Below are 51,880 nucleotides of genomic sequence, written 5' to 3' on the forward strand. Positions count from 1 at the left end.
AGCGGTACGCCCGGATCGTACTCCGGCAATGTCCACTCTCGACCGGGGGTGGACCCACCGCCGCCAGGCAGGGGACCAGGGTCGCTGTCACCGGTGGACCACCCCGTTCTGGTACGCCCACACCACGGTCTGTAGTCGATCCCGTGCGCCGATCTTGGCCATGGCCCGCCCGAGGTGCGACTTGACAGTGCTGGTCTCGATGAAGAGCCGCTCGGCGATCTCGACGTTCGACAGGCCCTGTGCGAGCAGCTCCACGATCTCGGTCTCCCGCGCGGTCAGCTGGTGCGCCGCCGCCGCGTCCGAGCGGGGAGCGGGCGTACGCCTGGCGAACTCCGAGATCACCCGACGGGTGACGGCCTGGTCGACGAGGCCGTACCCGCTCGCCAGGCGACGGATCGCCTCGATCAGCTCCTCGGGCTCACAGTCCTTGAGGATGAAGCCGCTGGCGCCGGACTCCAACGCGCCGAAGACGTACTCGTCGAGGTCGAAGGTCGTCACGACCAGCACCGCCGGTGGCGTCCCGGTCGCCTCGGCGACGATCTGCCGGGTCGCGGTGAGCCCGTCGCCGTGCGGCATCCGGACGTCCATGCAGATGACGTCCGGTTGCAGCCGGCGGGCCAGCTCCACCGCGGCGGACCCGCTCGACGCCTCCGCCACGACCTCGATCTCGCCGGACTGCTCCAGGATGACGCGGAAGCCGGCCCGGACGACGGCCTGGTCGTCGACGAGCATCACTCTGATCATGCGGGGGCCTCTTCCTTCGGACGGAACGCGGCGGGGCCGCTCGTCGGGAGTGTCGCGGCGACCGACCAGCCGCCTGCCGCCGTCGGGCCGGCGGTGAACGTCGCCCCGATCAGCTGGGCGCGCTCACGCATGCCCACCAGGCCGACGCCACCGGTCCGTGCCGCCGGTACGCGTCGCGGCGTGGCGGGTTCGTTCACCACCTCCAGCGACACCGAGCGGGGCTCGAAGCGGAGCGTCACCCGCGCCGCAGCGCCGGGGGCGTGCTGGCGGGCGTTGCTGAGCGACTCCTGCGCGATCCGGTAGAGCGCGACGTCGGCGATCGGCGGCACCTCGCGTTGCTCGCCCTCCCGGACGAACTCCACAGGGCCGGCGAGGTTGCCCGCGGTGCGGACGAGGTCGTCGAGCATGCCCAGCCCCGGCACCGGGGCGGCACCGTCGCCGCCCTCGTGCCCGGGCCTGCCGCGCAGCACACCGACGACCAGGCGCAGGTTGTCCAGGGTCTCCTTGCCCTGACTGCGGATCCAGGCCACACCGGCCTTCGCTGCCGCCGGGTCCCGGTCGATCAGCCGCTCGACCGCCGCCGCCTGCACGACCATGCCGGAGAGGTGGTGCGCGGCGACGTCGTGCAACTCCCTGGCCATCCGGGAACGCTCGGCTCCGATCGCCGCCTGGACCTTCGTGCGTTGCTCCCGGATCGCCTCGTCCGCCCGCACCCGGACCAACTCGACGTAGCGCCGATAGGTGGCGACGTAGCCACCGACGAATGTCGCGCCGGCGTAGGTCAGGGCGCTCGCCGAGACGTACGCGACGGCCGTCAGCAGATCCGGTGTCACCACGACGGCCGCCCCGATCGACTCCGCGACCACTACCGCGCCGACGGCCAGCAGGGCACGGCGAACCGGCAGCAACGACCCGACGGTGTACGCCACGACGAACAGTGCGAGGCCCCGGATGGTCGCCTCGGGCAGGGAGAAGCCGATGATGGGCAGTTGGAGGCCGACGACGAGTGCGAGGCAGAGCAGTGGCCGGACCCGACGCAGGCACAGCAGCATCGCCTGCGCGCAGCAGATGGCGACGAGCAGCCAGGCCCGCGCCCTGTCGAACGACACCCCGTCCTCCGGTGCAACGAACCAGAACAGCGCGGTGAGCAGTACGAACGTCAGGACGGTCAGCGCCGCGGCCAGCAGGCAGTCCCGGTGGAACACTCCGGTGACCCCGAGCCGGGTGAGCCGGCCGTCGAGCCACTTCGTCAGTCGTCGTGTGCCGAAATCGGTGTCCGTGTGGTCCCTCATGCGGTGCGCATCCTTGCTCCGGATCGTCCCGGGTCGGGCGGGTCAGTAGGAGATGCTAGGCGCGAGCAGGTGGAACTCCACGGCGAACCAGCCCGTGCCCGCGAGAGCCAACAGGATCAGGCCGCTGCCGGCGATCCGCCGCCAGCCGACGTGGCGTCGCACGTCGTCGACGAGCCGGACCGCGGCGGGCAGCACTCCGAGCAGACCGACCAGTTGCAGCACCTGAATGGTGCGCAGGACAGGCCCGGGAACGTCCTGAAGGCTCATGATGCTGCCGATGCTCAGCACCCAGCCGGCGAACGCGAGCAGCGTGCCGGCGACGGCGAGGCGGCTCAGGATCCGCGCGGTACGCCCCGCCCGCTCCCAAGGAGCACTGCCCGACCGACGGCGGACGATCGCGCCGACAGGCCAGGACAGGACGGCGAGCAGCAGCACGACTGTCGACAGGGCCAGCACCGGAACGGCCACAGTGGAAGCGCGGGCCGACTCGACGGGTAGCAACGCGAACGCGGAGTCGAAACTGATCGCCTCGACCCGGTCGTCGGTGGCCCGCATGGCGATCGTGCGCTGCCCGCCGACCTCGCGCCAGACCCAGGGCGCCACCTCCTCGTAGATGGCGGGGGAGTCCGACAGCGGGCCCGGCTCCACCAGCAACCGGTCACCGTCGGCGACGCTGACGGTGGTTCGACCGACCAGGCCGATCGCCGTCAGGAAGTTGCTCTGAATCGCTCGCGAGGACTCGTACGTGCCGACGGCCAGCGCTGCGTGCTTGGCGGTGGTCGCCGGGTCCACGCCGACGGTCGGCTGGTCGTCGCGGGCAGGGAAGTAGCGGTCGGCGAAGCCGTTCACTATCGACTCGCGAAGCTCGTGGCTGTCGAGGGCGCCGGAGCCGTTGCTGTTGAGGGACAGGAAGATGCCGGCCCGGTCGTCGGGGTAGATCTGCAGGTGGGAGTGGAAGTACTTGGTGTCGCCGCCATGGCCGAGGATCCGGTGGCCGTTGCGGTCCTCGGCGAAGAATCCGAGGGTCATCCGGGGCCCGTCGGCCAGCGTGCCCAGCGACGTCGCGTCGAGTGCCGGCCGCTGCATCAGCTCACGGGTCGGTTGGTCCAGCAGGGGCGCGAAGCCCACCGGCTCGCCGAGCTGGGCGAGCATGAATCGCGCCATGTCCGTCGCGGGGGCGCTCAGCGCACCGGGCGGGGGCGTGCCGACGATCTCGAACGGCGCGGCAGGCCCGGCGGAGGTGTCGTACCCGTTGGACATCCGGTCGCCCAGCGCCGCCGGGAGGGGCTGCGCGAAGGTCGACGACGGCATGCCCGCGCGGTCCAGGACGTTGCGTTGGACGTACTCCTCGAAGCGCGTCCCGCTGACGCGTTCGACGATGTAGCCGGCGAGCGCGTTGCTGTAGTTGGAGTACGCGGGGACGGTGCCCGGCTGGTAGATCTGCTCCGGTGGGTCGGTCATCAGGGCCCTGCGGAGGTTCAGGTCGCCGCCGTCGGTGCCGATGAGGCCGGCGATCCGCTCCTCGAACCCGGCGGTGTGCGTCAGCAGGTGCCGCAGTGTGACGGCCCGCTCGTAGCGCAGCGGCAGTTCGAAGTCGAGGTACGTCGTGACGTCGGTGTCGAGGTCGAGCTTCCCGCTCTGCACGAGTTGCAGCACCGCGGTGGCGGTGACGAGCTTCGACACCGATCCCATCCGGAACAGGTGCCGGTCCGGGTCGACAGGTACGGCCGCGTTCCCGCCGGCGCCGGTGTCGGCGTACCCGTACCCCCGGGTTGTGAGGATCTTGCCGTTGTTCACGACGGCGACGGTGGCTCCCGCGATGCCGGTACGGTCGAGCGCGGCTGGCAGCAGGCCGTCGAGCCAGGCGTTGACGTCGGTGTCGGTCAGGGCGGAACCCGTCCCGCTCGCTGCGGCGGGTGCCGCCGGAGCGCCGATGTGCGGTGCGGGATTCTGCGGGGGCGCGCCGCAGCCGGCCGCCCCCACGGCGAGAACGACAGCGGTCGCCAGCACCGCGCCGAGTCGGACGACAGGCCGCGCGGGACGGGGTGGGAGAAGAGAGAGTGGGCGCATTGTCTGCCAGTGCCTTCCCAGGCGAACGGGTGTCCGGAACAGGTCCGTAAGGCGTCACCCGATGCCCTGGGACAAGCCTGTTCGAGTGATCGCCCCGAGCCATCCGGCGTGAGACGGCAATGCGCTTACGACTTGAGGAGGAGGGGCGGGTGCACCGATGGTGGGCGGAGGTGCCGCCCCGGTCGCGTGAACCATCGCCCGTACCGGTGCATCGAACTCTGTGACAGATCCCGCGGAGGAAGGACCACCCATGCGCGGCAACCTGCTCGTCGGTGCGATGCTCACCCTGACGTTCGTCGCCGGTTGCACGTCACCGGTGAAACGGGTCGGCGGCGACGCCGGACCCGCCGGCTCTCCGTCCACCAGCGCGAGCCCGCCGAGCCCGTCGGTGTCGAGCGCTCCGGCGACCGGCAGCGCCGGCCCGAGTGCTCCGGCCACCCGCAGCGCCACCCCGGGTGCTCCGGCCACCCGCACCTCCGGGCCGGCCGCGCCGGTGAGCGAGATCAGGCGAACCGACTGGCCCAACGCGGTGATCCGCGATCTCAGATTCTGCGGCGAGTCCGACGACTTCGTGGTGTTCCGGAACGGGTCGAACGGCTTCGACATCCCCTGCCGAATCCTGCCGAACGGGGCGCGGCCGGTGTATGCCGAGTTCGTCACCGAGGAGCCAGCGAACGCGCCGTCGACCGAGGACGCGCTCGTCCTCGTCGAACTGGGCAACCCCGACGCCGCACGGCGGCAGGCCCTCGTGCCGGTTCAGCTCTCGTACGACGGCCGAGAGCGGCAGGCACGGCCGATCATCCTGGGCGACAATTCCAGCCCGTCCGGCGACCGGGTCATGACGTTCGTCTCGTATCGGGTCGTGGGCGAGACTGTGCAGGCCACTGTCCGCAAGCTCGATGGAGGCACCGAGACGCGTCGGTGGCGCAAGGTCGACTTCCCGGGGAACTGGGAACGGTACTAGCGTTGAGTGACCCTCGACGTGTCCACCCGCAAGGTGCCGAGGATCTCGTCGGTGCGGTCGACGCCGTCGGTCTGCTTGACCTGGACGTACACGCCGAAGGTGCCGGTGGCCGCGACCAGTGTGACCTCGCTGAACGACGTCTGCGCGCCACCGCATCGCGCCCAGTGGCGGACGGTGCCACTGAACGCGGCGGCGGTGACCGCCCGGCCTGCGGCGGCCGTGCACCCGCTGTGATCGGGCAACGCCGGCTGCTCCGCTGCGCGCAGCCCGGGGCTCACTCCCACGAAGACCCCCGGCGTCGCGCTGTCGACATCGGACCAGACGCTGAGATCCGCCCCGACGAGCAGGCCGGGGCCGCGCCCGTCGGCGAGGCCGATCACCGCCGGGTCCCAGCCGCCGTCGCGCAGGTGCCGCGCCCAGCCGTTGGGAACGGCCACCGAGACAGCGCCGGTCGTGTCAGCCACCCGGGTCCAGCCGTGCGGCGCGGTGGCGGCGGTGGCGGATCCGGCCATGACCAACGTCGCGGTCACTGTGCCGACGGCGGCGAGGAACCGGCGGATGCGCCGCGGCGGCGGGCGGGCCGCCAACTGCCGGCTGGCGAGCAGACCCTCCAACGCGGCGGCGTACGCGGCCGCTGTGGGCCAGCGGCGGTCCGGATCGCGATGCAGGGCCCGGCGGACGGCGCGCTCGACGGCGGCGGGTGCGCGGGGTGCCGCCGTCACCGGCTGCCCGGGCGGCGAACCGGTCAACATGTGGTGCGTCAGCGCGCCGATCGCGTACACGTCGGCGCGCACGTCGATCCCTCCGCCGGGGACGAGCTGCTCGGGCGCCATGTAGGCGGGCGTGCCGGCGACCACTGTGAACCCGGACGCGTGCGCGAGCGTCTTGGCCAGCCCCAGGTCGGCGACCAACACCCGGTCACCGGCCGGGGTGGGGTCGAACAGCACGTTGGACGGTTTGAGGTCGCGGTGCAGCACGCCGCTGTCGTGCAGGACCGCCACCGCCCTGGCGATGTCGGCGGCGATCCGCAGCGCCGCGCGCACCGGCATCGGGCCGCTGCCCAACCGGTCGGCGAGCGTGCCGCCGGCGGCGTACGTCATCACCAGGTACGGCCGGCCGTCGGGCAGCTCGCCGATGTCCAACACCCGGACCAGGTGATCGGAGTCGACCTGCCGCATGAACCGGGCCTCCTGGCGGAAGCGCCCCCGGATGTCGGCCCGCTGCGACCAGTTGTCGGCGAGCACCTTCACCGCCACCGGCGAGTGCAGCTCGTCGTCGTACGCCAGCCACACGGTGGCGAACGCACCGGCGCCGACGGGGCGCGCGATGCGGTACCGGCCAACCTGCGGCGGGATGGACACGATCGTATTATCCGGGGACCGGGACTCCGGTGACGCCCACGAGCGGGGGAGCGCGGGTGGCGAAGGAATCTGACACCGAGGAACTGGCGAGGCGCGCGGCGGCCGGCGACAGCGCCGCACTTGACGCGTTGCTGGCCGCGATCGGTCCACGGGTGCTGGAGCAGTGCGGGCGGTTCCTGCCCTGTCGGCAGGACGCGGAGGAGGCGGCGCAGGACGCGTTGTTGCAGGTGGCCCGGCACATCCAACGGTTCGAGGGGCGGTCGCTCTTCTCCACCTGGTTGCACACGGTGGTCGCCAACTGCGCCCGCCAGACCTACCGGTCACTGCGGCGACGAGCGGCGGAGCGGTCCAGCGCGCTGCTGCCCGTCGAGGTGGCCGACCCCCGTACGACGAGCGTCATCGCCGGATCGCGCCTCGATCTGCTGGACGCGCTGGACCGGCTGGAGGCGCACCGGCCGGAGCTGGCGACGGCCCTCGTGCTCCGCGACCTGTGTCAGCTCGACTATCAGGAGATCGCCGGGCAGTTGGGTATTCCGATCGGCACGCTGAAGTCCAGGATCCATCACGCCCGTCGGTACGTCCGGGAGGCGTTGCGGGGTAGTTGAGCGATGCGTACGCCGATCCGTGGTTTTGCCCCCGATCGGCGGACATCGTTTGACATGTGCGGCGATCGCATCTTTGATGGTCGATGTGTCTGTTCGGCGTGGTCGGGCGCGTGGTCGTCTGGGTGGGCCGGTCGATGCCCTGAGCCTGGAGGACTGATGCGAGTCATCGCGCGGAGAAACCCACGACGCCCACGACGGCGGCTGTTGCCGGTGGCGATGGCGGCGGTGACGCTGCTGAGCCTGGCCGTCGGTGTGCCGGCGGCCGCCGCGGCGCCGTCGACAGTCGTTGGCGTGGCCAGCGGCCGTTGCCTGGACGTCGTCGGCAACGTCAGAACCGCAGGTGCCGGCATCAACATCTACGACTGCAACGGCCAGGCCAACCAGGCGTGGACCTTCACCTCAAGTGGTGAGCTGCGGATCTACGACGACACGATGTGCCTGGACGTGGTCGGCCAGGACACCACCGCCCCGGCCGCGGCGCAGATCAACGGCTGCACCGGCGGCGCCAACCAACGCTGGCGGATCACCACCTCCGGGACCATCGTCGGGGTCCAGTCCGGCCTGTGCCTGGACGTGTCCGGCGCGGGCACCGCCAACAGCACCACAGTCGGTCTCTGGACCTGCAACGGGCAGTCCAACCAGCGGTGGACGACATCTCTCGGCAGCACCGACAGTCAGCCGCCGACGGCGCCGGGTAGCCCACGGGTCAGCGGCCTGACCTGCAACTCGGTGACGTTCGCGTGGAACGCCTCGACGGACAACGTGGCGGTGGCCTTCTACGACATCTACCACGACGGCCAGCTGATGACGTCGGTGAGCGGCACGACGCTCTCCACCAACCTGACAGTGGTGGCCGGGGCTACCTGGGGCTTGTACGTCAACGCCCGCGACGCCGCCGGCAACGTGTCGCAGGCGAGCGCCACCGTCTCGATCACTCCGCCGCCCTGTCAGGCCGACAGCCAGCCACCGACGGCGCCGCAACAGCTCACCGGCACCGCGTCGGGCACCACTGTGACGCTGCGCTGGACCGCGTCGACAGACAACATCGGGGTACGGGCGTACGACATCTACCGGGCCGGCGCGAAGGTGGGAACGGTCACCGGCGCGCCGCCGGCGACCACGTTCACCGACAGCGGTCTGGCGGCGAACACCTCCTACCAGTACTACGTGGTGGCTCGTGACGCGCAGGACAACGCCTCGTCGCGCAGCGGCACCGCGACGGTGACCACCGGTGCGGCGTGCGCCAACCCGGTGTGCGGGGTGCGACAGGTCACCACCGACACCGACATTCCGTGGGGCCTGGTGACGTTGCCCGACGGCAGCGTCCTCTACAACCGCCGCGACGCGCACGACATCATCCAGCTCAACCCGACCACCGGGGCCAAGACCAACCTGGGCACGGTGCCGAACGTGCAGAGCACCGACGGTGAGGGTGGCCTGTTGGGGCTCGCCATCTCGGCCAGCTACTCCAGCGACCGCTGGCTGTACGTCATGCACACCTCGCCGAGCGACAACCGCATCGTCCGGATCAGGCTGGAGAACGGGCGACTCAACACCGCCAGCGAGCAGGTCCTGCTCAGCGGCATTCGGCGTAACAAGTACCACGACGGTGGTCGCCTGCGGTTCGGCCCGGACGGCAAGCTGTACGCCAGTACCGGCGACGCCCAGAACGGCAACTACGCCCAGGACCGGTCCAGCCTCGAAGGCAAGATCCTGCGACTCAACCCGGACGGCACCGTCCCCTCGGACAACCCGTTCGGCAACTACGTGTGGAGCTACGGCCACCGCAACCCGCAGGGGCTGGCGTTCGACTCGCAGGGCCGGCTGTGGGAGCAGGAGTTCGGCAACTCGGTAATGGACGAGACCAACCTGATCACCAAGGGTGGAAACTACGGCTGGCCGGCGTGCGAGGGCACCAGCGGCGCCTGCGGTACGGCCGGGTTCATCGCGCCGGCACGTACCTATCCGACTGCCGAAGGGTCCTGCTCCGGCATCACGATCGTGCGGGACGCGCTCTATGTGGCCTGCGCCCGAGGCGCTCGGATGTACCGCGCGGTGATCAGCGGCAGCAGCCTGACGAACGTGCAGACGTACTTCAGTGGCACCTACGGTCGGTTGCGGACGGTGGAGCCGGCTCCCGACGGAGGGCTGTGGCTGACCACCACCAACGTCGGTGACAAGGACAGCACCCCGAACAACAGCAACGAGAGGATCCTGCACGTCACGCTCGGCAACTAGACCCCGATCGATGTGCGGCAAGCCCCTCAGCCGCTGGTCAGGAGCACTAGTTGCTGGGTGGCCCGGGTCATCGCGACGTAGCGGTCGACCGCCCCCGAGATACCGGTGCCGAACGTTTCCGGGTCGACGAGGACGACCAGGTCGAACTCCAGCCCCTTGGCCTGCTCCGGGCTCAGTGACCGGACCCGGGCCGTGGGCGGGAAGGTCGGGTCGCCGATGACGCAGGCGATCCCGTCGGCGTGCGTGGCGAGCCAGGTGTCGAGGATCGTCAGCAGGTCGGCGACCGGTCCGTGGACGACGGGAAGCCCGTTGCCGCGGATGGAGGCCGGTACGTTGGCGTCGGGGAGCACGGCCCGGATGACCGGTTCGGCCTGCGCCATGACCTCCGCTGGCGTCCGGTAGTTGATGCCCAACGACGCCACTGTGACCTGGTCGAGCCCGATCCGCTTGAGGCGTTCCTGCCACGACTCGGTGAACCCGTGCCGGGCCTGGGCGCGGTCTCCCACGATGGTGAAGCTGCGCGACGGGCAACGCGTCAGCAGCATCTGCCACTGGGCGTCGGTCAGCTCCTGCGCCTCGTCCACGACGATGTGCGCGAACGGGCCGGCCAGCAGGTCCGGGTCGGCGTCCGGCAGCGCGGACTCGTCGACCAGGACCTCGCGCAGGTCGGGTTGGCGCAGCATCGCCAGCAGACCCTCGCCGTCGTCGTAGGTGTCGGCCGCGAGCAACTCGTCGACGACCCGGGCCATGTGCTCGCGTTCGACGGCGGCGGCCGGGTCACGTCGGCGGGTGCGCCCCGACCCCTCCGCGTCGCCGAGCCGCTGCCGCGCCGCGTCGAGCAGCGGCAGGTCGGACATGGTCCAGGCCCGGGGTTCGTCGCGTTGCAGCTTGCGGACCTCCTCGGGGCTGAGCCACGGCGCGCACCTGCGCAGGTACGCGGGCACCGACCACAGGTCACCCACCAGATCGGCCGCGTCGAGCAACGGCCAGGCTCTGTTGACAGTCGCCCGCAGCTCCCGGTTACGCAGCAGCGAGTCGCGGAGCACGTCGTCCGGCTCCTCGCCGTCGTACCTGTCGATGAGGATGGTCAGCAACTCCTCCCAGATCTCCTCGCGCGCCTCGTTGTGCGGGGTGCCCGGGCCTGGCGCCTGGAACGCGTCGGCCCAGTCGTCGGCACTCAGGCGGACGTCGGAGTCGCCGACCGGGACCGTCATCGGGGCGGTCGGTGGGTCCTGGTAGAACCGGACGGCGGCGTCGATCGCCTGGACCAGTTCGGCCGAGGACTTCAGCCGGGCCACGTCCGGGTCGGTGTCGGCGGTTGCGGTGGCCCCCTCGGCGACGAGGTCGCGCAGGGTGCAGGTCTGCACGTCCTCCTCTCCGAGGCTGGGCAGGACGTCGGCGACGTAGGCCAGGTAGGGCTGGTGCGGCCCCACGAAGAGCACCCCACCCCGGCGCTGACCGAGGCGCGGGTCGGAGTAGAGCAGGTACGCGGTGCGGTGCAGGGCGACGACGGTTTTGCCGGTGCCCGGACCGCCGTCGACCACGAGGGCGCCGGCCGACCCCGCCCGGATGATGGCGTCCTGGTCCGCCTGGATCGTGCTGAGCACGTCGCGCATCCGGGCCGACCGGGCGCTGCCCAGACTGGCGATGAATGCGGACTGGTCGTCGAGCGCGACGGCGTGCCCCACGAATCCGTCCGGGGTGAACACCTCGTCCCAGTAGTCGCTGATCCGGCCGCGGGTCCAGCGGTACCGGCGGCGGCTCACCAGGCCCATCGGGTTGGCATGGGTCGCGCCGAAGAACGGCTCGGCGGCGGGTGAGCGCCAGTCGAGCAACAGCCGCCGACCCGTGCTGTCGGTGAGACCGCGACGTCCGACGTACACGGGCTCGGGGTTGTCCGCCTCGACCACGTGGCCGAGACACAGGTCCAGTCCGTAGCGGCTCAGCGAGCGCAGGCGGGCGGTCAGCCGGCGGACCTCCTCGTCCCGATCGACGGCCTGTCGGCCCTTGCCGCCGGGCGCCCGACGCGCGGTGTCCAGACGGTCGGACAGCTCGGCGCTCAGCTGCGCGAGGCCCTGTGCCATGGCCGCGAAGTGCCGCTCGTCGTGGGCGATGAGCGCCGGGTCGGCCTTGGGGGCGCGGTGGTCGGGAAGTTCGAACACTGAGGTAGGCAAGGAATCCAATTCATGACTTCCATTTCGGCAGAATTTGGCCTCGGCCGACGATTCTGCGTCATAAACGGGGTCTTGCCGCAAGCCCCCCAGTGCGGTATAAGTTAGAAGTGGCGGGAGACCGGGTGTCTCCCGTTTTCCGTGTTCAGTGCACGTCGACGACGTCGCGGCCGAGGGGCCAGAACGCGGCCGGCACGAGCTTGAAGTTGGCGATGCCGAACGGGATCCCGATGATCGTGACGCAGAGGGCAATGCCCGCGACGATGTGGGAGAGCGCCAGCCACCATCCGGCCAGCACCACCCAGAGGATGTTCGCCAGGCCGGAGCCGACGCCCGCGCCCGGCTTGGGCACCACTGTGCGGCCGAAGGGCCACAGCGAGTAGACCGCGAGGCGCAGCGACGCGACGCCGAACGGGATGGTGATGACCAGGGCGAAGCAGATCAACGCGGCGATGCCGTAGCCGACCGCCAGCACGAGGCCACCGCCGAAGACGAGCCACAGCACATTCAGTACGAAACGAATCATTACTCCAGCATGAAACATGCTCGCCACCCGGTTGGCTCGCCCAGTGCCCTCAGCGGGGAACGGCCACCGCGTGGGCCTCGGGGAGGGTCCTCTCGCTACCGTCGGCGAGCTGGGCGAGGGCGTCGTCGCGGCTGTCGAAGATCGGGAAAGCCCCGTCCAGACGCATGGTGTGCAGGACGGTGCGGATGAATCGCGACGGCGCGGCGAGGCAGAGTGTGACACCGCGTTCGCGGGCATCACGGTGGGCGCGCACGAGCAGACCGAGGCCTGTCGAGTCGATGATGTGCACCCGGCTCAGGTCGACCACGACGTGCCCGCCCACCTCGGCCACGTGCCGCAGGGCCGTGCGCAGGTTCTCGCCGGTGTCGAGGTCGATGTCACCAGCGGCGGCGATGACTGTCGTGCCGTCGAGGTGGTCGATGCCGAGGATGCCGCCGGGACCGTGGTCGTCGCGTGACGCGTGGCCACCGGTCGAGGCGGGCAGGAGGCTGCAGTGCGGGCAGCGGTGCGGCCCGGTGGCGAAGGGGGAACCGCTCCAGCCGTGCTCGGCCACCAGGGTCCAGACGACCTCGGCGTCGGGGAGCACGCAGGCGGTGCCGCGGATGGTCTCGCCGCAGGTGTCGCAGATCAGGGTCATCAGATACTCGTCCGGGACGACGGTCATGCTGCTGGTCCTTCCTCGCTCACGATCGAGAGCACCTGATCCAGGCGGGTGATGTGCAGGATGCGCCGTACCCGGGGGTTCGGATCGCGGACGGTGAGGGCCGCGTCGGCGCGAGTCAGCCTCCGGTGCACGTCGAGCAGCAGGCCGATGGCGGCGGCGTCGAGGTGCCGGCAGTCGGACAGGTCGAGCACCACCTGTGCGGGGCGCAGTGCCAGCAGTCGGTCGAACACCGCGCTGACCTCCGGCAGGCAGGCCAGATCGAGTTCGGTGACGCGAACCTCGACCAGCGGCAGCGTGTACCGCGCGGGCAGCACCGGCGTCGCCATTGCCGTACCCCTCTCTCCTCGCCCCTTCGCTTCCTCTCCACCGTGCTTCGCGGGGTTGGCGGTCACTGCAAGGCTCTGTGACAGTTGTGTGACAAAACCGCCGGCTGGCGGGCACGGTTGGCCGCCCGGCGGTCCGCCGAGCATGATTCCGGCATGACCGCCGTACTGGTGATCGAGGACGACGACCGCATCCGGCTCGCGCTGCTGCTCGCACTCGAGGACGAGGGCTACGACGCCCTCGGCGCGGCCACTGCCGAGGAGGGCCTGCGCGCCCAACGTCACCACCCGGCCGACTACGTGCTCGTCGACCTGATGCTGCCCGGTCTCGACGGCTTCGAGTGCATCCGGCAGCTGCGCCGTGACGACGACGTCCCGATCGTGGTGGTCAGCGCCCGCGACGGCACCGACGACATCGTCGCCGCCCTCGAAGCCGGCGCCGACGACTACGTGGTCAAACCCGTGGCCATCAGGGAGCTGACGGCCCGCCTGCGGGCTCTGCGCCGCCGTGCCCGGCCGGTGGTCACGACCACGGCGCCGGAGCCCGTGCCGGCGGTCGCCTTTGGGGAGTTGGAGATCAGTCCGGAGGCGGGGGAGGTGCGCCGCGCCGGCCAACAGGTCACTGTCACCCGCACCGAGTTCCGGCTGCTCTGTGAGCTGGCCGAGCACGCCGGTCGGGTGCTGTCCCGTCAGCAGTTGCTGCAACGGGTCTGGGGCTACGACAGCGGCGACGAACGGCTCGTCGACGTGCACGTCGGCCGCCTGCGGCAGAAGATCGAGCCGGACCCGGCGAATCCCCGGCACCTGGTCACCCTGCGGGGCCTGGGCTACAAGCTGCAACGATGAGACGCCTCGGACTGCGCACCCGGGTGACCGCCGCGTTCGCCGTCGGCGCGCTTCTGCTCTCGGCGTCGATGGCCCTGATCTCCTACGAGTTGACCCGCCGGTCCCTGCTCGACGACCGCGAACGCATCGCCCTGCGGGCCGCCTACTTCGACGCCGCCGTGGTGCACGCCGGCCTCGACACCGACACCCCGGACGTGGTGGAGGTGCTCCGGTCGTTGGACACCGGCGGAAGCCGTCGACCGGTGCTGCACCTCAACGGCGAGTGGTACGCCCGCGCCGCCGATCCCGGCACCACGGCCGCCATCCCCGACGAACTGCTCCGGGTCGTCTCCGCCGGGGAGCCGGCCGTGCAGCGTGTCCGTGTCGACGGGCAACCGGCTCTGGTGGTCGGTGTGCCGCTGTCCGCGTCCGCGACGTACTTCGAGGTCAACTCGCTGCGCGAGCTGGAGCAGACGTTCCGGGTGCTGGCCCTCGCGCTGACCAGCGTCGCGGTGCTGGTCGCCGGAGCCGGCGCCACCCTCGCCTGGTACGCCACCCGGCACGGGTTACGGCCGCTGACAGCGGTCGCCGACGCGGCCGAGAAGATCGCCGCCGGTGACTTCACCGCCCGGCTCGACCCGGCCACCGACAGTGACCTCACCCGCCTCTCCTCGTCGTTCAACCAGATGGTCGACCGTCTCGCCCTGCGCATCGAACGGGACCGCCGGTTCGCCGCCGACGTCAGCCACGAACTGCGCTCCCCGTTGCAGACCCTCGCCGCGGCGGCCAGCGTCCTGGCCCGCCGTCGGGAACACCAGGACGAACGGACGGCCACCGCTGCCGGGCTCGTCGCCGACGAGATCGACCGTTTCCAACGGCTCGTCAACGACCTGATCGACCTGGCCCGCAGTGACCAGCCGGCTCATCGTGCCCCGGTGGACGTGGTGGAGCTTGCCCGGGAGACCTGCGACGCGTACGACCTGCCGGGCGCCCTCGTCCGCCTGGCACCGGACGTGCCCCCGACGTGGCAGGTCGAGCGGCGGCGGATCGCCCAGATCCTGGCGAACCTGCTCGACAACGCCGTCACCTACGGTGGTGGCCCGGTTGCTGTTCACCTGGGCCGGGACGGGGGCAGCGGCGTCATCGAGGTCGACGACGACGGTCCGGGCGTTCCCGTCGAGGACCGCGAGGCGATCTTCGACCGGTTCGTCCGCGGGCGAGCCGCCCACACCCGTGGCGCCGGCGACGGCACCGGCCTGGGGCTGGCGTTGGTAGCCCAGCACGCCGCCGCGCACGCGGGGCAGGTGACCGTCGCCGACCGTCCGGGCGGGGGCGCCTGTTTCCGGGTCACCCTGCCGGAGAGCCTGTCGTGAGGCGCCGCCGTCTCGCCCCGTTGGCCCTCGCCGTGTTGCTGGCCGGATGCGGCATCCCCACCGACGACACCCCGCGCACGGTGCCGCCCCCACGAGGGCCGCTGAGCAGCGCCGCTCCCGCCGACACCACAGCACCAGCCGGCAGCGCCGCCGAGACGCTCTGCCTGGTCCGGGACAACCGGATCGTCCCCGTGGTCCGGCGGGTCGACAGTGCACCCAGCCTTGCGGACCAGTTGCGGCACCTGCTCGCCGGGCCCAGCGGGGCCGAACGGGACGGCGATCTGACCAGCGCGTTGCCGGGGGCGGTCAACGCCGCCCGCGCGACGGTGACAGGGACGCAGGCCCTCGTCGCGGTGGACGAACCCGCAGAGGTGGGCGGTCGCAGCGACGAGGTCCTCGCCTTCGGGCAGATCGTCTGCACTCTCACCAGCCGCGAGGACATCTCCACAGTGGCCTTCCTGCGCGACGGCAGGGCTCTCGGCGTGCCCCGGGCCGACGGTTCCCTGTCCAGCAGACCGCTCACCCGCGACGACTACGCCCCCCTCATCAGCGAAAGCTGAGCGCGCGCCACCGCGAGCACGGGCCACCCCGATGTCGACTGTGGGGGTCTCGGGGTTGCTCGGTGGAAGACCTGAGACGGAAGCCAGGGCGACCCGAGGGAACCTCCCGGAGGTTTGCTGGCGTCGGCAGCCACATGCTGGCTGGCATGAAACGCGCTGCGCTCTACGTGATCGCCGGCCCGGTCGGCCTCGGCGCCTACGGCCTGGTCCGGCTGTGGGCACGATCCGACGGGGTGTACGGCCCCGGGCTCGACTGGCAGGCCGCCCACCTGGTCGCCCTCGCCGGCTTGGTGTGCTTCGTCCCGGGTGTGCTCGCGCTGTCCCGCCTGCTGCCCCACAGTCCGGGGCGCACCGGGGTGGTGGCCTTCACGTTGGTCGGGCTCGCCGCGACGATGGTGCAGTTCGGCGCGGACATCGTCGAGGGGCTGCTGGCCGAGGACCGGGCGGAGATGTCGAGGCTCGGCGCGGAATTCAAGGACATCCCCGGCGTGGAGGTGGCCTTCTACGACGTCGTACCCCAGTTCTTCTTCGTCGGCCTGCTCGTGCTCACGGGCATGCTCGCCGCCCGACGGCGGCTGGCGTGGTGGAGTGTGCCGCTGCTCCTCGCCGGCATCGTCCTGCCGGTGGTCACCCTCGATCTGCTTCCGATCGGTGGCCTGTGCATGGCGCTGGCGTTGGCCCCGGCGCTGCCGCTGGTGCGACAGCACTGTGAGCGTGCCGAGTCGCCCGTCGCCGTTCACTGAGGACGAAGGGTGGCGCTGGCCCTCATCGGACCAGCGCCACCCTTCGAGCCGCTACTTCAGGGCGAGGGTGCGCGCGTCAGCGGCGATGATGCTGGCGATCTCCGCCGGCACCAGCTTGCCGGCCTGCCGGTCGGCGTAGGTGGCCAGTTCGGCGTACTGGGCGTGGGCCAGCTTGGTGGTCATCGCCGTGACGGCGGCCGGGTCCGCGCCCGAGGTGAGGATCAGGTAGCCGAGGCCGGCCTGGCTCACCGTCACTGTGAAGGTGCTGGTCGCGGTGGCGGTGCCCTCGGGCCCGGTGGCCTCGGTGGTGATGGTGTGCCGGCCGGCGGTCAGCTTGGCCAGGTCGAGCTTGCGCCCGGCGGCCGACTTCTTACCGTCCAGCGTCACGGTGACGGTGTCCGCGTTGGTCGCGGCGACCGCGATCACCGGGGACTGCGCCCGGTCCAGCCGCGCCCCGTTGGTCGGCGAGGTGATCTGCACGGTCGGGTCGGCGGAGGCCCGCTGGACGAACCCCGAGTTCCAGCCGACCAGCTCCGCCGCGCGGTTGGTGATGATCGCGTCGGTGCCGATCCGCTCCAACCGCTGCCACAGGCCGGCGGAGTCCATCGTCCAGGCCATCACGGCGACCCCGGCGGCGTGCAGTGGGGCGAGCACCTCCGGCTTGGCCAACAGCGCGTTGCCGTCCGGGTTGTACGCGGTCAGGTGCAGCTCCTTCGCGATCGCCACCGGGTCGGCGTCCAGTGTGCTGCGGAGCAGGCCGAGCGGCAGCTCGGGGGCGATCTCGTAGGTGTACTTCAGGGCGTCGACCTCGAAGCTCTGGATGAAGACCCGGCCCATCATCTGCTCGTCCCGGATCACCTGGATGATCGTGGCGACCTCGTCGCGGGTGTGCTTACCCTTGATCTCCACGAGCAGGTTGCCACCGCGCGTCCGCAGGTCGGCGAGCTGCTCCGCGAGGGTGGGCACCCGCTCGCCGACGTACTGCGGGCCGAACCAGGAGCCGGCGTCGAGGGCCTTGATCTGCGCGGCGGTCAGGTCCCGGATGTTGCCGGTGCCGTCGGTGGTCCGGTCGACGGTGCCGTCGTGCAGGATGAACGGGACGCCGTCCTTGCTCGGCTGGACGTCGTTCTCGATCCAGTCGGCGCCGCCCTTGCGGGCGATCTCCTGGGCGACGAGGGTGTTCTCCGGTGCGGCGGCGGACGCGCCCCGGTGGGCGATCACTGTGAACGGGCTGCCCTCGGGGCGGAGGTAGCCGTTCGGTGCCAGCTCGGTGACTGTGACGTCGTCGTACGACACTGTCGCGCCGTTGACGAAGAGCCCCTGGACGCCGTCGGCGGAACGCTGGAGGCTGCTGGTCCGCATCGCCTCCCGCCCGTCGAAGATCCAGCGGGCCTGGTTGCCGTGCACCTCGACGGCGACGCGCACGTCCCGCCCGGTGCCGGCGGCGGACGGGGCGGAGGCGGTGTTCGTCACGACCCACGCGTTGGCAGGGGTCCGCTGGGCGAATTCGAGCCCGTTGGCGGCGGTGGTGCCGCTGCGCATGGTGGCGATCCACCAGGGGGTCGCGCCACTGGCGGGAACGTCGATGCCGAGCGAGGCCCAGCGGGTGGCGGCCGAGACCGACTCGAAGCGCATTGTCGCCTCGAGGCGGAAGTCGTTCAGGTGCCGACCAAAGGTGATCTTGTTGTTCTCGCTGGAGCTGACGGAGGTTCCGTACAGTCGGCCGTTCTCGACCTTCCAGGTGCCGTCGACAGCGTGCCAACCGGCGGGCAGTGACCCGGCCGAGAAGTTCTCCGAGACGACGACGCTGCCCGGCTCGGCGGTGGCGGGCGACGAGGTCGCGACGGCGACCGCGACGGCAGCGCCGGTGAGGGCGAGAGCGGCGACGGAGGCGGCGGCCCGGGTTCGCAGGGCGCCGAGGCGCGACCCGGCGCGGCGAGGCGACGGTGATGTCTGTAGGACAGTCATGGCCGGAACGGTACGAAGCGCGCCCGAACTGATGATCAATCAGGCATGGCGGCCTCCGGAACGCCTGGTGTACCGCGCCCGATCGGGGCGTCCCGGACTGGTCAGTCCGACAGGCCGGAGCAGGCGACCCCGTCGATCGTGCACGCCTTGGGGGCGGAACCGGTCAACGATCCATTGACCCGGAACGTCACACGGACCGAGGCGTTGCCGGGCACCTGGCCGGTGTTCGGGTCCGGCACGAATGTCCACACCGCACCGTCCCGGCTGGCCTGCGCCCCCTCGACCCCGCTGACCCCCAGCGACTCCCGGGGCAGGGTGACGACAAGCGTCCACCCGGGTGCCGGGACCGAGCCGGGATTGCTGATCGTCACTGTCGCGCCGTAGCTGAGCAGGGCGTTGTCAGTGATGGCGAAGTCCGCGCCCAGGGCCGCCGGGGTGGGTTCGGCTGTCGCACCGGTCGGCGTAGATCGGGTCGACGACGCGACGGCCGGTGGCACCGAGGAGGCCGAGGCGGACGGTGAAGCGGTCACCGCCGGGCTGGTGAGCGCCGGTCGCGCCTGTGCTCGGGGAGTGGCGGACGGTGACGCGCCCACCTGCTCGACCGACGGCGGCGGGTCGAGGGTCACCGGCGTCAACTTCTCCGGCGTACGCAGCACCCCGACGATTGACACGACTGTCGCGATCAGCACCCCGAGCGCCGCGACGACGGCCACCCAGGTGGCCCGCGAGACGTCCTCCCGACCGGTGAGCACCCGCCGCGCGGCCGTGACGAGGGCCACGACCCGATCCAGCAGGATGATCGCCACGGTACGGCGTGGCTGGGGTGGTGTTGCCGGCACTGCCAGTTTCTCCTTCAGTTCGTCGCCGGGTGCGTGCCCACGATCCGTCCGGGTCGCGGGTGGCACCTGCCCGGTCACAGCCCGCGAAGCCCGACGAGTATCGCCTCGAGCAGATCCTCGGTCGGCAGCTCCGACAGCATCGGCGGTTCGTGCGTCTCGATCAGCCCGGCCGCGAGCAGGTCACCGAGCAGCACCCGGACCGTCCCCAGCGGAAGATCCAACTCGGCCCCCACCTCGGCCACCGACACTGGATGGTGACACAGCTCGACGATCCGCGCCTGTTCGGGGAAGAGCGGTGTGGGAGGCGTGACTCCCCTCCGGGCGACGACCAGGGAGATCAGGTCGAACTGGCCGCGTGCGGGCGCGGTGCGCCCCCCGGTCATCGTGTAGGGCCGGGCGACCGGGCCCGCGTCATCGTCGTACCATGCCTCGTCAGTGGTGCCGCTGGTGTGCACCAGTGTCCCCGATCGTCACCGAGGAGGCCGGGCCCAGCGTGATCGGCAGGTGCTGCTCGGCCTGCCCCACGAAGAGCGCCACCTCGTACGCCATGTCACCGACCTCGACGTCGTCACCGGCGATCCGCACGGTGAGGATGGTCCCGTTCGGGATGGTGGCGATGAACAGGAACGCTCGCGACATCTGCACCACTACCTGGCGCAGCCGACCCGCGTCACAGGTCCGGGTGGCGGCCAGCCCCAGCGCGATCAGTCCGGCGACCACGCCGGAGATCTGCTCGGCCAGCTTTGCCCCCACCCGCCGCGAGCCACCGAGCGGCAACCCGTCCGGTGAGAGCACCACGGCGAACTCCGCGCCGTGCACCCGGTCGACAAGGTCGTTCAGGGCGTCGGTCAGGCCGTCCTCGGTGACCACTGCAGACGTCATTGTTGTCTCCTTGCTGTTCTGGCAACTGGCAACTCAACAGTGTCGAGGCTGGTCCTGCCGTTTTCCGGGCCGGTCGGCCCGGGGTGGCGGACCCGCGTCGGCAGCGCGCCGTTGCCGCTGGGGTCGGTGCCGGTCTGGGCCGGTGGGTACGGGGTGTCGGGTGGTGCGTCTGCCGGTGTGCGGCCGGTGTCGGTGACCGTGATCAGCCGGGAGGGTAGGAGCACGACGGCGGCGGTCCCACCGCGCCGGCTGGGGCGCAGCGAGACGTGGGCGCCGCAGCGCTCGGCCAGAACGGCGGCGGCGTACCAGCCGGCGAGGCCCACCGGTGGGCCGTCCGGTGGCGGGTTGCCGAGCAGGTGGTTCGCCTCGACCAGCGCGGCGGCGTCCAGCCCCGGCCCGTCGTCGACGACGAGGACGGCACACCCCTGCGATCGCTGTTCGCCGCTGACCCGGACGGTGGTCTCCGCCCCGGAGAAGGCCAGAGCGTTCTCGATCAGCTCCGCCAACAGGTGGATGACGTCCGTGACGGCCGGCCCCGCGAGCGACCACGGCCAGTGCGGCGCGATCAGGACCCGGTGGTAGTCCGGCACCTCGGCGACAGCGCCGCGCGCCACGTCGAGCAGTGGCACCGGGCGTCGCCAGCGGCGGGCGGGTGTCGCGCCGGCCAGGGTGATCAGTTTCTCCACGTTGCGTCGGACCCGGGTGGTGAGGTGGTCGAGTTGGAACAGCTCGCCGGTCTCCTCGGTGGACCGTTCCCGACGTTGCATCCCGTCCAGCAGGCTGAGCTGGTCGCGCAGCAGGACCTGGTTGCGTCGGGTCAGCCCCAGGAACAGCTCCCGCTCGGCGTCACCCCCCGGCGTCGCCGGATCCTGGGCCGGGGCCGGCGTGTCCGGCACCGGAGCCTGAGCCGGAGGGTCGGCATCGATCCTGGTCAGCTCGTCGGTCAGGCGTCGGACGGTGCCCGCCCAACTCAGCAGGAGCACCAGCACGACGATGAGGCCGAGCCCCACGACGGCCCCGGTACGCGCGATGAGCACTGCGGCACCGGGGGTGGCCCGCTCGACGCTGCTGCGGGCGGTGTTCGTCACCAGTGCCTGCAGCCCGCCGAGGGCGGCATCCGCCGCGCCCCGCCAGTCCTGGACGGTGAGACCGGCCAGGGTGTTGGCGGTGCCGACCTGGAGCAGCAGCCGGTCCTCCAGGGCGAGCAGAGCCGCGAACTCGGGGCGGGCCGCGAGGCGCTGATGCTCGGCCTGGCCGTCGGGCGGAAGCCCGGCCGCGGCCTCGGTGCGCGCGTACCGCTGGATGCTGACCAGTGCGGTCAGCCGGCGCCTTTCGTCGGCGCCGAGTCGTGCGGCGGTCAGGGCCGCGCTGACGACTGTGTCCTCCCGGGCGAGCAACTCCCGGGCGCGGGCCAGCGCGATCACCGCGCGGGTGTCGGCGGCCAACCCGCTCTCGTACGCGCCCCACTCCGGGCCGTACACCCGGAAGGCGACGTCGATGACCTCGTCGTACCCGTCGACTGCCGTGCCCTGGTCGAGCCGGCCGGTGTCCACCTGGGATCGGGTCGTGCCCAGGCCGTCGAGCCGTCGGACCAGCTCGTCGGCCCGGTCGCGGACGGTGCCGGCGCTGAGCAACCGGAGGTCGCGGCCCTCTGTGAACTCGCGGATCTCGGCGGCGGCCCGGTCGGTGCCTTCGCGGGCCCCGACCAGCGCGGGCGTCGTCTGCCCCGCCCCGGCGATCGTCTCGGCGGTGATCCGGCGTTCCGTCTGCAGGCTCAGAATCAGGCGGTCGATGGGCTGGCCCAGCGTGTCCGCCAGCGCCCGGACGCGCAGCAGGTCGACGGCGTCCTGGCTGGACACGTAGGCCGCGTACGACCAGAGCGTGACCAGCACGGCGGCCAGTACGGCCAGCCTGGTCCGGATCAGCCGAACGTCGTTACGGGTCATCGGGTCGCCCGCTGCGGCCACGGTTGCCCGGCCGTGTCGCTGGCCCGGTCGGCGACGAGGGTGCGCAGCAGCGCCAGCAGTTCGGTGCGGTTGGCGCAGTTGAGCCGGTTGCGCATCCGCGCCACGTGGTGTTCGACGGTCTTGGCCGAGATGAAGAGCCGATCGCCGATCTCGCGGTAGGTCAATCCGGCCAGCACCAGCTCGGCGACCTCGTACTCGCGGTCGCTGAGACCATGCTGCGTCGGGCCGGCGACCCGTGCCGTGCTCGCACCGGTCGTCGGTGTCTGCTCGCTCTGCCCACCGGAGGGCCGCCCCTGCAACGCTCGGGCGCACTCCAGCAGGGTGGTCATCGCCCGTCGGTCCGCGGTGCGGATGGCGGCCTGCCCGGCGAGGCGGGCGCCGTCCCAGCACAACCCGGTGTCGTGCAGCCCTCGGGCGGCGGCCTCCACCCGCGTCGGGTCGACGACCCCCCGGAGCACCTCCACCCAGCTCTCCGCGGCGGCGGCGACCACTGCCGCGTACCTGCTGTGGCCGGCGGCGGCGAGCAACGCGGCGACGTGTTCGTCGGCGATCGTCGGCTCGCCGGTCAGGATGGCGGCGTGCAGCCCGCTCCAGTGCAGCGGCACACTCCACAGTGGCGGGTCGTCGAGGCGGTCGAGCAGCGCACGCCCCTGGTGCAGGTACGGCTCCAGCCGGGCCAGGTCACCCAGCCGCGCGCCCGCGATGGCCAGCTCACCCAACGGCAGCAGTGTGAACAGGTCGACGGGGTGCCGCACCACGGCCTCCAGCGCCTGCCCCCAACCCCGCTTGAGCGCCCCGAGGTCGCTGTTGCGCCGGCCGACGCCCATCCGGATCGCGGCGGCGAAGAGCTGGTCGCGTGACTCCAGTGGTCGCCCGTCGAGCGTCACTGTGGCGAGCCGCTCACCGGCGGCGTGGATCTCGCCACGGACCATCAGGATCCAGGCTTGCAACAGCCGGTGGCGGCGGGCCATCAGCGGGCCACCGACACCGGCGCCCAGGGCACGGTGCAGCACCCGCTCGGCGATGTCCAGCTCACCGCAGTGCACGGCCGTCAACGCGGCGAGGGCAGCCGGGCTGTCCGGCAGCAGCGCCGCCCGGCCGTCCGGCTCCAGCAGCGCGGCGGCCTGCACGAGCGCGGACAGCGCGGCGGTCGGCGGGCCGGTCACGCTCTCCCGTACACCGTTGGCCATCAGTCGGGCGGCGCTGGCGTGCAGGGTCGGGGGTTCACCCGCCGGATCACCCGCCGGTGACTCGCTGCGGGCGGCCGGGTCACCGGTGGCCAGCCCGCCGACGATGGCGAACGCCGCCGCCGAGGCGGTGCCCGACCACCGGAACAACTCGACGCTGCGACCGACATGACCACGGTGGGCCAGGGCGGTGGCGGCGACCACTGCCGCCTCGGAGCGCTCCGGGGGAGCGGCAGTGGCCAGGAGTCGGTCCGCCAGCCGAAGCGCGTCGTCGAGGTCACCGGCGAGCGCGGCGGCGAGCGCCTGCCGCGCGTTGGGTGGCTGCCCGGCCGCCGTGGCCGCCGCGAACAGTTCCGCGGCGAACGCCGGCTCGTCGGCCAGCGCCTCGTCCGCCGCGGCGGCCAGTGTCGCGGCCGGGCAGTCGCCGAGCGCGCCGACCGCGAGCAGCGAGCGGACCAGCGGCAGCACCGCGCCACCCCGAGCGAGCTGCAACTCGGTGAGCCGCCGCCAGACCGCTGTCCGCTCGGTGCTGGGGCTGAGCGTCGCGACGGCCCGCCGGACGATCGGTGCGAGCCGGCCGTCCGCGCCGAGCAGCCCGGCCGCCCGGGTCGTGGCGATCAGTTCGTCCACTCCCGCCGGGTCCCGGCCCAGCAGCGCACCGAGCATGCTCACCGGCAGCGCCCCGCCGGCCGCGAGAGCGAGCAGCAGCCGTCGTACCGCGGCGGGCTGGACGTCCAGGTCCGGCCCGAACTCGAGGATGACGGACCGGGGTGGGTCCACGGTGCCGGTCCGGGTCTCCGCGCCGACCAGGCCGTGGGCCAGCCGTTCCACGTCCCGGGGTACGCCGGCTGTCTGCGTGTGGACGAAGTCGACCAGGTCGGCGGCGCGGCCCAGCTCGGGTGTGGCGGCGAGATAGGCGGCGGTCTGCTCCCGGGTGAACGGCGTGAGCAGCACTGCCTGCCCGTCGCGCCGCAGGGCGTCGACCAGCTCACTGAACGCCGCTGACCGGGGCCACGGGCGGTGGGCGACCACCAACCGATGTCGCCGGCCGGCGGCCAGACGCAGCAGCGCCTCGGTCCGTGCGTCGTCGAGCAGGTGCGCGTCGTCGACGAGCACCACGGTGTCGGGGTCGACCGGCTCGTCCGGCTCCGGGGCGGTCGTGCGGACGGCGATCCCGGCGCGGTGGTGAATGCGCTCCAGCTCGGCGAGGAGCGCTGTCTTTCCGTGACCGGCCGGGCCGGCGACGCCGACGGCGAGCGGGCCGGTCGGGTCCTGCGCGACAGTGTCCAGCAGCGCCTGCAACCCCTTGTCCACTGTCAACCCTGGTGCGGCGAGGTCATTCATGATCATCGGGCTTATCCTTCGCGTCCTCGGGCGCGGGCCAGCGCCAGGCGGGACGGCTTCGGCAGTTCCAGTGGGAGGACCCGGACCGGGGGCCGCGGTGGCGGATCGCCCGGAACGGTGTGATGAGGGCGGCGTGGTGCCGGGAGGGTGGACCGCCCGGCGCCGCTGACCGCTGCCGGAACGCGGTTCGGCGGCGGCTGGCGAGGGCGTGGTGACACCACCTGACAGGCGGCCATCGCCGCCCCGGTGGCTGCGGTCAACTGGGCGTCCGGCTCCACCTCGACGGGCACCGGGAGGGCCGCGCCGATCAGCTCGGTCACGAGCGGGACCCGGGTGGAGCCGCCGGCCAGCAGGACGCCGTCGAGCTGTGCCGGAGTCAGGTCGGCACTGCGCACGGCCCGGAGCAGGAGGTCGACGGTGGCCTGTACCGTCGGGCGGATCATGGCCTCGAACTGTGCCCGGGTCACCGGCACCCGCGCCGGGCCGCTCGGCAGGGTCAGCACCACGTCGGCAGTGAGGTCGACGGTCAGTACCCGCTTGACCCGGTCACACTCCGCGCGCAGCCCCCGCAGAGCAGCCTGGGCCCCGCGACGCCCGGTGGCGGCCAACTCCCGGGCCAGCACGGTACGAGCATGCTCGGCGAGCGCCTCGTCGAAGTCGGCGCCGCCGATCGAGTCGAGACCCTGCGGGGTGCCGAACGTCTCGTACGTGCCGCGCGGGGTGCGGCGCACCAGCGCCGCCTCGAAACTGTTGCCCCCGAGGGCGTAGACCACTGCGGTGCTGCCCGCGAACCCGCGAGCGGCGTGGCTCTCGGCGACGGTGACCGTGCGGGGCAACAACGTCACGTGCCGTAGGCCGAGGTCCGACAGGGCCCGGTGCAGCACCTCCCGCCGGTAGGGGCGCCACCCCGCCGGGTGGCTGAGCACTATCGCTTCGGCCGCCCCGCCCTCCAGGGCGTGGACCCGCTCCACCACCCACGCCGCCAGTTCGGCGGTCAGCGTCTGCGGCGCGCACGGCTCGCCGCCGAGCAGCACCGGCACGTCGTCGCCGATCCGGTGGACGAAGTCCCGGGTGGTGCGGCTGCCGTCGTCGGTCGCGGGCTCGCCGACGCGCAGCGAACCGTCCTCGGCCAGGCACAGCACCGACGGCATGAGAGGTGAGCCGGCGCTCAGCGGGACGGCCTCGGGCCGGGTCCAGGTCGCGCCGCGTCGTCGTGCGACGGCGGCGGCCGTGTTGCTGCTTCCGATGTCTATCCCCAGGACGTACGGCATCGTCTCTGTCTCTCCCCGTGAGTCGGCCGGTCGGTGGCGATGGCGTCGGCTGACCGACGACCCACCCCCGGCGAACCCCGCGGGCTCCTACGTTCGTACCAGAGATCAGTCCCTGGTCGGGACCCTAATCTCGCCGGGACGGTTTCCCCCTGTCCCCCTAACGTACGAGGTGGCGGAGCCCCTAGTTCAACCGGCCCGGATGCGGGTTCAGCCCCGATGCCCGGGGGCGGGCCCCGGCAATAGCGTCGTCACCGTCGACGTACGACACCCCGCCAATGTCATATCCGAGGAGAACCGGCACATGGACTCGCAGCAGACGCTCCACGACTTCGTGCTCGACCTACTGACGAACCCGGACGCGCGGTCGGCCTTCGACCTCGACCCCGAGGGTGCGTTGCGGGGCGCCGGGCTCACCGACATCACCGCTGCGGACGTGCAGGACGTCGTACCGCTGGTCGTCGACTACGCGCCGGGTGCGGGCCTCGCGCCGTTGGCCTCGCCGGTCGGGCAGCTCGGGCTGGACCCGCTTCTCACCGACACCACCGACGTGGTGGGTCAGTTGCAGAGCGTGGCGCAGCAGATCAGCGTCACCAGCTCGCCCAGTGGCGTGGACGTCAAGGCCGGCGTGCTCGGCGCCATCGCTGTCGACCCGTCGACCGCCGCCGCCGGGGTCACCGTGCTGCCGGGCATCGGTCTGGGTGTCGGTCCGTACGGCCTCGACACCGACCTGGCCGGTGTCTCCGACGTGGCGCACACCCTCGACGCCGACGTGGTGCAGCCGGTGGACGCGATCGCGGACCCGGTGCTCGGGGACGTCACCGGCACCGTCGGCGACCCGAGTGGTCTGCTCGGCGTCACTGACTCGAATCTGATCGGCGGCGACCTGACCGGTGGTGCCCTCTCCGGCACCCACGGTCAGCTCGGCGGGGTCGTCAGCTCCCTCGGTGTCGACGACACCCTCGGCGGGCTGGGCCTCGGGCACGGCGACGGTCTCGTCGGCGGCGTGGTCCCGCCGCTCGACGTGCCGTCGACGGTGGGTGGCGTGACGCACCAGGTGGACAGCCTCCTCCCCGGTGTCACCGACACTGTCGGTGACGTGACCGGTGGGGTCACCGATGGTGTGCTCGGCGGCGACTCGCACGCCTCGTCCGATCACGGGCTGCTGGGTATCACCGGCGGTCTGCTCTGATCCGGATCTCCGGTCGGAGCGGAGGGCCGGATCGCCTCGGGCGATCCGGCCCTTCCCGGTTCCACATCCGGTCCCTCTTGCTAATTAAGCCGAAATCCGCACACTTGGTGCGGTGATGGCCGGGATCTGGTTGGACGTGCTGGACGAGATCGCCCGCACGTGCACTGCACACGGTCGCGGTGACCTGCTTCAGACGGTGCGGCAGAAGCGCGCGCAACTGCTGGACCCGACACTGCGTGTCCTGGTCATCGGCGAGCCGAACCAGGGCAAGAGTCAGCTGATCAACGCGATCATCAACGCTCCGGCCTGCCCGGTCGGCGACGGCCGGACGACAGTCCTGCCGACAGTGGTGCGGCATGCCGAGGCCCCCACCGCGGCGGTGGCGCAGGCACCGCCACCAGCCCCGGGGCACCCCACCGGCACCCCCGACGCGTTGGCCGTCGAGCGGACCCCGGTGGCGCTCAACCAGGTCGCGGCGAGCGTTGCCGGCCTGGTCGGCCGTCGGCCGGGCGGCGGCCCGGCGTACGTCGAGATCGGACTTCCCCGTGCCCTGCTCGGTGCCGGGCTGGTGCTGGTGGACACTCCCGGCACCGACGAGGTCGCCGGCATCGGTGCCGCCGCTTCGATCGCCGCGCCCGCCCGCGCGGACGCCGTGCTGCTGGTCTCCGACTCCACTCGGGAGTTGTCGGTCGCCGAGCTGAACATGCTGCTGCACATCGCGCGTTCGCATCCGAACGTGGTGGTGGTGCAGAGCAAGACCGATCTGGTGGCGGACTGGCGTACGGTCGCCGAGCGCAACCGGCAGCACCTTGCCGAGGCCGGGGTTCCGGCGACGCTGATCCCGGTCTCGGCGGCGCTGCGACTGCGCGCGGCAGCGGCCGACGACCGTGGGCTCAACGCGGAGTCGGGTTTTCCCGCGCTGATCGCCCGCCTGCAACGTGATCTGGCCGGCAAGGCCGACCACCTGGCGCGGGCGGCAGTGCAGACGGTGGCCCGGACGGTGGTGGAGCAGTTGGCCGCGCCGCTGCGCGCCGAGTTGGCGACCCAGGAGGTCGAGGAGCAGTCCGGGCCGATCTCCCGCCTGCACGCGGCGCAGCGCGAGGTCGACGAGCTGCGCCGGTGCTCCACCCGTTGGCAGAACACGTTGACCGACGAGATCACCGACCTGCTCGCCGACCTCGAGTACGACCTGCGTGACCGGACCCGACAGATTCTGCGCGCGGTGGACGAGGCGTTCGACACCGCCGACCCGTTGGTCGCCTGGGACACCTTCCAGGACTGGCTGGAGCGGAGCCTGGTGGAGGCGGCGGAGGCGAACCACGAGTGGCTGATCCAGCGCTGTGACTGGATCGCCCGGCGGGTGGCCGCCAACTTCGACCGGTACGGATACGACGTGTTGCCGCCCTGGTCGATGACGATGCCGGACGACATCGGCGAGCGGATGCCCGAGCTGCAACGGCCGACGATCGACCGGTTCACCACCGGTCAGAAGCTCTTCACCGGCATGAAGGGCTCGTACGGCGGCATGCTGATGTTCGGTCTGGCGACCACCCTGGCCGGCATGCCGATGATCAATCCGGTCTCGGTCGGCATCGGGGCGCTCTTCGGCGGCAAGAGCATCCGGGACGAGAGCAAACAGTTGCTCCGCCGCCGGCAGGCGACGGTCAAGACGGCCATCCAGCGGCATGTCGACGACTTCTTCGTCCGGATCATCCGAGACTGCCGCGACGCCGCTCGGCAGGTGCAGCGGATGCTGCGGGACCACTTCACGGGGCTGACCGAGGAGCTTCAGGAGGCCATCGTGCAGTCGTTCCGCAGCGCGAAGCAGGAGGCCGACACCGACGCGTCGGTGCGCGAACAGCGGCAGCGCGAGATCCGGTTGAAGATGACCCGGTTGGCGGCGGTGTACGAGCAGGCTCAGCAGTTGACCGGCGCCCGCTCCGCCCCGCTGCTGCTGGAGCCGCAGGCATGACGGTGGGAGTGCGCCTGGACGAGGCCGCGTGGGGGTTGCTGCACCAGGCCATCGAGCTGTACCAGGACAATCCCCGGGCCGTCGCTGAGCTTCGGCGACAGGTGGCCCGGTTGGAGCAGCCGCTGCGTATCGCCATCGTCGGCCCGTGGCGGTCGGGCAAGTCGACTGTGCTCAACGCGTTGATGGGCGAGGAGGTCGCGCCGGTCGAGCGGGCGGACGGGGCCTTCACCTGGTACGAGGACGGGGCCGCGCCGCGTGCCACCGCCTACCCGGTCGGGCAGCCACCGCAGGAGTTGGCGGTGGTGAAGTCGGCGACCGGGCTACGGGTGGATCTGGGCTGGGGCGCGGGGGAGGTGCGCGACATCGTGGTGCGGTGGCCGACGCGGGCGCTGCGGCAGATCACGCTGATCGACACCCCGGCGGTCACCGGCGGCGCCGAGCAGGGCCGGGCGCCGGTGTTGGACCGGGTGCTGCGCGACGCGGACGCGGTGTTGTACCTGACCCGTGACGGTCGCGACAGTGACCTGCGGGTGCTGGAGTCCGCACGGGACAGTGCCGTCGGACAGTCCGCCCCGGTCAACGTGATCATGGTGTTGTCCCGCGCGGACGAGACCGGCGGCGGCCGGATCGACGGTCTGCTCACGGCCCGCCAGCTCGCCCGCCGGCACCACCGCGACCCGAGGGTGAACGCGCTCAGCGTCAACGTCGTGGCGTGCAGCGGCATGATCGGCCTGGCCGGCCGGATGCTCGGTGAGTCCGACTTCGCCGCGCTCGCGACTCTGGCTCAGGTGCCCCGGGCGGAGCTGGACATCCACCTCATCTCCGCCGACCGCTTTCTCCGTGGCGAGCTGCCGGTACGGCTGGACACCGAGCTGCGCGCCGCGCTGCTGGGCCGGTTCGGGGTCTTCGGTGTCCGGCTGGCGGCCACGCTGGTGCGCAGCGGGTTCGACAGTCGGGTGAAGCTCTCCGCGGAGTTGATTCGGCGCAGCGGTCTCACCGAGCTACGTGAGTCGGTGACGCGGTGTTTCATCGATCGCCGCGACGCCCTCAAGGCGCGGTCGGCGCTGGCCGCCGTGGAAGCGCTGCTGCGGGCCGAGCCCACCCGGGGCTCCGCCGAGCTGGTCGGCGCTGTGGAGCAGATCCTCGCCGGCGCGCACGAGTTTCGGGAGTTGCGCCTGCTGGTGGCGCTGCGGAACACCCGGCTGGGGTTCGACGCGGAGCTGGCCGCCGAGGCGCAACGGCTGGTTGGCGGCGACGGGGTGGGCCTCGCGGCTCGGCTCGGTGTCGAGCACGAGGCCGACGTACGGCAGCTCTGGGAGGTCGCCTCCGACGCGCAGTGGCGATGGCGTGACCGGGCGGAGGATCCGCTGCTCCCGCTGGCGCAGCGGCGCGGCGCTCAGGTCGTGGTCCGCAGTTGCGAGGGGATGATCGCCGAGCTGGCCGCGGGCGGCCGCTGAGCGTCCGATCGCCCGTTTCGCGGCCATCTTTCGAGGTGGGGGCACCCGGCATTGGCCAAAACCGAAAGTGTTGGTTAGCCTAACCTAACTTTCGGGCCGGATGGCTCGCTTCTCTTCGAAAGATCGGGAACTTCACCATGCACTCATGGCGTCCGGTCCTGGCCGTCGCGGCGCTGAGCGCCGTGCTCGGCGGGCTCACCGGTTGTGGCAACGACACGGGCACCGGTGACACCGCCGCCGCTGCCACCGCCTCGGGCCCCTGGTCTTTCAACGACGGCTCGGGCAAGGTCGTCAAGGCGGACAAGAGGCCGACGCGGATCATCGCGCACGCCGGCGAGGCCGCGGCGCTCATGTCCTTCGGCATCAAGCCGGTCGGCGTCTACGCCGACGAGTCGGTCAAGACCGACCCCAACCTGAAGAACCTCGACCTCACCGGGGTCGAGATCCTCGGCGAGGAGTGGGGCAAGATCGACGTGGAGAAGGCCGCCGCCCTGCGTCCCGACCTGATCGTCGGCGACTGGTGGCCGGCCGAGAAGGCGCACAGCGGCATGGAGGAGGGCGTCGACGAGAAGAGCAAGAAGCTCGCCGAACTGGCCCCCGTCGTCGGCGTCACGCAGGGTAAGTCGATCGTCGCGCTGGCCGAGGGGTACGAGGACCTCGCCGAGAGCCTCGGCGCCGACGTGGCCAGCCCGCAGATCACGGCGAACAAGAAGCGCTTCGAGGACGCGGTGACCGCGTTCAAGGCGGCCACCGCGGCCAAGCCGGACCTGACTGTCGCGGCGATGTCGCCCTCGACGGAGAAGGTCTACGTCGCGAACCCCGAGTACGCGCCCGAGCTGCTGGACCTGCAGACCTGGGGCCTGAAGGTGATCAACCCGGCCAGCCCGGACCCGGCCTTCCCGTACTGGGAGAACCTCAGCTGGGAGAACGCCGACAAGTACCAGCCGGACCTGATCCTGTGGGACGGCCGATCCTTCACGCCCACCGCCAACGCCGAGTGGAGCACGAAGCAGCCGACCTGGTCCAAGATCAAGGCTGCCAAGGTCGGTGCCACCGTCTCCTGGCCGGCGTTCTGGCTGCACACGTACGGGGACTTCGCCACCGAGCTGGACAAGCTGACCCAGGCGGTCAAGGCCGCTGATCCGAATGTCGGCAACTAACCAGATCGGGACGCGCACCTCGACGGGAGGCGTGCGGCGAGCCTCTGCCCTCGGGCCGGGGCTCGCCGTCCTCTGTGCGGTCCTCGCCCTCGTCGGCTTCCTGAGCGTGACAATGGGCTCGCGTTCGATCGGGCTCTCCGAGGTGCTGCACGCCCTGTTCAGCCTCGACAGCGACGGACCGATCAGCAGCACCGTCACGCTGGAGATGCGCGTACCCCGCACTCTGCTCGGCATCCTGGTCGGCGCCGCGCTCGGGGTTGCCGGGGCGATCCTGCAGGGCGTCACCCGCAACCCGCTGGCGGACGCGGGGATCCTGGGCATCAACTCCGGGGCCGCCGCGTTCGTGGTCATGGCCATCACTGTGCTCGGGGTGCGTGGCATCGGTGTCTACGCCTGGTTCGCCTTCGCCGGCGCGATCGCGGCGCTGGCCCTGGTGTACGCGGTCGCCTCGTTGGGCCGGGAGGGTGCCACCCCGGTGAAGCTGGCCCTGGCGGGCGCGGCGGTCACCGCCGGCCTGACCTCGGTGACCAGCGGGATAGTGATGACGAACGTGGATGCCCTCAACGAGCTGCGGTTCTGGCAGGTGGGGTCGCTCGCCGGTCGGTACACACCGATCCTGACCGGGGTCGCGCCGTTCCTGCTGATCGGCCTCGCCGTGTCGTTGGGCTTCGGGCGGGCCATCAACGGCCTCGCGCTCGGCGAGGACGTCGCGCGTGGCCTCGGCCAGAACGTGACCCGGACCCGCGTGGCCGCCTTCGCCGTGGTCGCTATCCTCGCCGGTGCCGCCACCGCGGCCTGCGGACCGATCGTCTTCGTCGGGCTCGTCGTACCGCACCTGGCGAGGTTCATCTGCGGCCCCGACTATCGCTGGATCCTGCCGTACTCGATGCTGCTGGCGCCCATCGTCCTGCTCCTCGCCGACGTGCTCGGCCGGATGGCCGCCGCCCCCGACGAGGTTCAGGTCGGCGTGATCCTCGGGCTGATCGGCGCGCCCGCGTTCATCGCGATCGTGCGCTACGGCCGGCTGTCGGAGGTCTGAACATGGTGACGACAACGACAACGAGCGACCACCGCTCCGCCCCGTCCGGCACGGCAGCGGCGCTGCGCGCCAACCGGAGGCGTCGAGCCGGCCGGTCCGTCGTGGTGACCTGCGCCCTGACCGTGACGGTCACCGCCCTCTTCGTGCTCACCATGATGGTGGGCAGCTTCCGCATCGGCGCTGCCGAGGTGATCGCCTCGGTCCTGCACCTGTCCGACAATCCCAGCGTCGACTTCGTCGTCCGTGGCCTGCGGCTGCCGACCGCGGCCGCCGCCCTGACGGTCGGACTCGCCCTCGGCGCGTCCGGCACGATCTTCCAGCAGTTGCTGCGCAACCCCCTCGCGTCCCCGGACTTCGTGGGAATCACCTCGGGGGCGGGGCTGGCGGCCGTCACCGGGATCGTGCTCCTCCAGGCTGGTGGGCTCGTCGTCAGCGGTCTCGCCCTCGGTGGCGCGGTCGCCGCCGCCCTGGCGATGTACCTGCTGGCCTGGCGCGACGGCGTCAGCGGCTACCGCTTCATCCTCATCGGCATCGGGGTGGCGCTCTTCTTCGAGGGCCTGGTCGGCTACGTGCTCAGCCGGGCGCAGCTCTTCGAGGCCCGCCAGGCCATGCACTGGCTGATCGGGTCGGTCGGGCAGGCCAGCACCACTGAGCTGTGGGTGCTCACCGGTGCCCTGATCGTCCTGCTGCCGGTCGCCACGTTGCTGCAACGTCCACTGAGTGCCCTCGCGCTCGGTGACGACGCCGCCCGGATGCTGGGTGTCCGGGCTGAGCTCAGTCGGGCCGGGCTGCTCGGCACCGCCGTCGTGCTGGTGGCCTTGGCGGTGTCGGTGGCGGGCCCGATCGCGTTCGTCGCCCTGGTGGCCGGGCCGATCGCCAACCGGCTCCTCGGCCCTGCGGCCCAGGGCGTCCTGCCCGCCGCCCTGGTCGGTGCCGCGCTGCTGCTCACCGCCGACCTCGTCGCCGTGCACGTGCTGCCCACACCGTTGCCCACCGGAGTGGTGACGGGTGCGGTCGGCGCGCCCTACCTGCTGTGGCTGCTGGCCACCACCAACCGACAAGGAGCGGGTGGATGACCCGACTACGCGCCGAGGGTCTCACCCTCGGCTACGACGACCGGACCATCGTCGACCACCTCGACGTCGCAGTGCTCGACGGCAAGGTCACCGCGATCGTCGGTGCCAACGCCTGCGGCAAGTCCACACTGCTCCGCGGCCTGGCCCGACTGCTGGCACCGCGCGACGGCGCCGTCTTCCTCGACGACAAACCCCTCGCCGACCTGCGCAACGTCGACGTGGCAAAGGTGCTCGGGCTGCTCCCGCAGACTCCCGTCGCGCCCGACGGCATCACCGTCGCCGACCTGGTGGCCCGTGGCCGCTACCCCCATCAGGGGTGGTTTCGACGGTGGAGCAACGACGACCACGACGCCGTCGCCCGGGCTCTCGACGCCACCGGAACCGCGGATCTGATCGACCGTCCGATCCGGGAGTTGTCAGGTGGGCAACGCCAGCGGGTCTGGGTCGCCATGGCCCTGGCACAGGACACCGACCTGCTGCTGCTCGACGAACCCACTACCTACCTGGACATCAACCACCAGGTCGAGTTGCTGCGGCTGTTGCGGAAACTGAACGCGGAGTCCGGCAAGACCATCGTCATCGTCATGCACGATCTCAACCTCGCCTGCCGCTACTGCGACCACCTCATCGCGATGTCCGGCGGTGCGATCGTCGCGGAGGGAGCGCCGGTCGACGTGGTCACCGGCGACCTCGTCGAGCAGGTCTTCGGTCTCAGCTGCCTCGTCGTACCCGACCCGATCGCCGGCACGCCGATGGTCGTCCCCGCGTAGCCGGCCTCGAACGTGGACGAGGGACGGCCGTGGCGGCCGTCCCTCGGTTCGCGTCGCGCCGGGATCAGCGCGGCTCGTACGTCTGACAGTCCGCGATGTCCTGACCCGGACCCACCCGGATGGACGGCGCGTGGCACTCCAGCTCGGCGTTGTGCTGGCAGTCGTCCCGCTTGCAGGCACCTACCTGCGCGATGACGCGGTCCAGCCCGCCCTTCGCCGAGGTGTCGATGAACGTGGCGCAGCTGGCGTTCTGCTGCCCGATGGTGATGGCGAACGCGTGGCAGCCGTCGTGGTTGTAGCCGCAGTCGGTGACAGTGCACTCGTGTACCCGCGGCATCTCCAGCATGTCGGTCATGGCGATCTCGCTTCCGTCGGTGGTGCCGGGTCACCTTCATACCCGGCCTCGGCAGGACAACTCCCTATCAGCCGCCCCTTTTAGGGATGTTTTGCATAGGTCAGCCTTGCCTAACCGTCGGCGAGGGCGGCGATCGTCAGCGGGCATGTCGGGCGCGGCAGCCGCGCGGGTGCCGAAGCAGTTCCTCGATCCGCGCGCCGAGTTCGGCCGGATGCCGCAGTGGTGCCCGGAAGTTCAGCCGGACGTCCCGGTCACCACTGCTCAGCTCCAACCGGAGTACGACACCGTGCCGGTCCAGGCGTACCGGCCGAACCTGGCGAACGCCCTGGAGGTGGCGAGCGGGGATCAGCCGGCTCAACCCCTCGACGGTGCGCGGGTGGTGGTGGTCGAGGTGGCACAACAGATCGGCCTCGACGGCGGCCAGCGGATCGGGTTGGGCGTTCGCGAACTCGTCAGCGTCGACGCACGTGGTGCGGCCGTCGACTGTCAGCTCGGCGGTGGCGAGGTCGAGGACCGTCACCAGCTCCTGATCGCTCCCGGTCGCGGCGGCCTCGGTCACCAACCAACCGGTGAGCGTGGCGCGCCCGCGCACCCGGTCGCGGAGCGGCGTGGGCGCCAGGTCGGTCACCTCGACCATCGCGACGGTCTCCCGCTGGTGCGCGAGGTGTTCGGCCAGGTGGCAGCCGACCGGTAGGTCGATCCGCAGCCGCCCGTCGCTCGTCACGAGGTGCCGTCCGACGACGTACGCCTCGACGCCCGGGATGTGCAGGGTGAGGGAGTCGGCGGCGGCGAGCATCGATCGGATTCGGACACCCGCATCGGCCGTGGAGTCCGCCGTGCTGGTCGAGGGCTTGCTCAAGGCGATCATCTCCTAATAAGGTTAGGCTTACCTTACTTGAGAGGTGATTGATGAATCAGACCCGTCCCAAGGTCAAGCGTTCCCGCGCCCTGGGCATCGCGCTGACCCCGAAGTGCGTGCGCTACTTCGAACGCCGCCCGTTCCCGCCGGGGCAGCACGGCCGGGCCCGACGCACCACCAGCGACTACAAGGTCCGGCTGTTGGAGAAGCAGCGGCTCAAGGCGCAGTACGACCTGCACGAGGGGCAACTCCGGCGCGCGTTCGACCGGGCCGTGCGCCGGCCCGGCAAGACCGGTGAGGAGTTGATCGTCGAGCTGGAGAGTCGGCTGGACGCGCTGGTGCTGCGAGCCGGTTTCGCCCGCTCCATCTACCAGGCCCGCCAGGTCGTCACCCATCAGCACGTCACTGTTAACGGCCGTCGCCTGGACCGGCCGTCCGCGCGGCTGCAACCCGGTGACGTCATCGAGGTGGCGGAGCGCAGTCGAGGCAAGGCGCCGTTCGTCGTCGCGGCGGCCGGGGCGCATGTCCCGGAACGTCTCGCCCCCTACCTGGAGGTGAGCCTGCCCGGCCTGACCGCTCGGCTGACCCGGCTCCCGCTCCGCTCGGAGGTCCCGGTGGTCTGCGACGAGCAACTCGTCGTGGAGTACTACTCACGCTGACCGAGGGTTGGGAAGGGCCCCGAGTGCGGGCACCTGCACCGGGGCCCTCGGCGGATGGATCGCGGCCCGAAAACCGTTATTCGATCTCACTTCACACGGTCGCCCCTGACCTGCGGAGATAACGCTCTCACGGATGGTGGGAGAGTGCTTGACGCGCTCGTGATCCGGGCGCAACGATGCATTCACATGTCTCGTCCCACCACCGCCAGGCGTGATCGGCGCACGCCGTCCCTCGCACCGCGAAAGGACCCCACTGTGCGCAGATCCCTGAGATCGTGGCTCGGCCTCGCGCTGAGCGCGATCCTCGTGGCGGGCGGCATCGTCGCCTCGCCACCCACGGCCAGCGCCGCACCGTTCACCGTGCTTGTCTTCAGCAAGACCGCCGGGTTCCGGCACGGATCCATCACCCCGGGCATCGCCGCGATCCAGCAGCTCGGTGCGGCCAACGGCTTCAGCGTCGAGGCCACCGAGGACGCCGCCCAGTTCACCGACGCCAACCTGGACCGGTTCGCCGCGGTGATCTGGCTCTCCACCACCGGCGACGTGCTCAACGCCGCCCAGCAGGCCGCGTTCGAGCGCTACATCACCGGCGGCGGTGGGTACGTGGGCGTGCACTCCGCCTCCGACACCGAGTACGACTGGCAGTGGTACGGGGGACTGGTCGGGGCGTACTTCGCCTCGCACCCGGCCGAGCAGAACGTCACAGTGAAGGTCGCCGACCAGGTGCACCCGTCCACCGCGACGCTGCCGCAGCGGTGGAACCGGTTCGACGAGTTGTACAACTACCGCACCAATCCCCGCGGCAACGCGCACGTGCTGGCCACCCTGGACGAGAGCACCTACACCGGGGGGAGCATGGGCGCCGACCACCCGATCTCCTGGTGCCAGAACTACTCCGGCGGCCGAGCCTGGTACACCGGCCTGGGGCACACCGACGCGTCGTACACCGAGGCGAACTTCCGTCAGCACCTGCTCGGCGGCATCCGGACGGCCGCCGGCGCTGTCGACGCCGACTGTGGCCCCACCGTCACCAGCAGCTTCCAGCAGGTGGAGCTGGCCAAGGGCGCGGCCGAGACCGGTGAGCCGATGAGCCTCACCGTCCTGCCGGACCGGGGCGTGCTGCACACCTCCCGCAACGGCGTGATCCGGCACACCGACGCCGCCGGCAACACCAAGATCGCCGCCACACTGCCGGTCTACACAGGCGACGAAGAGGGTTTGCAGGGCATCAAGGCCGACCCGAACTTCGCCACCAACCGCTGGGTGTACGCGTACTTCGCGCCACCACTGAGCACTCCCGGCGGTGGTGCGCCCGCCGAGGGCACGCCGGCCCAATTCGCCGTCTGGGAGGGCGTCAACCGACTGGCCCGGTTCACTGTGAACGCGGACAACACCATCAACCTGGCCAGCGAGACGTTGATCCTGAACGTGCCGACCAGCCGGGGCATGTGCTGCCACGTCGGCGGTGACATGGATTTCGACGCGGCCGGCAACCTCTACCTGTCCACAGGTGACGACACCAACCCGTTCGACTCGGCCGGCTTCACCCCGATCGACGAGCGGGCCGGGCGTAACCCGGCCTTCGACGCGCAGCGCACCTCGGCGAACAGCAACGACCTGCGCGGCAAGGTCCTCCGGATCAAGCCGAGCGCGGCCGGCGGCTACACCATCCCGGCCGGCAACATGTTCGCCCCGGGCACCGCGCGGACGCGCCCGGAGGTCTACGCGATGGGCTTCCGCAACCCGTTCCGGATGAGCGTGGACAAGGCCACCGGGATCGTCTACCTCGGTGACTACGGTCCCGACGCGGGCACCGCAGACCCGAACCGGGGGCCGGCGGGCAACGTCGAATTCGCCCGGATCGACCGGCCCGGCTTCTACGGCTGGCCGTACTGCACCGCCCGCAACGACGCCTACAACGACTACACCTTCCCGTCCGGGCCGTCCGGGGCGAAGTTCAACTGCGCCGGCGGGCCGGTGAACAACTCGCCGAACAACACAGGCATCACCCAGCTGCCGCCGGCCATCTCGGCCTGGTTGCCGTACGGCGGGTCCGGCTCGCCGCCGGAGTTCACCGGCGGTGGGCTGTCGCCGATGGGCGGCCCGGTCTACCGGTACGACCCGAACAACACCTCACCGGTGGCGTTCCCGCAGTACTACGACGGGACCTACTTCGCCGGTGAGTTCGGTCGCCGCTGGATCAAGAACATCAAGCTCGACGCGTCCGGCCAACCGCTGAAGATCAACCCGTTCCCGTGGACCGGTACCCAGGTCATGGACATGGAGTTCGGCCCGGACGGCGCGCTCTACGTGCTCGACTACGGCACCGGCTGGTTCAACGGCGACGCCAACTCGGCGCTCTACCGCATCGAGTACGCCCGCGAGGGCAGAGCACCCATCGCGAAGGTGTCCGCCACCCCGACCAGCGGCAGCGCGCCGCTGACAGTGGCCTTCTCCTCGGCCGGCACCCTCGACCCGGACGGCGACCCGTTCACCTACGCCTGGGACTTCGACAACAACGGCACCACCGACTCGACAGCGGCGAACCCGAGCTTCACGTACACCACCAACGGGACCCGCAGCCCGACGCTGACGGTCCGGGACACCACCGGCAAGACGGCCACCGCGAGTGTGGTCGTCACCGTCGGCAACAGTGCCCCGGTGGTCACCGTGAACACCCCGTTGAACGGGCAGACCTTCACCTTCGGGGACGCTGTGCCGTTCTCCGTCACCGTCACCGACGCCCAGGACGGTGCTATCAACTGCGCCCGGGTAAAGGTGAACTACGTGCTTGGCCACGACTCGCACGGCCACCAGCTCGGCAGCGTGCAGGGCTGCACCGGGGTCATCCAGACCTCGGCGGACGGCGAGCACGACACGGCGGCGAACATCTTCGGCATCATCGACGCCGAGTACACCGACCTGGGCGGTGGTGGCCAACCGGCGCTGACCACGCACACCCAGGCGGTGCTGCAACCACGGGTACGTCAGGCCGAGCACTTCGGTGACTCGTCCGGCGTCCAGATCGTCGCCGGGGCGGCGGGGCACGGCGGCGCGGCGGTCGGCTACATCGACAACAACGACTGGATTTCGTTCCGCCCGTACAACCTGACCGGCGTCCAGTCGTTCAGTGCCCGGGTCGGCGCCCCGGCCGGTGGCGGCGGCACGTTGGAGCTGCGGGTCGACTCGCCGACCGGGCCGTTGGTCGGTTCGGCCACCGTCGTGTCCACCGGCGGGTACGCCAACTTCGCCACTGTCACCGGTGGGGTCACCGCCCCGACCGGCACCCGGACACTGTTCCTGGTCTTCAAGGGCACCGGCCCGTACTTCGACATCGACGAGTTCACCCTCTCCACCAGCCCCGGCGGTCCCGGACCTGACCCGGACCCGGACCCGGATCCCGAGCCGGGTGCCAACCTGGCCCGGGGCAAGCCGGCGCGCGCGTCCAGCTTCGAGGGCGCGTTCACAGCGGCCAACGCTTTCGACGGCGTGGCCGGCACCCGGTGGGGCAGCGCCTTCGGTGACCCACAGTGGATCGACGTGGACCTCGGCGCCAGGTACGCCATCAACCGGGTCAAGCTGACCTGGGAGGCGGCGTACGGCAGCGGATACCAGATCCAGACCTCGCCGGACGGTGTCAACTTCACCACGATCCGTACGGTGACCGGTGGTGACGGCGGGGTGGACGACCTGACCGGGCTCAGCGGGTCCGGCCGGTACATCCGACTGCTCGGCACCACCCGGGGGACCGCCTGGGGCTACTCGCTGTTCGAGTTCGAGGTCTACGGCGGCACCGGAAGCCCGACCGGCGGCAACCTGCTGCTGAACAAGCCGACGTCGACGTCCAGTAACGAGGGGGCCGACGTGTCCGGCGCCCAGGCCGTCGACGGCAGCCTCACCACCCGCTGGTCGAGCACGTTCTCCGACCCCCAGTGGATCCGGGTGGACCTCGGCAGCGCCACCGCGATCGGCCGGGTCAAGCTGAGCTGGGAGGCGGCGTACAGCAGCGCGTACCAGATCCAGACATCGAACGACGGCACCACCTGGACCACAGTGAAGACGGTGACCGGGGCCGACGGTGGCGTGGACGAGCACACCGCCCTCGGCGCCAACGGCCGCTACCTGCGGATCAACGGCACCGCCCGGGGCACCGGATATGGCCATTCGCTCTGGGAGTTGGAGGCGTACGCGAGCTGAACCACCACCCGAGTCCGCCCCCACTGTCGATTCGGCGGTGGGGGCGGACCCGCCTCGATCACGTAGCAGCGCGGGCGGGACCGAGATCCGGAGGGCATCCCCGCAGATGACGGCGTAGGTCGCTGCGTTTGCGGGCTCAGACGGTAGGGACTGTTCCGCCATCGATCACGTACTCGGCGCCCACGATGGCCGAGGCGCGGTCCGAGACCAGGAACCCGACCAGGTCGGCGATCTCCTCGGTGTTGGCAAACCGTCCCAGGGGTACGCCTCCGAGGGAGTCGTAAATGCTCTGCTTGGCTTGTTCGCGGCTGATCCCGTTGCCCTCGGCGATTCGGTCCACGAACCTCTCGTAGGCCTCCGTCTCGATGCCGCCGGGGCTGATCGCGTTGACGCGGACGCCGCGCGGGGCGAGCTCGTTGGCGAGCCCCTTGCTGTAGGTACGCAACGCGGCTTTCGCTGCCGCGTAGGCCAGGGACGCGTCGTACTGAGGAAGTTCACGCTGGATCGAGGTGAAGTGCAGCACGACCGCCGAGCCGGACTCGATCATCGCCGGTAGGAGGGCTCGGTCGAGCCGCACCGCTCCGAGGAGGTTCAAGTTCAGCTCGATCATCCACTGCTCGTCGGTGATGACCGCGAACCCACCGGACGGCGTCGAGGCACCTCCGACGACGTGTACCAGGATGTCCAGTGCGCCGCCGGTCTCGGCGATCCGGTCGGCCACCGCCTTCGCGCCCTCGACCGTCGAGGTGTCGGCCTCGATGAACCGGTCGGGGTGCTCGTACCCCTCGGGCATCGTCCGGGCCGTCACGTAGACGTCGGCGCCCATCTCCCGCAGTCTCTCGACGACGGCCTTGCCTGAGCCCTTCGATCCGCCCGTGACCAACGCACGGCGTCCATCGAGACGATCGCGATCTGAAGTAGGCATTCGCTCTCCCCTGAAGATCGACGTGGTGCGGGTCTTGTCAGGATCCGTGGTTGGCGATGACGAGTTCAGTGACGAGGTCCTTACGAATCGTGAACCGGTAGTCGAGTTCGGCGACGCCGCCTGGGAAGGTTCCCTCGAGCCGCAGGGTCACCACCCAGTGGCTGTTGTCGACGCGGGCAGCGCCGATCTGCTTGGTCGTGTACTCGAACTCGGAGCCGGCGTCCCGCAGGAACGCGTAAATCTGCTCTCGGCCGCGGAAGGACTCGCCCTGATCGACGGCGACCGCGTCCTCCGCGAAGAACGACGAAGCCGTGTCGGCGTCGCGAACGACGTGAGCGGCGAGGAAACCGCGGACGGTGGTTGGCAGTGGATCGGACCGGAGGTCGTTGTGGTGTGTCATGAGCCCACCGTGTGGCCTCGCGGTGCAGGAAGGTCAAGCGCTGGACTCTCCCCCTGGGGGAGCCTTCATACTGCGAGGGTGCTGACGATCGGGGAGTTCTCGCGCCTGACCCACCTGAGCGTGCGGACCCTGCGTCGGTACCACGAGAGTGACCTGCTGGAACCCGCAGTAGTGGACGAGACCTCCGGCTACCGCTACTACGCCATCGAGCAGATCCCGACCGCCCAGGTGATCAACCGGCTCCGCGAGCTCGACGTCCCCCTGGGCGACGTGCAGCGGATCCTGCGGTCCCCGGACCCCGGTGTCCGCGCGACCCTGATCGCCGACCACCTCCAACGCCTGGAGGCCGAACTCGACCGCACCCGAGCCGCTGTCGCGTCGCTGCGCCGCCTGCTCCGGCCCGACCCCGCGCCGATCAAGGTTGAGCTTCGTGCCGAGCCCGCCCGCACGGTCGCGGCGGTGGCGGCCGTGGTCGACGAGGGCGAGGTCGAGGCCTGGTTCGCGGGCGCAATGGCCGAGTTGGAGGTGGCAGTTGGCGACGCGGTGACCGGTCCACCGGGTGGCACCTACGACAACTCCCTGTTCGAGCAGGGCCGCGGTCACGTGTTGGTCTACCTGCCGACGGCCGCTCCACCTCATACCGGGCGGGTGCACGCCGCGACCCTACCCGCCGCGGAACTGGCAGTGGCCACCCATGTTGGCGAGCACGATGGCATCGAGGTCACCTACGGCGAACTCGGTACCTGGGTCGTGAAGAACGCCATGTCGGTGGCGGGGCCCGTGCGGGAGGTCTACCTCGTCGGACCTCGGGACGCAAGCGATCCAGCCGCGTGGCGCACCGAGATCGGGTGGCCGGTGTTCCGAGTGACCTGAGTGGGTGGGCGGACCGACGGTCGAGAACGTCACGGTGGTTAGGCGAACACCACTGATGTGTACGTCCCGGCTAGTCGTCGGCGACGGCCACCGGCTCCGAGCCGATGCAGCGCACCTTCAACTCGTACTCCCGGGTCGGCCCCTGGAACGTGACCTCGACGTCGTCGTCCGGGCCCCGGTCCACGTCGCGGACCCGGTAACCCTGCGCGGGCGCCCAGGAGACGAGGCGTACCCCGCCGACGCCGCACTCGGCGACGGCCGTGCCGCCGTCGGTGGCGAACCCCCGGCGGGCCCCGGAACTGGCGCTCGGCGCGGGGCCCGTGCTGCCCGGCGCGGCCGAGGCGGTGCCCGTGCTGCCCGGCGCGGCCGAGGCGGTGCCCATGCTGCCCGGCGCGGCCGAGGCGGTGCCCGTGGTGGGCGCCGGCTCCGGTGCGGCGAGCGCCCGCTCGATCTCGGCCTCGCTGCGCACCCCGCCCGGGGTGCCGGTGAGGCTCTCGCCCACCAACCGGATCGCACCCAGGCCGATCAGTGTGGCGATGGCGGCGGTGGCCACCCAACCGGTGGCGACGAGGATCGAACGACGGCCCATCCCCTGACTATCCCCGATCCGTCCTTGTCGTTTGCACATCCGTTCGCTAAGGCGTGGTTAACGTGCGCCGCGCTGCCAGCCGCAGCGGTTAGCCTGCCAGCTGTGGCCCGCCTGTTGCTCATCGAGGACGACCTGACGATCCGTACCCCGCTGATCCGGGCCCTGCGCGAACGCGGCCACGCGGTGGCGGCGGCCTCGACCGCGATGGCCGGGCTCCGCGACGCGCTGGAGGACCGACCCGACCTCGTCGTGCTCGACCTGGGCCTGCCCGACCTGGACGGCCGCGAGCTGCTGCGGATGCTGCGCGCGGTCAGCTCGGTGCCGGTCATCGTGGCCACGGCACGTGACGACGAGACCGAGATCGTCCGGGTTCTCGACGCGGGCGCCGACGACTACCTGGTCAAACCGTTCACCGCGGCGCAGCTCGACGCCCGCGTCCGGGCGGTGCTGCGGCGCGGCCCCTCCGGCGCCGACGGGCAGGTCCCGGCGCTCGTCGTCGGTGGGCTCCGCGTCGACCCCCGGGCGCGGCAGGTGACCCTGGACGGGGTCGCCGTCGAGCTGACCCCCCGTGAGTTCGATCTGCTGCACCACCTCGCCGGCCGACCGGGCCAGGTGGTCACCAAACGTGAGCTGCTCACGGAGGTGTGGCAGATCCCGTACGGCGGTGCCGACAAGACCGTCGACGTGCACCTGTCCTGGTTGCGTCGCAAGTTGGGGGAGAACGCCCAACAGCCCCGCTACCTGCACACGGTGCGTGGTGTCGGGGTGCGCCTCGAAGCCCCGGCGGCGCAGCCGTGAGGGCACGTCTCGCGCTGCTGGTCGCCGCGGTCAGCGTCCTCACCCTCATCGCGTTCCTGGTGCCGTTGGCGCTGCTGGTCCGCACCGTCGCCGAGGACCGGGCCACCGTTCGGGCCACCGCCGACGCGCAGAGCCTGGTGCCGGTGGTCGGCACCGCCGACGCGGCTACCATCCGGCTCACCGTCGAGCAACTCGCCGCGGACTCCGGTCGACCGGTGAGCGTCTTCCTGCCCGACGGCACGGTGCTCGGCGCCCAGACACCGCGTACGCCAGCTGTGGCCCTCGCCGCGCGCGGACAGAGCCTCACCGGTGAGTCGGCGGCCGGACGGGAGGTCGTCATCGCCGTGCAGGGTCGGGCGGACGGCACCGGGGTGATCCGGATCGCGGTGCCGCAGCACGAGCTGACCGCCGGGGTCACCCGGGCCTGGCTGGTGCTGGCGCTGCTCGGCGTGATCCTCGTGCTGATCGGGCTGCTGGTCGCCGACCGGCTGGCGCGCACCCTGGTCCGGCCGATCAGCGACCTCTCGGCAGTCTCACACCGGCTTGCCAACGCCGAGCTGGACGCCCGTGTCACGCCGGCCGGCCCGCCCGAGCTGCGCGAGGTGGCCGGCGCGCTCAACCACCTCGCCACCCGGATCCAGGTGCTCCTGCTGCAGGAGCGCGAACAGGTCGCCGACCTGTCCCACCAGCTGCGTACGCCGCTGACCGCGTTACGGCTGGAGGCGGAGTCCTTGCGTGACCCGGACGACGCCGCACGGATCACCGCCGCCGCCGACGGGCTCGAACGCGCGGTCACCGGGCTGATCCGACAGGCCCGGTGGCGGCACGCACCGGCGCAACCGGCCTCCTCGGACGCGGCGGCGATCGTCGCCGACCGGGTCGCGTTCTGGTCGGTGCTGGCCGAGGACACCGGCCGGGCCGTCACCCTCGACCTGACGCCCGGCCCTCTGCCCGTCGGTGTGGCCGCCGACAACCTGACGGCGGCAGTGGACGCTCTGCTCGGCAACGTTTTCGCGCACACCCCCGACGGGACGCCGTTCGCCGTTCGGCTGGCCCGTGAGGCGGGCGAGGCGGGCGAGGTGGTCCTCACTGTCGCCGACGAGGGCCCGGGCATGCCCGCCGGGGCGATCCGGCGGGGCGCCAGCGCGGCCGGCTCCACCGGCCTCGGCCTGGACATCGCCCGGCGCGCCGCGCAGGCCGCCGGTGGTCGGCTGGAGTTGCGGGCCGGCCCGCGAGGCGGTGCGCAGGTGCTGCTCCGGCTCGGGCCTCCGACGTCGCTGCGGGACGCATAGCCGCTGCGGTGCCGGGTAGCTGCCAGTCATGGCGCGGTATACGAAACCCGAGCTCAGAGAGCAGATCAAGGAAGAGATCAAGGCTTCCGACAAGGGCGGCCGGCCGGGGCAGTGGTCGGCGCGCAAGTCACAGCTGGTCACTCAGGAGTACAAGAAGCGCGGCGGCGGATTCCTGGGCGAAAAGGACGAGCGGCAGAAGTCCCTCCAGCGCTGGGGCAACGAGAAATGGCAGACGAAGGAGGGCGACACCCGTGCGCGCAAGGGCGCCACGACGAGTCGTTACCTGCCCAAGAATGCCTGGGAGGAGATGTCGGAGAACCAGAAGCGCGCGACCGACACGAAGAAGCGCGAAGCGTCCCGGTCCGGCAAGCAGTACGTCGCCAACACCGGGCCGGCCAAACGGGCGCGTCGGGACGCCACGACGGCCGGACGGATGACGGAGATGTCGGTAGCGGAGGCGGCCAAGCTGGTCCGTGGCCTCGACACGCGACAGCTCAAGACCGCGTTGCGTAACGAGCGCGCCAGCAAGGACCGCAAGACGCTCGTCCAGCGCCTCGAAGCGGAACTCAACCGGCGCGGCTGACCCGGCCCTCGACCGCCTTAACCCGCCCTTAGCGTCCGGACAGCGCGGTGCTATCCCGATCTGACCGATCCTCGAAGTCGACAACCGAGGAAAGGTGGACACCACGATGAAGCGCACCAATCTGCTTCTGGCGTCGGTCGGCGGGTCGGCGGTGCTGGCGGTGGCCGGGGTCGCGCTCGGCGTCAACGCCGCGAACGACTCGCGGACCGGCGGCACGGCACTCGCCGCGGCCACCGTCGCGCCGACGGCCACCGACGCGCCGGCAGTCACCGGTACGCCGTCGGCCGGCACCCCATCGGGTACGCCGTCGGCCGGCACGCCGTCCGGTACGCCGTCGACCGGCGGCGCGCCCGCGGGCAGCGCGGTCGACGAGAAGCGCGCCGGTGAGATCGCCCTCGCCAAGGCCGGTGGCGGTCAGATCGTCGAGGTCGAAGCCGAGCAGGAGAACGGCCGACCGGTGTGGAGCGTCGAGATCGTCGCTGGCGACACCGAGCACGAGGTGGACGTCGACCGGGACAACGGCTCGGTGGTCAAGGCCGAGCAGGAGCCGGTCGACGACGACGACAACGACGCTGACGACGACGACGACAACGACGACGCCGACGACAAGAACGACAACGACTGACCGCGGCCGCCGCTCACCCCGGGTGCTTGCACGGGGGTGAGCGGCGGCTCGCTGTGACGCGGTGGTCGGACTGCCCTTGTGGGTGGATCGACCACCGCGTACGTCATATGGCGACGCGTTGCTCCTGGACCGTCGGCTCGTCCTGCGCGAACTGGGTGCGGTACAACTCGTGGTAGCGGCCACCAGCCGCGAGCAGATCACTGTGCCGCCCGCGTTCGACGATGCGTCCCGCCTCCACGACGAGGATCTGGTCGGCCGCCCGGATGGTGGAGAGCCGGTGCGCGATGACCACGCTCGTCCGGCCGGTCAGCGCCTCGGCGAGGGCGTCCTGAACCGCCGCCTCCGAGGTGGAGTCGAGATGCGCTGTGGCTTCGTCGAGGATGACCACACGCGGACGAGCCAGCAGCAGACGTGCGATGGTGAGCCGTTGCCGTTCCCCGCCGGACAGCCGGTATCCGCGCTCGCCGACGACTGTGTCCAGCCCATCGGGAAGTGAGCGGATCAGGTCGTCGAGTCGGGCCCGCCGGAGCACATCCCACATCTCGTCCTCGGTCGCGTCCGGCTGGGCGAACGCCAGGTTGGCGCGGATGCTCTCGTGGAAGAGGTGCCCGTCCTGGGTCACCACGCCCAACGCCGTCCGGATCGACTCGGCCGACAGCTCACGTACGTCGACGTCGGCCAGCTTCACCGCGCCGTCCTCGACGTCGTACAAACGAGGCACGAGCTGCGCGATAGTCGACTTGCCCGCCCCGGAGGAGCCGACGAGCGCCACCATCTGCCCCGCTTCGGCGCGGAACGACACCCCGTGCAGCACCTCCTCACCGCCGCGCGTATCGAGCTTTGCCACGTCCTCCAGGGACGCGAGCGACACCTTGTCCGCTGAGGGGTAACCGAACCGGACTCCGTCGAACTCGACAGCGACCGGCCCCTCTGGGAGTGGCCGAGCGTCGGACCTGTCGAGGATCAGCGGCTTGAGGTCGAGGACCTCGAACACCCGCTCGAAGCTCACCAGCGCGCTCATCACCTCGACCCGAGCACTGGCCAGTGAGGTCAACGGTGCGTAGAGCCGCGACAGGAGCAGCGCGAGGGCGACCACCGTCCCGGCGTCGAGGCTGCCCCGTAGGGCGTAGAGACCACCCAGCCCGTAGACCAGGGCCAGTGCCAACGAGCCGACGACGGTGAGCGCGGTGATGAATACCCACTGGAGCATCGCGGCGCGGACGCCGATGTCCCGGACCCGACGGGCTCGCGCCGCGAACTCGGCGGACTCCTCGGCCGGCCGCCCGTACAGCTTGACCAGCGTGGCACCGGGTGCGGAGAAACGTTCGGTCATCCGGGTGCTCATGGCCGCGTTGTGCTCGGCCGCTTCACGCTGCAACTGAGCGAGCCTCGAACCCATCCGACGGGCCGGGAGAACGAAAATGGGCAACAGGACAAGCGCCAGCAGCGTGATCTGCCACGAGAAGGTCAGCATCACGGCCAACGTCAGCATCAGCGTGACGGCGTTGCCGACCACGCTCGACAGGGTGTCGCTGAAGGCCCGCTGCGCGCCGATCACGTCGTTGTTCAGGCGGCTGACGAGTGCACCCGTTCGGGTCCGCGTGAAGAACGCCACCGGCATGCGCTGAACGTGGTCGAAGACAGCCGTGCGCAGTTGGACGATCAACCCCTCACCGATGCTGGCGGAGAGAAATCGCGTCACCAGACCCAGCCCGGCCTCGGCGAGGGCGATCACGGCGATCAGTACGGCCAACCGGATCACCACGCTGCTGTCGGCGCCGTCGACGATCGCGTCGACCACCCGACCGGCGAGCACGGGCGCCGCCACCGTGAGGACCGCCGTCACCACACTCAACAACAGGAACCTGACGATCAAGGCGCGGTGTGGCCGTGCGAACTGCGCGATCCGCTTCAAGGTGGCGCGGGACAGCGGCCGCTCATCCTGCGCGTTCATCGCGTGGTGCAGGGACATCCACGCGGTAACTTCCATGCTCATGCGTAACCTCCGATATTGGAGGCTAGGACCTCACCCGAGCTTGAGGTCAAGTCGCCACGCGAGTCTGTGGCTGCGGGTTGTGCACGGTGGCCGTGGTCAGGGACCGCGTCGGTGCCGTCGCCGACATCGGGTACCGCGCTCAACGACGACGAGCTCGCGTCCGTGAAGCACTGGTCCGTGGAGGTTGTTCCACGAACCGTCGTGGGTCGCTGTGGGTCGCTGTGGGTCGCTGTGGGTCGTGGTGGGCTGTCGCCGGCGGGGCGTAGGCGGTTGGATGCGTTGCGGGTCGTCGTGGGCCGTTGGAGGCGGCGCAGGAGGCCGCATGCGTTGCGGGTTGTGGTGGGCCATCGGAGGCAGGCGTGAGCTGTTGCGGGTCATCGGGGCCCGTGCTGGCCGACGACGGCGTCACCTGGCTCGCGGGCCGACGCGGCGTTGAGACCCCGGCGCAGGCCGTCGTGAGCTGTTGTGGGTCAATGCGAGCCGCTGCGATCAGCTCTCTTCTCGACCCAGCCGGCCTGCGCCCGGGGACGTGCCGCTCGGCGCTTCGGCCTTCGCGGCGGGCGCCTGGCCGACCTGCCTCCTAGGATGCCCTAGGCGGTGTGCGGTGGGCGACGGTGTCGACCCGACCTGAGGTGATCGTTCTCGGCTGCCTGCCCCTATGTTCGTCGGTGGTAGTGGTTGCGGCGGGGGAGTTGTTCGGGGTCGAGCCAGGCGGGTGGCACGAATTCGGGGTGGCCGTCGTGGCCGAGTTGGATGATCCAGTCGCTGTGGTGCAGGTGGCGGTGGTGGTGGCCGCAGAGCAGGACGGCGTTGTCGAGGTTGGTGGTGCCTCCGTCGGCCCAGTGGTGAATGTGGTGGGCGTGGCACCAGCGGGGTGGTCGGTCGCAGCCGGGGAACGCACAGCCGCGGTCGCGCAGCACGAGGGCGCGTCGCAGCGGCCCGGTGATGAGTCGGCGTTGTCGCCCGACGTCGAGGACTTGGCCGGTGCCGCCGAGGACGGTGGGCAGGATGGTGGCGTCGCAGGCGAGCCGGCGCACCGTGTCCGGGGTGAGCTGTAGGCCGATGTCGAGTGCGCCGGCACCGAGTTGCCGGGTCAGCGCGTCGTAGGTGGTGGTGACGACGATCTGGGCGGGGTCGCCTCCGCTGTCGGGTAGCTCGTCGCTTCGGAGGGCGAGTCGGCACACGTCGGCGAGGGCGTCGTGGCGGCGTTGACCGGGCGAGCGGGTGTCATCTGGTCCGGACGGGGCTGTCAGTGGGTCGATGGTGGCGCGGAACAGGCCGGCGGTTTCGGCGTCGAGGGTGCCGGTGAGCCGCAGTCGGCCGTCGGTCTGCTCGGACAACGTGAGGTGCCGGTCGCGGGCGGCGCGGCGTGCTTCGGCGTCGAGGGCGGCTTGGGCGGCGGCGTCGGCGATGTCGGGGGCGACGTGGTCGAGGATGCGGGTGCCGAGTTTGCGCAGGTGGGTGGCGTCGAACTGGCTGGCCCAGCCGACGAGCGCACCGACGGCTTTGTCGGCGGTCTCGGCGTCGGTCGACGTGTTCACGGTGGTGGCGGTGTCGGTGATGACCCGGGCCTGGTCGACGCTGATGTGCCCGTCGGCTAGCGCTTGTCGGATCCCGGGGTTGCCGGTGTCGAGGGCGGTGGCGAGGTCGATCAGGCGGCGGGCGGCGGGGATGGTGAGTCGCAGTCGTTCGCGCAGCCAGACCGCAGTGGAGGAGGCCCCCTGCGCGCGGGGCGTGCCGCGGCCGTCGAGCTCGCGGACGAGAGTGAGTTTGACGGCGGCGAGGCGTCGCTCCAAGCGGTGCGCGGCGTCGAGTGCGGCGATCAGCTCGGGCTCCGGCAGGGCCCAGGCGGGGGCGTCGACGCAGGCCGCGACCACGTCGTCTGCCAGCGCCAACTCCTCGACCATGACCCGAGACTAGAACAGGTGTACGACAACTTCACTCACCATGATCGATTTGGTCGGCTGGTTCCCGAAGGGCTCATCGATGCCGAACTCAGCCAGATGGTGGCCGTGGTGGGCGTGCTGCTCGGCGGTGCCGGGAGCTGGTAACGACAGCGTCTGGCATCAGCGAGGGCTGCGTGTCGCGGCTGCCGGTCCCTGGCGTGACCGAAGACTGCGTGTCGGCGGCGCTGGCGGTGCGCGACATCAGGGAGGGCTGCGTGTCGGCGAGGCTGGCGGTCGCCCGGTATGAGCGAGGGCCGGGCGCGTGGCTGGGGATACGGCGAGGGCCGGGCGCGTGGCTGGGGATACGGCGAGGGCCGGGCGCGTGGCTGGGGATACGGCGAGGGCCGGGCGCGTCGCTAGGGATTAGCCGGACGGGCGTTGAAGGGCCTTGGCCCAAGTCATGACGTGATCGACGGAGTCGCGCGTGAGGCCGATCGTCGGGTCGGCGGTGATCAACAGGGTTGGGCTGCTGCGTGCTGCTGCCCAGCCGTGGGCTTGCGGCGTGTGGAGGTCGTCGATCCAAGCCGCGGGCCGTTGCTGGGCGTAGGCGGCGATGGCCGGAATCTTGTCGCTGGGGTGGAACGGCGCGGGTGGCATGGTGATCACGGGCAGAGGAGCGATGCGCAGGAGCGGGGCGAGGAGTTGGTTGGCCTCGTCGTTCCAGCTCGTGGCCCAGGCGATGTCCAGGACGGCGCTCGCCTCGGTGATCCAGGCGCCGTGGGTGAGGTTGACACGGACGGGCTCTTCGCCGGGGAACAGGCGGTGCTCGGTGTAACCGGCGGGTGGTTGAGGGGTCCCGTAGGGGGTGAGGACACCATCGACGTCGAGCAGGAGCAGGGGCCGGTTCACTCGGAGGATCCTGCCGTAAATGGTCCATCGATAGTGACCGCGAGATACGTCAGCGGCCAAGGCCCGCCCGCCAGGACCGGCCGGGCAGACAGCAGGCGGCCGGTCAGGAAATGGGCAGACAGCAGGCGGCCGGTCAGGAAATGGGCAGGCGCCAGGCGGCTGGGCAAGTGCGGGCAGCCACCAAGCGGCCAGGCAGGGACAGGAGTAGGCACCAGGCGGCGGGGCGTAGGGGTGGGGGCGAGCGGCGGGGGGGGGGGGGGGGGGGGCGGGGCCCCCCCCCCCCCCCACAACACACAACGGGAGAAGGGAGACGAAATAGGAAGACAACAACACGCCGGGGAGGTTTTGTTTGTA

The 51,880-nt window shown here is 71.2% G+C and carries 45 protein-coding genes; 22 read left to right on the plus strand and 23 right to left on the minus strand.

The window, feature by feature from the left end:
• Positions 1–87: 87 nt before the first annotated feature.
• Genes AB0C19_RS26360 through AB0C19_RS26370 form a run of 3 tightly spaced genes read right to left on the minus strand, consistent with a single transcriptional unit; the run spans position 88 to position 4,046 of the window.
• The gene (locus AB0C19_RS26360) at positions 88–744 is read right to left on the minus strand and encodes a response regulator transcription factor (protein ID WP_357189580.1); all 657 of its coding nucleotides are present in this window, start codon (positions 742–744) and stop codon (positions 88–90) included.
• Positions 741–2,036, minus strand: coding sequence for a histidine kinase (locus AB0C19_RS26365; RefSeq protein WP_357189582.1), 1,296 nt, complete (start codon positions 2,034–2,036; stop codon positions 741–743). The genes AB0C19_RS26360 and AB0C19_RS26365 overlap by 4 nt, the downstream gene beginning before the upstream one ends.
• Before the next feature lie 42 nt (positions 2,037–2,078).
• On the minus strand, positions 2,079–4,046 hold the full coding sequence (locus AB0C19_RS26370; RefSeq protein ID WP_357189584.1) for a serine hydrolase domain-containing protein: 1,968 nt from the start codon (positions 4,044–4,046) through the stop codon (positions 2,079–2,081).
• Positions 4,047–4,356: 310 nt separating this feature from the next.
• Between AB0C19_RS26370 and AB0C19_RS26375 the strand changes: the two genes are divergently transcribed.
• Positions 4,357–5,070 (plus strand): hypothetical protein, encoded by a 714-nt coding sequence (locus AB0C19_RS26375; protein WP_357189586.1) that lies wholly within the window; start codon positions 4,357–4,359, stop codon positions 5,068–5,070.
• On the opposite strand, the gene AB0C19_RS26380 is transcribed toward AB0C19_RS26375, so the two are convergent.
• Positions 5,067–6,431: a serine/threonine-protein kinase gene (locus tag AB0C19_RS26380; protein WP_357189588.1), complete on the minus strand. Its 1,365-nt coding sequence runs from the start codon at positions 6,429–6,431 to the stop codon at positions 5,067–5,069. The genes AB0C19_RS26375 and AB0C19_RS26380 overlap by 4 nt on opposite strands.
• Positions 6,432–6,487: 56 nt before the next feature.
• Between AB0C19_RS26380 and AB0C19_RS26385 the strand changes: the two genes are divergently transcribed.
• Positions 6,488–7,036 (plus strand): RNA polymerase sigma factor, encoded by a 549-nt coding sequence (locus AB0C19_RS26385; protein WP_357189590.1) that lies wholly within the window; start codon positions 6,488–6,490, stop codon positions 7,034–7,036.
• Positions 7,037–7,192: 156 nt separating this feature from the next.
• A complete protein-coding gene (locus tag AB0C19_RS26390; RefSeq protein ID WP_357189592.1) occupies positions 7,193–9,274 on the plus strand; it encodes a PQQ-dependent sugar dehydrogenase in 2,082 nt (693 codons plus the stop codon).
• Positions 9,275–9,300: 26 nt separating this feature from the next.
• Here AB0C19_RS26390 and helR read toward each other — a convergent pair whose 3' ends face one another.
• The 4 genes from helR to AB0C19_RS26410 form a co-directional block, all read right to left on the minus strand.
• A complete protein-coding gene (helR, locus tag AB0C19_RS26395; RefSeq protein WP_357189594.1) occupies positions 9,301–11,436 on the minus strand; it encodes an RNA polymerase recycling motor ATPase HelR in 2,136 nt (711 codons plus the stop codon).
• A gap of 154 nt (positions 11,437–11,590) precedes the next feature.
• On the minus strand, positions 11,591–11,971 hold the full coding sequence (locus tag AB0C19_RS26400) for a YccF domain-containing protein (RefSeq protein WP_357189596.1): 381 nt from the start codon (positions 11,969–11,971) through the stop codon (positions 11,591–11,593).
• 49 nt (positions 11,972–12,020) lie between these two features.
• On the minus strand, positions 12,021–12,635 hold the full coding sequence (locus AB0C19_RS26405; RefSeq protein ID WP_357189597.1) for an STAS domain-containing protein: 615 nt from the start codon (positions 12,633–12,635) through the stop codon (positions 12,021–12,023).
• The gene (locus tag AB0C19_RS26410; RefSeq protein ID WP_357189599.1) at positions 12,632–12,961 is read right to left on the minus strand and encodes an STAS domain-containing protein; all 330 of its coding nucleotides are present in this window, start codon (positions 12,959–12,961) and stop codon (positions 12,632–12,634) included. The genes AB0C19_RS26405 and AB0C19_RS26410 overlap by 4 nt, the downstream gene beginning before the upstream one ends.
• Positions 12,962–13,114: 153 nt before the next feature.
• Here AB0C19_RS26410 and AB0C19_RS26415 point away from each other — a divergent pair, with 153 nt between their 5' ends.
• The 4 genes from AB0C19_RS26415 to AB0C19_RS26430 all read left to right on the plus strand — a co-directional run bounded on the left by AB0C19_RS26415 (position 13,115) and on the right by AB0C19_RS26430 (position 16,459).
• Positions 13,115–13,804, plus strand: coding sequence for a response regulator transcription factor (locus tag AB0C19_RS26415; protein WP_357189601.1), 690 nt, complete (start codon positions 13,115–13,117; stop codon positions 13,802–13,804).
• Positions 13,801–15,156, plus strand: a complete 1,356-nt coding sequence (locus AB0C19_RS26420) for a HAMP domain-containing sensor histidine kinase (RefSeq protein ID WP_357189603.1) — start codon at positions 13,801–13,803, stop codon at positions 15,154–15,156. Before AB0C19_RS26415 ends, AB0C19_RS26420 begins: the two co-directional genes overlap by 4 nt.
• Positions 15,153–15,716, plus strand: coding sequence for a GerMN domain-containing protein (locus tag AB0C19_RS26425; protein ID WP_357189605.1), 564 nt, complete (start codon positions 15,153–15,155; stop codon positions 15,714–15,716). Before AB0C19_RS26420 ends, AB0C19_RS26425 begins: the two co-directional genes overlap by 4 nt.
• 146 nt (positions 15,717–15,862) lie before the next feature.
• On the plus strand, positions 15,863–16,459 hold the full coding sequence (locus AB0C19_RS26430; RefSeq protein WP_357189607.1) for a hypothetical protein: 597 nt from the start codon (positions 15,863–15,865) through the stop codon (positions 16,457–16,459).
• Positions 16,460–16,510: 51 nt separating this feature from the next.
• Here the strand turns inward: AB0C19_RS26430 and AB0C19_RS26435 are convergent, their stop codons facing one another.
• The 7 genes from AB0C19_RS26435 to AB0C19_RS26465 form a co-directional block, all read right to left on the minus strand.
• Entirely contained in the window at positions 16,511–18,427 is a 1,917-nt protein-coding gene (locus tag AB0C19_RS26435) for a glycerophosphodiester phosphodiesterase family protein (RefSeq protein WP_357189608.1), read from the minus strand.
• 101 nt (positions 18,428–18,528) lie between these two features.
• Positions 18,529–19,266 (minus strand): cellulose binding domain-containing protein, encoded by a 738-nt coding sequence (locus AB0C19_RS26440; protein ID WP_357189610.1) that lies wholly within the window; start codon positions 19,264–19,266, stop codon positions 18,529–18,531.
• A 74-nt stretch (positions 19,267–19,340) separates the two neighbouring features.
• The gene (locus tag AB0C19_RS26445; RefSeq protein ID WP_091399588.1) at positions 19,341–19,721 is read right to left on the minus strand and encodes a DUF742 domain-containing protein; all 381 of its coding nucleotides are present in this window, start codon (positions 19,719–19,721) and stop codon (positions 19,341–19,343) included.
• Positions 19,699–20,148: a roadblock/LC7 domain-containing protein gene (locus AB0C19_RS26450; RefSeq protein WP_145795838.1), complete on the minus strand. Its 450-nt coding sequence runs from the start codon at positions 20,146–20,148 to the stop codon at positions 19,699–19,701. Before AB0C19_RS26450 ends, AB0C19_RS26445 begins: the two co-directional genes overlap by 23 nt.
• Positions 20,145–22,094: a nitrate- and nitrite sensing domain-containing protein gene (locus AB0C19_RS26455; protein ID WP_357189612.1), complete on the minus strand. Its 1,950-nt coding sequence runs from the start codon at positions 22,092–22,094 to the stop codon at positions 20,145–20,147. Before AB0C19_RS26455 ends, AB0C19_RS26450 begins: the two co-directional genes overlap by 4 nt.
• Positions 22,091–24,652: a LuxR C-terminal-related transcriptional regulator gene (locus AB0C19_RS26460; protein WP_357189614.1), complete on the minus strand. Its 2,562-nt coding sequence runs from the start codon at positions 24,650–24,652 to the stop codon at positions 22,091–22,093. Before AB0C19_RS26460 ends, AB0C19_RS26455 begins: the two co-directional genes overlap by 4 nt.
• 5 nt (positions 24,653–24,657) lie before the next feature.
• Positions 24,658–25,917 (minus strand): Hsp70 family protein, encoded by a 1,260-nt coding sequence (locus AB0C19_RS26465; protein ID WP_357189616.1) that lies wholly within the window; start codon positions 25,915–25,917, stop codon positions 24,658–24,660.
• Between the two features lie 301 nt (positions 25,918–26,218).
• On the opposite strand from AB0C19_RS26465, the gene AB0C19_RS26470 reads away from it, so the two are divergent.
• From AB0C19_RS26470 to AB0C19_RS26500, 7 genes are all read left to right on the plus strand, one after another.
• Entirely contained in the window at positions 26,219–27,106 is an 888-nt protein-coding gene (locus tag AB0C19_RS26470) for an IniB N-terminal domain-containing protein (RefSeq protein ID WP_357189618.1), read from the plus strand.
• 115 nt (positions 27,107–27,221) lie between these two features.
• Positions 27,222–29,078: a dynamin family protein gene (locus AB0C19_RS26475; protein ID WP_357189658.1), complete on the plus strand. Its 1,857-nt coding sequence runs from the start codon at positions 27,222–27,224 to the stop codon at positions 29,076–29,078.
• Positions 29,075–30,535 carry a hypothetical protein gene (locus AB0C19_RS26480; protein WP_357189620.1) on the plus strand — a complete coding sequence of 487 codons (1,461 nt, stop codon included), beginning with the start codon at positions 29,075–29,077 and terminating at the stop codon, positions 30,533–30,535. The genes AB0C19_RS26475 and AB0C19_RS26480 overlap by 4 nt, the downstream gene beginning before the upstream one ends.
• 137 nt (positions 30,536–30,672) lie before the next feature.
• Positions 30,673–31,695, plus strand: a complete 1,023-nt coding sequence (locus tag AB0C19_RS26485; protein ID WP_357189621.1) for an ABC transporter substrate-binding protein — start codon at positions 30,673–30,675, stop codon at positions 31,693–31,695.
• A 31-nt stretch (positions 31,696–31,726) separates the two neighbouring features.
• The gene (locus tag AB0C19_RS26490; protein ID WP_357189623.1) at positions 31,727–32,734 is read left to right on the plus strand and encodes an iron ABC transporter permease; all 1,008 of its coding nucleotides are present in this window, start codon (positions 31,727–31,729) and stop codon (positions 32,732–32,734) included.
• Positions 32,735–32,736: 2 nt separating this feature from the next.
• The gene (locus AB0C19_RS26495; RefSeq protein WP_357189625.1) at positions 32,737–33,810 is read left to right on the plus strand and encodes an iron ABC transporter permease; all 1,074 of its coding nucleotides are present in this window, start codon (positions 32,737–32,739) and stop codon (positions 33,808–33,810) included.
• The gene (locus AB0C19_RS26500) at positions 33,807–34,580 is read left to right on the plus strand and encodes an ABC transporter ATP-binding protein (RefSeq protein ID WP_354944171.1); all 774 of its coding nucleotides are present in this window, start codon (positions 33,807–33,809) and stop codon (positions 34,578–34,580) included. Before AB0C19_RS26495 ends, AB0C19_RS26500 begins: the two co-directional genes overlap by 4 nt.
• Positions 34,581–34,644: 64 nt before the next feature.
• Here AB0C19_RS26500 and AB0C19_RS26505 read toward each other — a convergent pair whose 3' ends face one another.
• Together AB0C19_RS26505 and AB0C19_RS26510 are read right to left on the minus strand one after the other, a co-directional pair.
• Positions 34,645–34,935 carry a DUF1540 domain-containing protein gene (locus tag AB0C19_RS26505; protein WP_112678265.1) on the minus strand — a complete coding sequence of 97 codons (291 nt, stop codon included), beginning with the start codon at positions 34,933–34,935 and terminating at the stop codon, positions 34,645–34,647.
• Between the two features lie 136 nt (positions 34,936–35,071).
• A complete protein-coding gene (locus tag AB0C19_RS26510) occupies positions 35,072–35,731 on the minus strand; it encodes a DUF2470 domain-containing protein (RefSeq protein ID WP_357189660.1) in 660 nt (219 codons plus the stop codon).
• A gap of 113 nt (positions 35,732–35,844) precedes the next feature.
• Here AB0C19_RS26510 and rpsD point away from each other — a divergent pair, with 113 nt between their 5' ends.
• A complete protein-coding gene (gene rpsD / locus AB0C19_RS26515) occupies positions 35,845–36,453 on the plus strand; it encodes a 30S ribosomal protein S4 (RefSeq protein WP_357189628.1) in 609 nt (202 codons plus the stop codon).
• 255 nt (positions 36,454–36,708) lie between these two features.
• Positions 36,709–40,650 carry a ThuA domain-containing protein gene (locus tag AB0C19_RS26520; RefSeq protein WP_357189630.1) on the plus strand — a complete coding sequence of 1,314 codons (3,942 nt, stop codon included), beginning with the start codon at positions 36,709–36,711 and terminating at the stop codon, positions 40,648–40,650.
• A gap of 136 nt (positions 40,651–40,786) precedes the next feature.
• Here the strand turns inward: AB0C19_RS26520 and AB0C19_RS26525 are convergent, their stop codons facing one another.
• Both AB0C19_RS26525 and AB0C19_RS26530 read right to left on the minus strand, forming a co-directional pair.
• A complete protein-coding gene (locus AB0C19_RS26525; protein ID WP_238683916.1) occupies positions 40,787–41,575 on the minus strand; it encodes an SDR family oxidoreductase in 789 nt (262 codons plus the stop codon).
• A gap of 37 nt (positions 41,576–41,612) precedes the next feature.
• On the minus strand, positions 41,613–41,975 hold the full coding sequence (locus AB0C19_RS26530) for a nuclear transport factor 2 family protein (protein WP_357189632.1): 363 nt from the start codon (positions 41,973–41,975) through the stop codon (positions 41,613–41,615).
• Positions 41,976–42,053: 78 nt separating this feature from the next.
• Between AB0C19_RS26530 and AB0C19_RS26535 the strand changes: the two genes are divergently transcribed.
• Positions 42,054–42,848 (plus strand): MerR family transcriptional regulator, encoded by a 795-nt coding sequence (locus AB0C19_RS26535; protein ID WP_357189634.1) that lies wholly within the window; start codon positions 42,054–42,056, stop codon positions 42,846–42,848.
• Between the two features lie 70 nt (positions 42,849–42,918).
• On the opposite strand, the gene AB0C19_RS26540 is transcribed toward AB0C19_RS26535, so the two are convergent.
• Positions 42,919–43,437, minus strand: a complete 519-nt coding sequence (locus AB0C19_RS26540) for a septum formation initiator (protein WP_357189636.1) — start codon at positions 43,435–43,437, stop codon at positions 42,919–42,921.
• A gap of 102 nt (positions 43,438–43,539) precedes the next feature.
• Here AB0C19_RS26540 and AB0C19_RS26545 point away from each other — a divergent pair, with 102 nt between their 5' ends.
• The 4 genes from AB0C19_RS26545 (at position 43,540) to AB0C19_RS26560 (ending at position 46,735) form a co-directional block, all read left to right on the plus strand.
• Positions 43,540–44,235 (plus strand): response regulator transcription factor, encoded by a 696-nt coding sequence (locus tag AB0C19_RS26545; protein ID WP_357189638.1) that lies wholly within the window; start codon positions 43,540–43,542, stop codon positions 44,233–44,235.
• Positions 44,232–45,527: a HAMP domain-containing sensor histidine kinase gene (locus tag AB0C19_RS26550; protein ID WP_357189640.1), complete on the plus strand. Its 1,296-nt coding sequence runs from the start codon at positions 44,232–44,234 to the stop codon at positions 45,525–45,527. Before AB0C19_RS26545 ends, AB0C19_RS26550 begins: the two co-directional genes overlap by 4 nt.
• 28 nt (positions 45,528–45,555) lie before the next feature.
• Positions 45,556–46,110, plus strand: coding sequence for a DUF5872 domain-containing protein (locus tag AB0C19_RS26555; protein WP_357189642.1), 555 nt, complete (start codon positions 45,556–45,558; stop codon positions 46,108–46,110).
• Positions 46,111–46,216: 106 nt separating this feature from the next.
• Positions 46,217–46,735: a PepSY domain-containing protein gene (locus AB0C19_RS26560; protein WP_357189644.1), complete on the plus strand. Its 519-nt coding sequence runs from the start codon at positions 46,217–46,219 to the stop codon at positions 46,733–46,735.
• A 103-nt stretch (positions 46,736–46,838) separates the two neighbouring features.
• Here AB0C19_RS26560 and AB0C19_RS26565 read toward each other — a convergent pair whose 3' ends face one another.
• Complete coding sequence (locus AB0C19_RS26565; protein WP_357189646.1) at positions 46,839–48,731, minus strand: ABC transporter ATP-binding protein; 1,893 nt, start codon at positions 48,729–48,731, stop codon at positions 46,839–46,841.
• A gap of 656 nt (positions 48,732–49,387) precedes the next feature.
• Entirely contained in the window at positions 49,388–50,638 is a 1,251-nt protein-coding gene (locus AB0C19_RS26570) for a DUF222 domain-containing protein (protein ID WP_357189648.1), read from the minus strand.
• Positions 50,639–50,656: 18 nt separating this feature from the next.
• Here AB0C19_RS26570 and AB0C19_RS26575 point away from each other — a divergent pair, with 18 nt between their 5' ends.
• Positions 50,657–50,782, plus strand: a complete 126-nt coding sequence (locus AB0C19_RS26575) for a hypothetical protein (protein WP_357189650.1) — start codon at positions 50,657–50,659, stop codon at positions 50,780–50,782.
• A gap of 258 nt (positions 50,783–51,040) precedes the next feature.
• On the opposite strand, the gene AB0C19_RS26580 is transcribed toward AB0C19_RS26575, so the two are convergent.
• Positions 51,041–51,526, minus strand: a complete 486-nt coding sequence (locus tag AB0C19_RS26580; protein ID WP_357189652.1) for an HAD domain-containing protein — start codon at positions 51,524–51,526, stop codon at positions 51,041–51,043.
• Positions 51,527–51,880 lie beyond the last annotated feature (354 nt).

The organism is Micromonospora sp. NPDC048842 (assembly GCF_040649935.1).
Taxonomy (GTDB): Bacteria; Actinomycetota; Actinomycetes; order Mycobacteriales; family Micromonosporaceae; genus Micromonospora; species Micromonospora hortensis.

Bases quoted from the DNA above. Each gene is read 5' to 3' on its own strand.
- AB0C19_RS26365 (WP_357189582.1), bottom strand. From the start codon at position 2,036: ATGAGGGACCACACGGACACCGATTTCGGCACACGACGACTGACGAAG.
- AB0C19_RS26410 (WP_357189599.1), bottom strand. From the start codon at position 12,961: ATGGCGACGCCGGTGCTGCCCGCGCGGTACACGCTGCCGCTGGTCGAG.
- AB0C19_RS26420 (WP_357189603.1), top strand. From the start codon at position 13,801: ATGAGACGCCTCGGACTGCGCACCCGGGTGACCGCCGCGTTCGCCGTC.
- rpsD (WP_357189628.1), top strand. From the start codon at position 35,845: ATGAATCAGACCCGTCCCAAGGTCAAGCGTTCCCGCGCCCTGGGCATC.
- AB0C19_RS26510 (WP_357189660.1), bottom strand. From the start codon at position 35,731: ATGCTCGCCGCCGCCGACTCCCTCACCCTGCACATCCCGGGCGTCGAG.
- AB0C19_RS26475 (WP_357189658.1), top strand. From the start codon at position 27,222: ATGGCCGGGATCTGGTTGGACGTGCTGGACGAGATCGCCCGCACGTGC.
- AB0C19_RS26485 (WP_357189621.1), top strand. From the start codon at position 30,673: ATGCACTCATGGCGTCCGGTCCTGGCCGTCGCGGCGCTGAGCGCCGTG.
- AB0C19_RS26390 (WP_357189592.1), top strand. From the start codon at position 7,193: ATGCGAGTCATCGCGCGGAGAAACCCACGACGCCCACGACGGCGGCTG.
- AB0C19_RS26570 (WP_357189648.1), bottom strand. From the start codon at position 50,638: ATGGTCGAGGAGTTGGCGCTGGCAGACGACGTGGTCGCGGCCTGCGTC.
- AB0C19_RS26450 (WP_145795838.1), bottom strand. From the start codon at position 20,148: ATGACGTCTGCAGTGGTCACCGAGGACGGCCTGACCGACGCCCTGAAC.
- AB0C19_RS26560 (WP_357189644.1), top strand. From the start codon at position 46,217: ATGAAGCGCACCAATCTGCTTCTGGCGTCGGTCGGCGGGTCGGCGGTG.
- AB0C19_RS26435 (WP_357189608.1), bottom strand. From the start codon at position 18,427: ATGACTGTCCTACAGACATCACCGTCGCCTCGCCGCGCCGGGTCGCGC.
- AB0C19_RS26405 (WP_357189597.1), bottom strand. From the start codon at position 12,635: ATGACCGTCGTCCCGGACGAGTATCTGATGACCCTGATCTGCGACACC.
- AB0C19_RS26555 (WP_357189642.1), top strand. From the start codon at position 45,556: ATGGCGCGGTATACGAAACCCGAGCTCAGAGAGCAGATCAAGGAAGAG.
- AB0C19_RS26495 (WP_357189625.1), top strand. From the start codon at position 32,737: ATGGTGACGACAACGACAACGAGCGACCACCGCTCCGCCCCGTCCGGC.
- AB0C19_RS26480 (WP_357189620.1), top strand. From the start codon at position 29,075: ATGACGGTGGGAGTGCGCCTGGACGAGGCCGCGTGGGGGTTGCTGCAC.
- AB0C19_RS26470 (WP_357189618.1), top strand. From the start codon at position 26,219: ATGGACTCGCAGCAGACGCTCCACGACTTCGTGCTCGACCTACTGACG.
- AB0C19_RS26460 (WP_357189614.1), bottom strand. From the start codon at position 24,652: ATGATCATGAATGACCTCGCCGCACCAGGGTTGACAGTGGACAAGGGG.
- AB0C19_RS26500 (WP_354944171.1), top strand. From the start codon at position 33,807: ATGACCCGACTACGCGCCGAGGGTCTCACCCTCGGCTACGACGACCGG.
- AB0C19_RS26565 (WP_357189646.1), bottom strand. From the start codon at position 48,731: ATGAGCATGGAAGTTACCGCGTGGATGTCCCTGCACCACGCGATGAAC.
- AB0C19_RS26505 (WP_112678265.1), bottom strand. From the start codon at position 34,935: ATGACCGACATGCTGGAGATGCCGCGGGTACACGAGTGCACTGTCACC.
- AB0C19_RS26465 (WP_357189616.1), bottom strand. From the start codon at position 25,917: ATGCCGTACGTCCTGGGGATAGACATCGGAAGCAGCAACACGGCCGCC.
- AB0C19_RS26455 (WP_357189612.1), bottom strand. From the start codon at position 22,094: ATGACCCGTAACGACGTTCGGCTGATCCGGACCAGGCTGGCCGTACTG.
- AB0C19_RS26400 (WP_357189596.1), bottom strand. From the start codon at position 11,971: ATGATTCGTTTCGTACTGAATGTGCTGTGGCTCGTCTTCGGCGGTGGC.
- AB0C19_RS26375 (WP_357189586.1), top strand. From the start codon at position 4,357: ATGCGCGGCAACCTGCTCGTCGGTGCGATGCTCACCCTGACGTTCGTC.
- AB0C19_RS26530 (WP_357189632.1), bottom strand. From the start codon at position 41,975: ATGACACACCACAACGACCTCCGGTCCGATCCACTGCCAACCACCGTC.
- AB0C19_RS26525 (WP_238683916.1), bottom strand. From the start codon at position 41,575: ATGCCTACTTCAGATCGCGATCGTCTCGATGGACGCCGTGCGTTGGTC.
- AB0C19_RS26540 (WP_357189636.1), bottom strand. From the start codon at position 43,437: ATGGGCCGTCGTTCGATCCTCGTCGCCACCGGTTGGGTGGCCACCGCC.
- AB0C19_RS26360 (WP_357189580.1), bottom strand. From the start codon at position 744: ATGATCAGAGTGATGCTCGTCGACGACCAGGCCGTCGTCCGGGCCGGC.
- AB0C19_RS26430 (WP_357189607.1), top strand. From the start codon at position 15,863: ATGAAACGCGCTGCGCTCTACGTGATCGCCGGCCCGGTCGGCCTCGGC.
- AB0C19_RS26415 (WP_357189601.1), top strand. From the start codon at position 13,115: ATGACCGCCGTACTGGTGATCGAGGACGACGACCGCATCCGGCTCGCG.